The 57,671-nt window shown below is 53.8% G+C and carries 38 protein-coding genes and 2 pseudogenes (1 of these 40 only partly in view); 34 read left to right on the plus strand and 6 right to left on the minus strand.

Annotation, left to right across the window (positions count from 1 at the left end):
• Positions 1–7,533: the 3' portion of a fibronectin type III domain-containing protein gene (locus tag GE107_RS10430; protein ID WP_219639653.1), read on the plus strand. 138 nt of this gene lie to the left of the window's left edge; only the last 7,533 of its 7,671 coding nucleotides appear in the window; its start codon lies beyond the left edge, outside the window; it ends in the stop codon at positions 7,531–7,533.
• A 118-nt stretch (positions 7,534–7,651) separates the two neighbouring features.
• Here the strand turns inward: GE107_RS10430 and GE107_RS10435 are convergent, their stop codons facing one another.
• Positions 7,652–9,076, minus strand: a complete 1,425-nt coding sequence (locus tag GE107_RS10435; RefSeq protein WP_219639655.1) for an MFS transporter — start codon at positions 9,074–9,076, stop codon at positions 7,652–7,654.
• A 234-nt stretch (positions 9,077–9,310) separates the two neighbouring features.
• Here GE107_RS10435 and GE107_RS10440 point away from each other — a divergent pair, with 234 nt between their 5' ends.
• The 17 genes and pseudogenes from GE107_RS10440 to GE107_RS10515 all read left to right on the plus strand — a co-directional run bounded on the left by GE107_RS10440 (position 9,311) and on the right by GE107_RS10515 (position 30,243).
• Positions 9,311–10,282 (plus strand): ABC transporter permease, encoded by a 972-nt coding sequence (locus GE107_RS10440; protein ID WP_219639657.1) that lies wholly within the window; start codon positions 9,311–9,313, stop codon positions 10,280–10,282.
• A gap of 106 nt (positions 10,283–10,388) precedes the next feature.
• On the plus strand, positions 10,389–11,273 hold the full coding sequence (locus tag GE107_RS10445; RefSeq protein WP_219639658.1) for a carbohydrate ABC transporter permease: 885 nt from the start codon (positions 10,389–10,391) through the stop codon (positions 11,271–11,273).
• Positions 11,274–11,351: 78 nt separating this feature from the next.
• Entirely contained in the window at positions 11,352–13,049 is a 1,698-nt protein-coding gene (locus GE107_RS10450) for a type 2 periplasmic-binding domain-containing protein (RefSeq protein ID WP_219639660.1), read from the plus strand.
• A gap of 81 nt (positions 13,050–13,130) precedes the next feature.
• Positions 13,131–13,982 (plus strand): sugar phosphate isomerase/epimerase family protein, encoded by an 852-nt coding sequence (locus tag GE107_RS10455; RefSeq protein ID WP_219639662.1) that lies wholly within the window; start codon positions 13,131–13,133, stop codon positions 13,980–13,982.
• A gap of 4 nt (positions 13,983–13,986) precedes the next feature.
• Positions 13,987–15,009 carry a Gfo/Idh/MocA family protein gene (locus GE107_RS10460; RefSeq protein ID WP_219639665.1) on the plus strand — a complete coding sequence of 341 codons (1,023 nt, stop codon included), beginning with the start codon at positions 13,987–13,989 and terminating at the stop codon, positions 15,007–15,009.
• Positions 15,010–15,027: 18 nt separating this feature from the next.
• A complete protein-coding gene (locus tag GE107_RS10465; protein WP_219639667.1) occupies positions 15,028–15,810 on the plus strand; it encodes a glucosamine-6-phosphate deaminase in 783 nt (260 codons plus the stop codon).
• Entirely contained in the window at positions 15,807–16,991 is a 1,185-nt protein-coding gene (locus GE107_RS10470; RefSeq protein ID WP_219639669.1) for an N-acetylglucosamine-6-phosphate deacetylase, read from the plus strand. Before GE107_RS10465 ends, GE107_RS10470 begins: the two co-directional genes overlap by 4 nt.
• Entirely contained in the window at positions 16,988–17,878 is an 891-nt protein-coding gene (locus GE107_RS10475; RefSeq protein WP_219639671.1) for a sugar phosphate isomerase/epimerase family protein, read from the plus strand. The genes GE107_RS10470 and GE107_RS10475 overlap by 4 nt, the downstream gene beginning before the upstream one ends.
• A gap of 19 nt (positions 17,879–17,897) precedes the next feature.
• Positions 17,898–18,998 (plus strand): Gfo/Idh/MocA family protein, encoded by a 1,101-nt coding sequence (locus tag GE107_RS10480; RefSeq protein WP_219639673.1) that lies wholly within the window; start codon positions 17,898–17,900, stop codon positions 18,996–18,998.
• Between the two features lie 5 nt (positions 18,999–19,003).
• Positions 19,004–20,230, plus strand: coding sequence for a Gfo/Idh/MocA family protein (locus GE107_RS10485; protein ID WP_219639675.1), 1,227 nt, complete (start codon positions 19,004–19,006; stop codon positions 20,228–20,230).
• 176 nt (positions 20,231–20,406) lie between these two features.
• Entirely contained in the window at positions 20,407–22,950 is a 2,544-nt protein-coding gene (locus tag GE107_RS10490) for a beta-mannosidase (protein ID WP_219639677.1), read from the plus strand.
• Positions 22,951–23,002: 52 nt separating this feature from the next.
• Positions 23,003–23,569: pseudogene (locus tag GE107_RS27405) on the plus strand (thiamine pyrophosphate-binding protein); the annotation flags it as partial.
• A 273-nt stretch (positions 23,570–23,842) separates the two neighbouring features.
• Positions 23,843–24,151 (plus strand): annotated as a pseudogene (locus GE107_RS27410) (thiamine pyrophosphate-dependent enzyme); the annotation flags it as partial.
• A 20-nt stretch (positions 24,152–24,171) separates the two neighbouring features.
• Positions 24,172–25,956, plus strand: coding sequence for a glycoside hydrolase domain-containing protein (locus GE107_RS10500; RefSeq protein WP_219639681.1), 1,785 nt, complete (start codon positions 24,172–24,174; stop codon positions 25,954–25,956).
• A 15-nt stretch (positions 25,957–25,971) separates the two neighbouring features.
• Positions 25,972–26,457, plus strand: a complete 486-nt coding sequence (locus tag GE107_RS10505) for a hypothetical protein (RefSeq protein WP_219639683.1) — start codon at positions 25,972–25,974, stop codon at positions 26,455–26,457.
• 359 nt (positions 26,458–26,816) lie between these two features.
• Positions 26,817–28,451, plus strand: coding sequence for a response regulator transcription factor (locus tag GE107_RS10510; RefSeq protein WP_219639685.1), 1,635 nt, complete (start codon positions 26,817–26,819; stop codon positions 28,449–28,451).
• Entirely contained in the window at positions 28,444–30,243 is a 1,800-nt protein-coding gene (locus tag GE107_RS10515) for a cache domain-containing sensor histidine kinase (RefSeq protein ID WP_219639687.1), read from the plus strand. The genes GE107_RS10510 and GE107_RS10515 overlap by 8 nt, the downstream gene beginning before the upstream one ends.
• Before the next feature lie 72 nt (positions 30,244–30,315).
• Here GE107_RS10515 and GE107_RS10520 read toward each other — a convergent pair whose 3' ends face one another.
• Positions 30,316–31,512: a right-handed parallel beta-helix repeat-containing protein gene (locus GE107_RS10520; protein ID WP_219639689.1), complete on the minus strand. Its 1,197-nt coding sequence runs from the start codon at positions 31,510–31,512 to the stop codon at positions 30,316–30,318.
• Positions 31,513–31,727: 215 nt separating this feature from the next.
• On the opposite strand from GE107_RS10520, the gene nagA reads away from it, so the two are divergent.
• The 16 genes from nagA to GE107_RS10600 all read left to right on the plus strand — a co-directional run bounded on the left by nagA (position 31,728) and on the right by GE107_RS10600 (position 51,534).
• Positions 31,728–32,906: an N-acetylglucosamine-6-phosphate deacetylase gene (gene nagA, locus GE107_RS10525; protein ID WP_219639691.1), complete on the plus strand. Its 1,179-nt coding sequence runs from the start codon at positions 31,728–31,730 to the stop codon at positions 32,904–32,906.
• Entirely contained in the window at positions 32,903–35,122 is a 2,220-nt protein-coding gene (locus tag GE107_RS10530) for a family 78 glycoside hydrolase catalytic domain (RefSeq protein ID WP_219639693.1), read from the plus strand. Before nagA ends, GE107_RS10530 begins: the two co-directional genes overlap by 4 nt.
• A gap of 91 nt (positions 35,123–35,213) precedes the next feature.
• Positions 35,214–35,948, plus strand: a complete 735-nt coding sequence (locus tag GE107_RS10535; RefSeq protein ID WP_219639830.1) for a ThuA domain-containing protein — start codon at positions 35,214–35,216, stop codon at positions 35,946–35,948.
• Positions 35,949–36,407: 459 nt separating this feature from the next.
• A complete protein-coding gene (gene cntA / locus GE107_RS10540; RefSeq protein ID WP_219639695.1) occupies positions 36,408–38,006 on the plus strand; it encodes a staphylopine-dependent metal ABC transporter substrate-binding lipoprotein in 1,599 nt (532 codons plus the stop codon).
• A 57-nt stretch (positions 38,007–38,063) separates the two neighbouring features.
• Entirely contained in the window at positions 38,064–38,996 is a 933-nt protein-coding gene (opp1B, locus tag GE107_RS10545) for a nickel/cobalt ABC transporter permease (RefSeq protein WP_219639697.1), read from the plus strand.
• Entirely contained in the window at positions 38,997–39,890 is an 894-nt protein-coding gene (gene cntC / locus GE107_RS10550) for a staphylopine uptake ABC transporter permease subunit CntC (RefSeq protein ID WP_219639699.1), read from the plus strand.
• 7 nt (positions 39,891–39,897) lie between these two features.
• Complete coding sequence (gene cntD / locus GE107_RS10555; protein WP_219639832.1) at positions 39,898–40,719, plus strand: staphylopine uptake ABC transporter ATP-binding protein CntD; 822 nt, start codon at positions 39,898–39,900, stop codon at positions 40,717–40,719.
• The gene (locus tag GE107_RS10560) at positions 40,706–41,449 is read left to right on the plus strand and encodes an ABC transporter ATP-binding protein (protein WP_219639701.1); all 744 of its coding nucleotides are present in this window, start codon (positions 40,706–40,708) and stop codon (positions 41,447–41,449) included. The genes cntD and GE107_RS10560 overlap by 14 nt, the downstream gene beginning before the upstream one ends.
• A 51-nt stretch (positions 41,450–41,500) precedes the next feature.
• On the plus strand, positions 41,501–42,694 hold the full coding sequence (gene cntE / locus GE107_RS10565; protein ID WP_219639703.1) for a staphylopine family metallophore export MFS transporter CntE: 1,194 nt from the start codon (positions 41,501–41,503) through the stop codon (positions 42,692–42,694).
• A gap of 330 nt (positions 42,695–43,024) precedes the next feature.
• Positions 43,025–44,812 (plus strand): cache domain-containing sensor histidine kinase, encoded by a 1,788-nt coding sequence (locus tag GE107_RS10570; RefSeq protein WP_219639705.1) that lies wholly within the window; start codon positions 43,025–43,027, stop codon positions 44,810–44,812.
• The gene (locus GE107_RS10575) at positions 44,790–45,962 is read left to right on the plus strand and encodes a response regulator (RefSeq protein WP_219639706.1); all 1,173 of its coding nucleotides are present in this window, start codon (positions 44,790–44,792) and stop codon (positions 45,960–45,962) included. The genes GE107_RS10570 and GE107_RS10575 overlap by 23 nt, the downstream gene beginning before the upstream one ends.
• Positions 45,959–47,254 (plus strand): ABC transporter substrate-binding protein, encoded by a 1,296-nt coding sequence (locus GE107_RS10580; RefSeq protein ID WP_219639708.1) that lies wholly within the window; start codon positions 45,959–45,961, stop codon positions 47,252–47,254. The genes GE107_RS10575 and GE107_RS10580 overlap by 4 nt, the downstream gene beginning before the upstream one ends.
• A gap of 182 nt (positions 47,255–47,436) precedes the next feature.
• Positions 47,437–48,783 (plus strand): ABC transporter substrate-binding protein, encoded by a 1,347-nt coding sequence (locus GE107_RS10585; protein ID WP_219639710.1) that lies wholly within the window; start codon positions 47,437–47,439, stop codon positions 48,781–48,783.
• An 82-nt stretch (positions 48,784–48,865) separates the two neighbouring features.
• Positions 48,866–49,750, plus strand: a complete 885-nt coding sequence (locus GE107_RS10590) for a carbohydrate ABC transporter permease (protein WP_219639712.1) — start codon at positions 48,866–48,868, stop codon at positions 49,748–49,750.
• Entirely contained in the window at positions 49,750–50,586 is an 837-nt protein-coding gene (locus tag GE107_RS10595; protein WP_219639714.1) for a carbohydrate ABC transporter permease, read from the plus strand. The genes GE107_RS10590 and GE107_RS10595 overlap by 1 nt, the downstream gene beginning before the upstream one ends.
• 195 nt (positions 50,587–50,781) lie before the next feature.
• Positions 50,782–51,534: a ThuA domain-containing protein gene (locus tag GE107_RS10600; RefSeq protein ID WP_219639716.1), complete on the plus strand. Its 753-nt coding sequence runs from the start codon at positions 50,782–50,784 to the stop codon at positions 51,532–51,534.
• A gap of 1,387 nt (positions 51,535–52,921) precedes the next feature.
• On the opposite strand, the gene GE107_RS10605 is transcribed toward GE107_RS10600, so the two are convergent.
• Genes GE107_RS10605 through GE107_RS10620 form a run of 4 tightly spaced genes read right to left on the minus strand, consistent with a single transcriptional unit; the run spans position 52,922 to position 56,876 of the window.
• Positions 52,922–53,077: a hypothetical protein gene (locus GE107_RS10605; RefSeq protein WP_219639718.1), complete on the minus strand. Its 156-nt coding sequence runs from the start codon at positions 53,075–53,077 to the stop codon at positions 52,922–52,924.
• A 1-nt stretch (position 53,078) separates the two neighbouring features.
• The gene (locus GE107_RS10610; RefSeq protein ID WP_219639720.1) at positions 53,079–54,200 is read right to left on the minus strand and encodes a GerAB/ArcD/ProY family transporter; all 1,122 of its coding nucleotides are present in this window, start codon (positions 54,198–54,200) and stop codon (positions 53,079–53,081) included.
• 25 nt (positions 54,201–54,225) lie between these two features.
• On the minus strand, positions 54,226–55,416 hold the full coding sequence (locus GE107_RS10615) for a Ger(x)C family spore germination protein (RefSeq protein WP_219639722.1): 1,191 nt from the start codon (positions 55,414–55,416) through the stop codon (positions 54,226–54,228).
• 50 nt (positions 55,417–55,466) lie between these two features.
• On the minus strand, positions 55,467–56,876 hold the full coding sequence (locus GE107_RS10620; protein ID WP_219639724.1) for a spore germination protein: 1,410 nt from the start codon (positions 56,874–56,876) through the stop codon (positions 55,467–55,469).
• Positions 56,877–57,671: the final 795 nt, after the last annotated feature.

The following is a 57,671-nucleotide window of genomic DNA, read 5'->3' on the forward strand; positions in this document are numbered from 1 at the left end:
ACGACGAACGGTGTTGTCACGAATGCCGCATCTTTGAATCTGCTTGTCGACGGAGACCGGACCACTAGCAACTTCGATTTAATCGACGTCTCGACCGGTCCCAAGTGGGTGCAGCTGGATCTGGGCGAAGCGTTCGCGATCACGAAGGTGAACGTGCTGAACGATTACAACCCGACGGCCACGAGAACCGGGCGCGATATTATCGTTCAGCTGTCGAACGATCCCACGTTCGCTAGCGGGGTATCCACCATTTTTAACAACGATACGGACAATACCGCCGGTCAAGGAGCCGGATCCGATTCCGCTTATCTGGAACCGACCGACGGCTCCGGCAAAACGATTACGCTAAGCTCTCCGATCACCGCTCGCTACGTCCGCTCTTGGGCGAATGGGCATATACGCACGGCCGACGGATTGGTTAAGAATGTGAATACACCGGTCGAACTCGAAGTATACGCCGCAGTCCCCGCTACGAACTCATCCCTTCCTATTAACGTCAATCTAACCGCCGGCAACGCTGCCGTGAACAGCGCGACTCTCGGCTGGACCAGCCCGGGACCGTCGTCGGTAACCGGCTATGACATTCGCTATTCGACTTCTCCGATTACAAGCGCCAACTGGGACGACGGGTTGGTCGTGAAACGCATAACAGGCGAGCCGACTCCGGCTGCGGCGTCAACCGCTCAGACGATGACGGTGAAAGGCTTGCCGTCCGGGACGACCGTTTATTTCGCGATGAAAACGATCGGAACCGGCGGGCAAGTGTCCAACCTGTCATCCGTTGCGAGCATTGCGACAAAGCCGGTCGCTAACGTTGCTCTAGGCAAATCGGTATCGACGAACGCCTCCTCGACAAGCGGCGAGCCGCTCTCCGCGCTGACGGACGGCGTGAAGACGAGAGACAAGTACGTGCTCTACGGCGTGTCGACCGGTCCCAAGTGGGCCCAGGTCGATCTCGGGCAGGCGTACGACGTTGTTCGGGTGAATATCCGCAACGATTGGGGCGACTCTCAGACGTATCGGACCGGCAAGGATCTGATCGTGCAACTGTCGAATGATCCAACCTTCGCCAGCGGCGTGACCGCCATCTTCAACAATGACGGCGACAACAGTTCCGGGCTGGGCACGGGCAACGACGCGGAATACGTCGAGCCGGGCGACGGCAGCGGCAAGGATATCCTGCTTGCCGATCCGGTCAGCGCCCGTTACGTTCGCTATTGGGCGAACGGTCACGTCCGGATCAACGGCACGGCCAACGCGGTCGATACGCCGGTCGAGATCGAGGTGTACGCCGACCCGCAGGACAATTCGCCGCCTGCGGCCGTCTCGAACCTCTCCGTCACGAGAACGACCTGGCAATCGGTCGAACTCAGTTGGACGGCGCCGGGCGACGACGGCAACACCGGCACGGCGCGCTCCTACGAATTCCGCCGATCCACTTCGCCCATCACGGCGGCAAACTGGGCAAGCGCGACCGTCGTGACCGGAGCGCCAGCCCCGCTGACGGCGGGTACGACGCAAACGTTCACGGTTGGCGGGCTGAGCCCAAGCACGACGTTTTATTTTGCGATGAAATCGAAGGATATTGTGAATGAGTCGGCGCTGTCAAACGTTGTCAGCGTCACGACGCCTGCGTCCGATACGGTGGCGCCTGCCGCCATTACCAACCTTGCGGTGTCGCAGGCGATATTCCGTTCCGCCAAGCTGACCTGGACGGCGACCGGCGATGACGGGACGATCGGGACGGCAGCCGGCTTCGAGGTGCGTTATTCCACCTCCCCGATTACAGAAGCGAATTGGGCGTCCGCTCAGCTGGTGGAAGACAAAATGCCGCAGAAGGCACCCGGTTCGGCCCAGGCCATGAAGGTGAAGGAGCTGACTACAGGGACGACCTATTATTTCGCGGTGAAGACCAAGGACGCGTCCGGCAATCTGTCGGGACTGTCCAACGTGGTCAGTGCCACGATCAGCACGCCGGCGCCGGACGCCGTTACCGTCAACTCCTTGAGCTCCCTGCAAACTGCGATCAACAACGCGCCTGCGGGAGGCCGGGTCATTACGCTTGCGGCAGGCACGTATAACCAGACGACGACCATTCAGATCACCGGCAAGAACAACATCACGATCCAGGGCGCAACGTCCGATTACGCCGATACGATTGTGAAAGGGCCGGGCATGTCCAATTCTTCCATGGACATTAACATCAAGGTCAATAATTCGGATTATGTTACCATCAAGAACATGACCATTCAGGACAGCTACTACCACGCCATCCAGATTAACGACGGCTCGAATTATTTCCATGCCGACCATCTAAAGACGTGGGATAACGGAGAAGGCGGCTTCAAAACGACCTTTGACGTGAACGGAATAAACGGCTACACCGATTACGGCTTGATCGAGAACTCTTTGATCGGTTATACCACCCACGGCATCCAGGGTGTCGTTGAAGGAATCGATATTATCGCCGGCAAAAGCTGGATCGTTCGCGGCAATAAGTTCGAGAACGCCCAAGGGTGGGGTGGCGGCATCGCCTACGCCGTCTTCGCCAAAGCGAACTCCCTCGACACGATTATCGAGAATAACGTGCTCACAAACAGCTATATCGCCATTTCGTTCGGCGGCGGGGGCTCGGGCTCATCGATTTTCCGCAACCAGGACACCACGTATGAGCATCGCGGCGGCATCATTCGCAACAACGTGGTCTACGGCACGCTGGACACCGGCGTTTATCTGAACAAAGCGACCGGGTTCAAGGTGTACAACAACACGATTCTGAACACTCCGAGCAGTGTAGGTTCGATCGAGCCGCGCTTTGCCGAGACGAGCGGCGAGATTCGGGGCAACCTGCTGACCTATGCAGTCAAGCTGCGCAACGGCGCGACCGCGGTTCAGAGCAACAACCTGACCGGAGCGAACGGAACCTGGCTTGCCAATCCGGCGCAAGGGGACTATCACCTCCATCCGTTCTTCGGCGCGGGCGCTCGCGATATAGGCGTTACGCTGCCCGAGGTGCCGACCGATATGGACGGCCAAACCCGTCCTTACGGAAGCGCGCCGGATGTGGGCGCAGATGAGTTCGTTCCGAACGAACTGACGCCTCCGGCGGCGATCTCCAACCTTGCGGCAAGCGGAGCGACCGCGCGCACGTTCCGGTTGACGTGGAGCGCTTCGGGAGACGACGGCAATACGGGCACGGCTTATCTGTACGACATCCGATATGCCAATGCTCCGATTACCGAAGCGACCTGGAGCAGCGCGCAGAAAGTCGAGACTCCCGTGGTTCCGGCTGCACCCGGTACTTCACAATCGGTAACCGTGACCGGCCCGACAGCCGGGACTACCGTCTATGCAGCGATCAAAACGATCGACGATCAAGGAAACGTCTCTGCGTTGTCTAACGTCGTGTCCATCACGATGGCGGCTTCTTCCGCCACCGAGTTTAGCCCGGCGGATGACGTGCAGGATGCGAGCGGTCAAATCTACGGCAACACGCAGACGCTTGGCATTCAGAACAACGGAAACAGCATCTACTGGGCCTATTTGCAGGGCAATTTCAGCGGCTACTCGGGAAGCTCGGCCGAGCGCGCAACGCTGAGGCTGTATACCAACTACAACAAACCCATCACGATGAAGCTTACGATGACCGGTCTGCAGGACAATTCCTGGACTGAGAGCACGGTCACAAGCTCGAACTTGCCGAGCGAGACCGGAGCGGTCAACCTGGGCTTGCTCCCCATCAGCGGGCCGGGCTGGCAGGATTTCGACATCACGGACTTCGTGAACAGTCACATGGGCGACAAGAAGGTTTCGTTCAAATTGAGCGATCCTCTCCAACAAGCAAACGCTGTGTCATTTAACAGCTCGGAGAACCCCTACAACAAGCCGATTATCGTCATCGACAATACGGATGTGTGGGCGCCTGCAGCAATCGCCAATCTGTCGGTCGGCAATCGTACGCTAAGCAGCGCGGAGCTGAAATGGACAGCGCCGGGCGACGACGGGAATTTGCGTACGGCAAGCGAGTACGACGTGCGTTACGCGGCAACGCCGATTACGGAAGCGAACTGGAGCTCGGCCACTCCTGTCGTCGGGGAGCCTTCCCCGCAGGTTGCCGGCACACAGCAGCAGTTCACCGTGTACGGGCTTACGCCGGGTGCGAGCTACTACTTCGCTATGAAGACGCGCGATAATGCGAATAACGTATCGGGCCTCTCCAACGTAATCACAGTCGATATGGAAACTACGATCAACGTGGCCAGGAACAAATCGGTCACGACAAACGGAACGGTTTCGCAAGGGGGGCCGATCTCCATCCTGACCGATGGAGTAACGGCTCGCGATCAGTATGCGCTGATCAGCGTATCGAGCGGTCCGAAATGGGTTCAAGTGGATCTGAGCCAGGCATACGGCATTAAAAAGATCAACATTCGCAATGACTGGGGCGCAACCTCGGATACGTACCGGACCGGACGCGATCACGTCGTCCAAGTGTCGAACGATCCGACGTTCGCGACAGGCGCGACAACGGTGTTCAACAACGATCAGGACAACAGCTCCGGGCTCGGGGTCGGAACCGATGCCGAATATCAGGAGCCGCCGGATGGGTCGGGTAAGACGATTACCCTTCCATCGACGATCAACGCCCGCTACGTACGCTTCTGGGCGAACGGGCACGTGCGGGTAAGCGGCGAGTACAAGGCGGTTAATACACCTGTGGAGATCGAGGTCTACGCCGATCCGGGCGATAGCACCGCTCCAGGCGCCGTAACGAATTTGTCCGCCAGCCAGACGAGGTGGAAATCGACGAACCTGAGCTGGACCGCGCCGGGCGACGACGGGTCCGTGGGAACGGCGGCTGCCTATGATATCCGCTATCATACGGCGCCGATTACCGAGAACAACTGGAACGATGCGGTGCAGCTGACGAACGAGCCGACCCCGCAGGTCGCCGGCACTTCGCAGACACTCGCGGTGACCGGTCTGACGCCGGGGACCACTTACTATTTCGCCATGCGTGCGATAGACGAAGCTACCAACGTATCGGCCATTTCGAACGTATTGACGGTGACGACGCCGGCATCCGATCCTACGCCGCCTGCCGCGATTTCCGATCTGCAGGCTGTCGCGCCGAACATCCGCAGCGTTCAGCTGACTTGGACCGCTCCTGGCAATGACGGTATGGTGGCCAAGGCCGCGGGTTACGACGTCCGTTATTCGACGTCCCCGATCACCGAGGCGAACTGGGCATCGGCTACGCAAGCCCAGGATGAGCTTGCGCAGAAGGATCCGGGCTCGGCCATGAAATTCCAGGTCAATCAGCTGACGACCGGAGTAACGTACTATTTCGCGGTTAAGACGTTCGATGACGCCGGCAATTATTCGGCTCTGTCGAACGTCGTGTCGGCCACGACCTTTACCCCGGTTCAGGATGCCGTGACCGTCTCGTCGCTCGATCAGCTCCAACAGGCGATCGACGGCGCGCCTGCAGGCGGACGGGTCATTACGCTGGCTTCAGGCACGTACAATCAAACGGCTACGATCAATATCAACGGCAAAAACAATATCACGATTCAAGGGGCGACCACGAACTACAACGATACGGTCGTAGCCGGCCCGGGCATCAACAACTCGTCGCTCGACATCAACTTCAAGGTGAACGATTCGGACTATGTCACCATCAGGCATTTAACGATTCGCGATTCGTACTTCCATTCGATTCAGGTGAACAGCGGTTCGGATTACTTCCACGCCGACCACCTCAAGACGTGGGACAACGGCGAGGGCGGCTTCAAGTCGACTTCGACGGGCAATATCGAAGACCCATACGCGGATTACGGGCTGATCGAGAATTCGCTGATCGGCTATACGACAACCGGGCAGCGCAGCGTCGTGGAAGGGATTGACCTGGTTGGTTCGAAGGGCTGGGTGATCCGCGGCAATACGTTTCAGAACGCCAAGGGCGTGAATGATGGGGTAGCCTATGCATTCTTCGCCAAGGGCAACTCGATGGATACGATCGTGGAGAACAACGTGTTTCTGAACAGCTTTATCGCCATGTCGTTCGGCGGCGGAGGCACCGGGGCAAACTTGTTCCGGAACGACGACACGACGTATGAACACCGCGGGGGCATCATTCGCAACAACGTCGTGTACGGCACGTTGGATACGGCCGTCTACATGAACAAGGCGAACGGCTTCAAGGTTTACAACAACACGATGCTTGGCATCGCGCCGACTGTGAACGTGGGCGGCGTCGAGTCGCGCTTTGCGGGAAGCAGCGGAGACATCCAAAACAACTTGATGGATAAAGCTGTCAAGCTTCGCGACGGCGGCACCGCAACTTTCAGCAACAACATCACGAACGCTTCTGCAAGCTGGGTCATGAACCCGTCCGGCGGCGATTTCCATCTCAATCCGTCCACGGCACAAGCTGCGATCGATACCGGCGCTTCCCTGACGGCGGATGTTCCGAAGGATATGGATGGCCAATCCCGTCCGATCGGCTCGGGCTATGACAAAGGCGCAGATGAGGTGGGCACGACTCCGCTAGCGCCGACCAGCGTAACGGCCAGCGTCTATGGCGGTGCCGTCCAGCTGAGCTGGAACGTCTCTTCCGGAGCGACGAGCTACACCATTAAGCGTGCGACGGTCAGCGGTGGCCCCTACACGTCCATAGCGACGGGAATCACTTCGAATGCCTACACGGATAATTCCGTTACGGCTGGTTCGACTTATTACTATGTCGTCGCGGCTGTGAACGCGAACGGCTCCAGCCCGGATTCGGCCGCAGCATCCGCCGCCGTGCCCGTTCTGGCGCCGACAGGAGTCACGGCGACAGGGGGTGTTGGCTCTGTTACCGTTAGCTGGACGGCAGCGAGCGGCGCGACCGGATACAACGTGAAACGAAGCACGGTTAGCGGCGGTCCCTACACGACGATCGTTTCGAGCGTGACGGCGGTAACGTATACCGATCAGCCCGTGACGAACGGAATTACGTACTATTACGTGGTCAGCTCCGTTTATCCCGGAGGCGAGAGCGCGGACTCCCCGCAAGTGTCCGGAACGCCTTTAACCAATTTGGCAATAGGGAAATCTGTGACGGCAAGCAGCACTTACAATAGTACGAATTGGGGGGCGGGGAAAGCGGTTGATGGCGAGCGTAATTCCATACCCGGTAAATACGGGTGGACTAGCAACAATTCGCTTACTTCCGACCATACCGAATGGATCACGGTGGACTTGGGGACGACAGCGACGATTACCCAAGTCGGCCTATACCCCCGGAATGACGCGGGGAATGCGGGATATGGCTTTCCTATCGATTTTACGATACAAGTTTCCACAGACGGGACAACTTGGAGTACAATCGTGAACCGGACGGCCTATCCGATGCCGGGAGATGCCGTGCAGTCCTTCAGCTTCCCACCGGTACAGGCCCGTTATATCAAGGTGACGGGTACCAGCTTGCGCCAGAATCCGAACGATTCCAATCAATACAGAATGCAGTTTGCAGAGCTGGAAGTATACTGAGTGAATGCTGCGCGTATGAGCCGTAAACAAAGATAGGAAAACGAACCGCCGGTATCAGCCTGAACAGCTGATCCGGCGGTTCGATTTCCTAACGGGGCAGCAAACCGACGTTGTCAGGCTAAGTGCCTAAGTGCCGCCTCCACCGGTACCAACTCCAGGCCATCAGAATCGCCATCGTGCCGGCGAACAGCCGGATTGCGGGCACGAGACCGAGCCATTGCGCTGCGATGCCGAGCCCGAGTATCGGGAAGCTGACGCCCATGTAAGTCACCGCGTAATACACGGAGACGGCCTGCGCGCGATCCGCGTCCGGTACGGATTCGTTGACGTAACGGAGACTTCGGGCGTAGCAGGGTCCATGGCCCAACCCGAGCAAGACAGCGGACAGCACGAGCAGTACCGGAGACTTGGAAGCCGCGGCGCCGAGTAGCCCGACAAGTCCCATCGTGAGCAGCAGGTAGCCGACCGTGAGATTGGAGAGCAGCGGGAAGCGACGGCTCCGCATCTGGGCCCATGCGGACAACCCAAGAACAAGGGCGAGCCCGACTCCGGAGGCGATCAGGTTCGATTCGCCGGCGATAACGGGGAGGTAAGTCGGGAGGATCGCCGTGACCAGGCTCATGACGGACCAGGAGATAAACGATGTTCCCGCCGCCGCATGAAGCGCGGGGCGAATCGCGTGCGGAACGGAAGGCAAGCGGATCCGCATCCTGCCGCTTGCCCGTTCGCCTTTATTCCCGATCAGCAACAGACCTGCGATGCCCGGCAAGACCAGGATCGCATGAAGCGCGAAGGGAAGCCGCGTCGGATAAGGGGCGAGTTCGCCCAGGAAACCGGATGCGACGGGGCCGAGCGCATTGCCGGCGGTCACGGCGGCGGAAGCCGCGAGGGCGGCATGCGTTCTCGCTTGCCTGCCGCCGAGCTCCGTCATGGCCGCAACCGCGACCCCGTTCATGATGCCGACCGACACCCCTTGCAACACGCGGGACATCACCAGCATGACCGGCCCGTCGGCCAACATAAAACAGACCGATCCGAGCAGCGCGAACAAGGTACCGGAGAGCAGCAGCCTGACGCGTCCGATTCGATCCGACAACGGCCCGGCGACGAGAATGACGGGAATGACCACGATCGCATACGCGGCGAATAGGAGCGTCATGACCGCCGGCGGCAAATTCCACTGAACCCGGTACAACGCATAGAGCGGGGCCGACAAATTCGTGCCGAACAGGGTAATGAACAAGCTGTAGGCGACCATCCGGAAGGCGGAAGTCCGGCTGTTCGCGATCGATTCACGCCAATGGCGCCGTGCTTTCGTCTGGACCTCGATCACGTCCAACAGCCCCGCCAAACGTTCGATTACGCCGTCCAGACTGCCGGCATCGATCGAGACCGACACTTTCATCCGCGCAATAGCGGGCTTCCTGCCGGCTCGAACCGACAATTTCTCTATATTGCAGCCGATCCGACCGAACAGCTCCGACACGCTCGCCAGTACGCCGGGTCGATTGTTTACCGTTAACGAAACAATATGGGTAACCACGGGGACATGCACTCCTTTCCCGCATTCGCCGAAGGCCGCGAAAATGCAATTTATTGTATCATCCCTTCCGGCAAGCTTCCTATAAGGCAGGTTTAATATTTAGGGGGTCAGTTTTGACCCGAGGCACCGGAAATTTTCGAAGTTTAATAATCACCCAGTAAACAACAATTTTAATAGATACAAAGCAATTCGTATCGGGTGATAAAATGGGTCAAACAGGATGGAGGAATGGGAATGAGCATGAAGGCTGTTTCGAACGTGAAAACGGTTACAACATACAGCAGGAAGACGTTGCGGATTTCCCTGTTTTGGAAGAAGATCAAAAAACAACAGGTTCTGTTATGGATGTCCGTTCCGATCATGCTGCATCTGGCTTTGTTCCAGTTCGTGCCGCTGTGGGGCTGGCTCATGGCATTTAAGGATTATCATATCGGACAAAACTTGCTGGAGGCGAAGTGGATCGGGCTGACTCATTTTCGAACGCTGCTGGGCCACAGCGATTTCCTCCAGGATTTGCGCAACAATATCGTCATGAATTCGATGCAGCTGGTCATGGGAACTTTCTGCGCCGTCGCACTCGCCATCGTACTCAGCGAGCTAAAAAGCAAAGGGTTCGTTCGCGTCGTTCAGACGATGACCTACTTGCCGTACTTCGTTTCCATGGTGGTCGTAGCGAATATCTTCGTCATGCTGCTCTCCCCGGACGGGGGATTGGTCAATGAGCTTATGATCAAGTTGGGATGGATTCACGAAGGGATCTTCTACTTCGGCCAGGCCAAATGGTTCTGGATCCTGCACACGCTGATCATGACGTGGAAAGGGTTCGGCTGGGGCGCGATCATCTACTTGGCGTCGATCTCCGGCATCGATCCGGGCCTTTACGATGCGGCCGAGGTTGATGGAGCGAGCCGCTGGCAGCGAGTGAAGTACATCGTTATACCGTCGATGATTCCTACGTTGGTGCTTCTGACCATCTTGGACATCGGCTATCTGGTGACCGGCGGCTTCGAATCGCAGTTCCTGCTGGGCAACGTGATCAATGTCGAATATTCGGAAGTCATCTCGATTCTGGCGCTCAGGCTGGGGCTGAACGAAGGGGACTTCTCGTTCGGAACGGCTGTCGGCATCTTCAATTCCGTCGTCGGCATGACGCTCGTCCTCATTGTGAATGCCATTGCCAGAAGGTATAAAACCAACCTTTTTTAAATCTCGGACCGTATTTCCCGGCTGATTGTTCGATTTCTCGAAACACGCCGCTCACGCAATGACCGCTGAAAGCGGTTTATCCTTGACGATTGGAGAGAATCCGACCATGCTGCTTCATCGGACTACGGGCGAGCGAATCGTCGATGCCATCCTTTACGCGCTGTTGACGCTGGCTGCCCTATCGACCGTATACCCCTTCGTTTATTTGCTCGTCATTTCGCTGAACGAGACCTCGGATGCCTTGAAGGGCGGCCTGTATTTGCTGCCCCGGAAGTTTACGCTCGAGAATTACGCTTATGTTTTTCAGAACGGGAAGCTTGCCAGGGCGGCTCTTAATTCCGTACTTCGAACGGTGATCCATACGGTCTTGTCCGTCTTCTTCTGCGGGATGCTCGCATACGTGCTCAGCAGGCGAGCGTTCATATTCCGCAAGCTGTTCAGCTTCATCCTCATCGTCACCATGTACGTCAGCGGGGGGCTGATTCCCACTTATTTGCTGATCAAGAATTTGGGGCTGATGAACACCTTTGCCGTTTATATCGTTCCGGGAATCGTGAGCGCTTTCTACGTCTTATTAATGAGAACGTTCTTCGAACAGCTGCCCGATGGACTCGTCGAGTCGGCTTATATCGACGGCGCGAACGATTTCCGGATCTATACGCGGATCATTATCTGGATCAGTCTTCCGGTAGTGGCCACGGTTGCGCTCTATGCCGCCGTCGGCGCATGGAACTCGTGGTTCGACAACTACTTATACAACAGCCGCAACGAGAAGCTTGCCGTACTTCAATACGAACTGCAGAAAATGATTCAGACCGTCGAAACCAGCTCTTCGGAAGCTGGAGAAAGCGGGGGGGCGGTTCGAATCATTTCACCTCTCACCATCAAAGCAACGTTAACGATTCTCGTTACCTTACCGATCCTGCTCGTCTACCCGTTCCTGCAAAAATATTTCGTGAAAGGCATGACGCTCGGCGCTATGAAGGACTGATTTCATTGCCGTCTCCCGCAAGCAAGCGGAAAGGACGGTATGAAATAATAAATCGATCTATAATCGGAGGTCGCAACCATGTGGAAAAAGAACAATCTTAAACTGTTAGCCGCCTTATTGGTCATCGGAAGCCTGCTGGTGACCGCATGCTCCAAAAACAATACGAGCGAGGGGGCCTCGCAGAGCCCGACCCCAGCCGCCTCGGGAACCGCGTCAGCGGGGCCGGCGACCCCGGCGGCCAAGACGCCGTTCACCTTCACGATGAATACGGACAATCCGATCATGAACTGGTCGAGCGACGTGGCAAAGGAAATCACGAAGCGCACGGGCGCAACCATTAAGTGGGACATCATCACAGGCGACTTCCGGACGAAGATGAACGTCTGGCTCGCGGCAGGCGATTATCCGGAGGTCGTGAACATTCACGACAACACGCTGCAGTCGTATATCCAAGCGAAAGCCGTTATCGATCTGACCGATCTCATCAAGGAACACGCTCCCAACATAATGAAAGCGTATAACAACGACTTGTCCTTGCTTCAGGACAAAAATGACGGAAAAATATACGGTCTGCTGCAGCCCCCGACCAAGAAGGTGAACGATCTGACTCGGAAGGGATGGATCGCCCTCCAATCGGCCGTTCTGAAGGACGCCGGATATCCGGAGATCAAGACGCTCGACGATGTCCGCAACGTCGTCGCGAACTATATGAAGAAATATCCGGAGATCGGAGGAGGCAAGACCATCGGCTTCTCCAACTACGGCGAGGCGAATCAGTTGTACAATATTTTCGATACGGCGGCACGCTCGTATGCCGGCTTCGCGCTTACTTCGAACGTTTACGTCGACGATCAGTTCAACGCCAGATTGCGCTTCTTCGAGCCAGGGTATACCGATTTCTTTAAATTCTTAAACCAAATCAATAAGGAAGGGCTCTTCGACCCCGAATCGCTGGTGCAGACCCCCGAACAGTTTACGACCAAATGCAATCAGGGCCGCGTGCTTGCCATATTCGGAGGCGGAATGGACTGTAACGCCTCGCTGGAGAGCAACAACATGGCCGACCGTTCCTACGTCTGGTTCGACATCGTGGCGCCGGGGCGGACGAAAATGACCGTGAAGCCGCTCGGAGAAGCGAACCGCGGCGGAGAAATGTGGCTGTCGATTACGAAGAACGCCAAGGACCCGGTCCGTATCATCCAGTTCTACGACGAAATGTTCAAGCTGGAAAACCAGATTCTTGTCGGCTGGGGATTCGAAGGAAAGTACTATACCGTCGAGAACGGGAAGCGGGTCGTGACGGATTGGCTTGTCGATCAATATAAAACCCACCCGGATAATTTCTGGGAGGAAGTAGGGTTAGGCTATGCCCGTCAGATGTCGACCAACTATGGTGCCGGGTTTACGCTGTCGGACGGCGATTTCGCGATGTGGCAATTCTCGGAAAGCTGGATTTCGAAAACGACGAGTCCGGTCGTGGTAGAGACATTGGCGAAATACGGGGCAAAAACGCAAGCCGATCTGCTCGTCAAGGGGATCGAAAGGGATTATGGGAGAACGGCCGGCAAGGGAACGGACGAAATGAAGAAGTTCACTACGGAAGCCATTGCCGAGTGGGGCAAAACACTTCCGAAGTTTATCCTCGAGAAGGACCCGTCCAAGCTCGACGGCATATGGCAAGGACTTGAGAAGACGCTCAAGGATAAAGGACTCGATAAATTTAACCAAGCCTCGACGGAGATTTATCAAAACGCCGCGAAAGAAATCAAGAAGTAAGCTTATCACAGTCGGGGTCGTTCCGGAGAGCACAACATGCTGACGGAACGGCCCTTATGAAGGAAGGAGGCCGCTCCGGTGTTGTCAGGCAGATTGGGCGTTTTAACGGATGAGGTTTCCGACCGGTATGAGGAAGCGCTCGATTGGGCGGCGGAGATGGGCCTGAGCCATGTGGAGGTGCGCGTCGTGGATGGGCGCAATGTCGCGGAGCTGAGCGACGAGCGGGCGCTTGAGATCGGTCGGCAGGCTGAAGCAAGGGGATTGTTCATTTCGGCCGTGGCTTCGCCGCTGTTCAAATGCGCTTTGGATCCTTCGAGGACCGTGGCGTCGGGAGATACTTTCGGACAGAAGGAAGAAAGTGCAGATGCTCATCACAAGAAGCTGGCGAGAGTCATCGAGCTTGCCAAGCTGCTCGGAACGCATCGCATCCGGATCTTCTCGTTCTGGCGTGAGGAATATCCGCAGTTGCATACCGGGGAAATCGTCGGCCATCTACGTAAAGCTGCCCGGGTTGCTTCACAGGAGGGAGTCCTGCTTCTGCTCGAGAATGAGCCTTCCTGTAACGGAGGCGTTGCCGAAGAAGTGGCGGCGCTCGTTCGTTCGGTCGGATCGCCTGCCTTGCTCGCGCTGTGGGACCCGGGCAACGAGGCGTATGCGGGCAGGGAAGCATATCCGTCGGGATATGCCTCCGTGAAGGGGCTTGTGGGCCATGTCCATCTTAAGGATGCGTACGTCGGCCATGACGGCAAGGGGCGATGCGTGCCTCTGGGAGCCGGTACCGTTAAGGTGATCGCACAGCTGCGCACATTGGCTGCGGACGGATATAAGGGGCTCTATACGATCGAAACGCACTACATACCGGAGGACGGGAGCCGGATGACGGGAACGCGCATCACGCTCGAGGCGCTGAAGGCGCTTGTCAAGGAGGTATAGGCGCATGGCTCAGTGGCGGTTCGGCATGATCGGCTGCGGCAGCATCTCCGACATGCACATCGAGGCGATTCGCCGGATTGAGGATGCAAGTCTGACCATCGTATCCAGCCGAAACGAAGCGAAAGCGAGAGCGGTGGCAGAGCGCGAGCGCTGCGCCTGGACGACCGATTACGGAGAGCTGCTGAAGCGTCCCGACGTCGATATCGTCTGCGTGACGACTTCGAGCGGCAGTCATGCGGCGATCGGACTTGACGTGCTTCAAGCCGGCAAGCATCTCGTCGTGGAGAAGCCGATCGCCATGAACGCGAGGGATGCGCAGGCTTTAGTCGACAAGGCCGCGGAACGGGGCGCCACCCTCTCGGCCATCTCCCAGAGGCGGTTCGAGCCCAACAACCAGGCGATCAAGCGGGTGCTGGACGAAGGCGGCTTGGGCAAGCTGCTGCTTGCGGAGGTCACGCTTCCGTATTACCGCAGCCAGGACTATTACGACAGCGCGGATTGGAGAGGAACGGTTGCCGAAGACGGCGGCGTACTCATGAATCAGGGCATTCATTGCCTGGACCTCATGCTCTGGTTTGCCGGCAAGGCGCGTACGGTGTTCGGCAAAACGGCCACGCAGACGCATCGCATGGAAGCGGAGGATTTGGGACTGGCGATCGTGCAGTTCGAGAACGGGGCTTACGGCACCGTAATGGCCTCGACCTCCATCTCGCCGGGGTATGCGTCGTCGATCACCCTGTATGGGGAGCGAGGCACCATCAAGCTGGAAGGCTCTTCGATCGTGCGCTGGTCCGTGCCCGGTTGGGACGAACCGGACCGGATGCAAGAGAAGACTTTCGGAGGCGTGTCCGATCCGAGGAATATCGTTTCCGATTTCCATCAGCGCCAACTGATCGACGTCATCGCCTCCATCCAGACGGGCAGGAAGCCGCTGAGCTCGGGCGAGGATGGACTGAGAGCCGTTCAGTTGGTCGAAACGATCTACCAAAGCGCAGCCGGCGGTACCGAGATTCTGCTCGGCGGCTAGCGGAAGGAGCGAAGCAAAATGGCAGTACGGTTGCAGCCTGTCAAGGAGGAGAAGGTGGATTCCCTGCGCGTCCGCGTGTATCGCAGCCGTGACGAGACGGGAACGGCGGCGGGAGAAGCCGCGGCGGCTAAGATGAAGGAACTGCTGGCGCATAAAGAGCGGATCCGCGTCATTTTCGCGGCAGCCCCTTCGCAGAATGAAATGCTGGACGCACTCGCATCCGATCGGGATATCGAGTGGCCCCGCGTCACGGCTTTTCACATGGACGAATATATCGGAATGCCTGACGGCGCCCCTCAGGCGTTCGGCCGGTATTTGCGCGAACGGCTGTTCGATCGGGTGCAGCCGGGCCGCGTCCACTATATCGACGGCACGAACGGGATCCGCGAGGAATGCCGCCGTTACGAGGCGCTGCTAAAGGAAGCGCCGATCGACATCGTCTGTCTCGGGATCGGGGAGAACGGGCATATCGCCTTCAACGATCCGCCGGTCGCGGATTTCAACGACCCGCTCCTGATCAAACCGGTTGAGCTTGACGAAGTTTGCCGGCAGCAGCAGGTGAATGACGGCTGTTTCGGCTCGTTCGGAGAAGTTCCGACCCGCGCGCTGACGCTCACGATTCCGGCCTTGCTCTCCGGCGCCCATCTCATCTGCGTCGTTCCGGGCGAGAGAAAGCGGCAAGCGGTGGCGCGCACGCTGCGCGGGCCGATTGTTCCGGATTGTCCGTCCTCGATTCTGAGGAACCATCCCGACTGCCTGCTGTTCCTGGACGAAGCGTCTTTCCCGGTGACGGAACGATGAGGCTGAAGGCGCTTCACTATCAAACGGAGCAACCGGTTGCGATCGACATCGAGAATGGGACGATCGTCCGGATTGCGGAAGCCGAAGCAGATTGGGAGGAAAGGCTGTCGCTGCCCTTCGCGGCGCCCGGTCTCGTCGACTTGCAGTTGAACGGTTACGAGGGGATTGACTTCAACCGGATGCCGCTGACCGCCGATGAGATCTGCGATGCAGTACGGAAGCTATGGCAGCAAGGGGTGACCGCGTTCTACCCGACGATCGTGACGAACCGCCCAAATTCGATCCTGCAAGCGATGACGGCGATCCGTCAAGCCTGCAAGCGCGATCCGGCCGTTGCATCGAGCATTCCCGGCATCCATCTGGAGGGACCGTTCATTTCGCCTCACGACGGGGCAAGGGGCGCACATCACAAAGCATACGTCAGACAACCGGATTGGGAGCTGTTCTGTCACTGGCAGGAAGCGTCAGGAGGCCGCATCGCCATCGTCACGCTCTCTCCCGAGTGGGAAGGAAGCGGGACGTTCATTCGCAAGTGCACGGACAGCGGCGTAACGGTTTCGATCGGCCACACCTCGGCGATGCCGGAGCAGATTCGCGAAGCCGTCGCATGCGGGGCGCGTTTGACGACGCATTTCGGCAACGGGGTTCATCTGACGCTGCCGAGGCATCCGAATTATTTGTGGGAACAGCTTGCCCAGGACGAACTGTGGACCTGCCTGATTGCGGACGGCTTCCATCTGCCGGACCAGGTGTTGAAGGTTGTTTTAAAGGTGAAGGGACCGCGCGCGCTACTCGTCAGCGATGCCGTATATTTGAGCGGGCTGCCGGCCGGCGAATATACCACGCACATCGGCGGACGGGTGGTGCTGAGCCCGGAGGGCAGGCTCTACATGGCGGAGCAGGAGCAGCTTCTGGCGGGTTCGGCGCAGCTGCTGCTACGGGGAATCGAACATCTGGCAAGCCGCGGATTGGCGGAGCCGGCTGCGGCTTGGGACATGGCGTCCACCGGACCGGCGGGGTTCATGGGCTTGCCTGCCGCCGCAGGTTTGTCTGGGGGTGCGCCGGCGGATCTCGTCCTGTTCAGGCGGGAGAACGGCAAGATCACGGTCGAACGCACCTATAAATCGGGAAAGCTCGTTTTCGATGCGTCAGCGCGACATGGAGAGGGGGAAGCAGGATGAAGCTTGCGGCATTCAGCGGCGTTTTCATCGAACATAGCATGCAGGAAGCAATGCAGTTGACGAAGAAGCTCGGACTGGACGGCATTGAGATCGCGGCGCGCGAGCCTCATCTCCCGCCGAACGCCAGCCTGGCCAGAGTCCGGGAAGCGAAGGCGCTCGCCCGCAGCCTGGGGCTGGACATCCCGGTTCTGGCCGGGTATGCCGGAGGCTTCTCCGACGTCGGGGACGGCGAAGCCCAGAGCGGCTTGGAGGAGTTCAAGAAGCTGCTGGAGATCGCCGGACACCTGGACTGCGGCATGGTCCGCGTCTTTCCGGGCGGCCCGAACGCCTTCCTGGCGAGTGATTACCATTACGCCAAAGCGGCGCACTGGTTGAATCTGTGCGCTGAAGAGGCCAAGAAGCACCAGGTGAAGGTTCTGATGGAAATTCATAACGACTCGCTCGTCGAGACCGTGGACGGCAGCTTGCGTCTGCTCGGCATGATCGATTACGACAACGTCGGCATAATCCACGACGCGGGCAATATGTACATCACCGACACGGATTACGGCCGGGAATCCGTCCTTAAGCTGGGCGACCGCCTGTTCCACGTCCATATCAAGGACGAACTGCGGATTGACGAAGTCGGAGCTCCCGGAACGTTTACGTCATTGACCCGCCACGGCGAGGAGAAGTTCCTGCATAGCCGGTTGGGCGAAGGAGGGGCCGATCACCGGCCGCTGTTCGACGCCCTTCGGGAGGTTGGCTATTCCGGCTGGATGACGCTGGAATGCCATGCGCCGTTTCCGGCCTACGAGAGGCTGGAGCACGACCTGAACGTCGTCCGCGGAATGCTCGCTGCCCCCGGCGGCCGGAACGGGAACCCGTTTGCCGCACATTCCGAATAAAGGAAAGAGGGATCGATCCATGACCAGCAGCCCATTGAAGGTAGGCATTATCGGACAGGGCCGCAGCGGCCGCGACATTCACGGCAAGCTGCTGGTGCAGCTTCCCGGGCATTACCGCGTCGCAGCCATCGCGGACGCTTTGCCGGAGCGCCGGGAACGCGCGCGCAAGGAATTCGACTGCAACACGTATGAAACCTGGGAGGGGATGGTCGATCAGGAGCAGCTCGACCTGGTCGTCAACGCGTCGCCCAGCCATCTTCATTATCCGATTTCGCTGGAATTGTTAAATCGCGGCATGAACGTCCTCTGCGAGAAGCCTCTTGCCAAAACCCCGGAGGAAGTGGACCAGCTGATCGCAGCGTCCGAGCGCTCCGGCAAGCTGCTCGCCGTCTTCCAGCAATCCCGCTATCATCCCGCGTTCCAGCAAATCCGGCGCGTCATCGACTCCGGAGTGCTGGGGCGCATCGTTCAGGTCGATATCAGCTTGAACGGCTTCGCGCGCCGTTGGGATTGGCAGACGCTGCAGAGCAACAACGGCGGAAACCTGATGAACACGGGGCCGCATCCGGTGGATCAGGCGCTGCAGTTGTTCGGCACCGACGCGCAGCCCCAGATCACCTGCATCATGGACCGGGCAAATACGTTCGGAGATGCGGAGGATTACGTGAAGCTGCTCATGAGGGGGCCGGGCCGTCCCGTCATCGACATCGAGATTTCCTCCTGCTGCGCTTATCCGCAGGATGCCTTCAACATTCAGGGCACGAACGGAGGGTTGCACGGCAGCTCCGACTTTCTGGAATGGCTATATTTCAAGCCTGAGGAAGCGCCTCCCCAACAGCTCGTCAAGGAGCCGCTGATCAACGCGGACGGATTGCCCGCCTATTGCAGCGAAACGCTGACGTGGCATTCCGATACCTGGACGATGTCGCTGCCCGAGGGACAAAGCTTGTTCGAGCATATGACCGAGAGACTGTACCTCATGCTCCATCACGCGTTGACGACGGGAGCTCCTCTTGAAATTACGCCCGAGCAGGTGCGCCTGCAGATGTGGGTCATGGAGGAGTGCAGGCGCCAGAACCCTCACATCTATACCGGGGAATCTGCCGTCGCTCACACCTGAGAACGATGGCGGTTCGCAGCGCCTTACTGATCGGCACGGGCGGCTACGGGAGAATCCATCTGAATGAGCTGGTCCGGCTGCAGGATGAAGGCGTTCTGGCGCTCGCCGCGGTATGCGACCTGCGGCTATCCGAGCATGCGGCGGGCATCGTCGCGGAGCGGGGCATCCGGCATTACGGCGATTACCGGGACATGCTCGCGGGCGAGAAGTCCGCCGATTTCGTCATCGTCTGCACGCCGATTCAGCATCATGCTCCCATGTGCATCGACGCGCTGGAAGCCGGATTTCATGTGCTGTTGGAGAAGCCTCCGGGTGCGACCATTCAGGATGTCGACCGCATCCTGGAGGCGGTCCGCCGAACCGGCAAACATTGCGCCGTCAACTTCTTCAGCCCGTCATCGAAAGCGCTGTCGCTGATCGGGGGGATTGCCTCCCTCGGCGAAATCGGCCGCATTCGCGGCATCAAGGGTCTCGCTCTACTGACCAGGACAAGCGCGTATTTCCGCCGCACGCCGTGGGCGGGCAAGCTCATGTCAGGGGGTGATCCCGTGATGGACGGCGCATTCCATAACCCGTCGGCGCACTTGCTCTACAGCATGCTGAAGCTCGCGGAGGTGCTGGCCGAAGCCGCGGGCCAGTCCGCCTTGCCCGCGAGGGTAAACGCCGAGCTGTATCACGCCAACCCGATCGACAGCGACGACACGACCGCGATGCGCATCGAGATGAGCGACGGAACGGAGCTTGCCTTCTATGTCACGCTATGCGCGCGGCAAACCGAAACGCAGCGTATTCGGATCGAGGGGACGGACGGCGCGCTCGAGTGGAATTACGACGACCAGGTAACGGTGTGGAGGAACGGAACCGTGCGCAGCCACGACTGCCGGGAAGGAGGAATCCTGGAGCGGCGATACCGGAATCTGATCCGGACGATGGACGGGGTTGACGGCCGGCTTGACGTGTCCCTCGAGTCGGCACGCAAGTTCACGCTAACGGCGAACGGGGCATTCGAATCGGCCTGCCGCATCAAGCCCGTTCCTTCCTCCTTCGTACGGCTGTCCGACGCCGCGGACGAACCCGGGGCTTATATCGAAGGGATCGAGACGACGATCAAGGAGGCTTTTGCCGCGGGCAAGTTGTTTTCGGAGATGGGCGTACCCTGGGCAATGCCATCGGGGCCTTTCGAGCTGAAGGGCTTTCATGCCTTCCCGCAGCGGTTCGAGCTTTACCGGTAGCCGCGGAACGGCTGCTCCGCAGGTCCGCCGCTATCGAGTGGCGGATTTTATTGTCCTGTCAAAGCCAAGAGTTCCCCTGTAAAAGCCAGCTTTGCCCCGTATATCGGCAGGGCCGTTCGCGATACCATCAAAAAAGGGAATGAAGAATTTACGGTGCGGGGGCGGGCGAGCAGACCATGTCAGTCGGACAAACGAGGGATTTCAAGCTGAATCGCGATTGGAAGCTGCAAAGCTTCGACAGCAAGGACAAAATCCCGGATGACGTTCACAGACCGGACTACGATGACGCCGGATGGCTGGAGACGCAAGTGCCGGGAGACGTGCATTCTACGCTTCTTGCGCACGGAGTCGTCAAGGATCCGTACTACTCGACGAACGATCAGGCGTGCAGGTGGATCGAGCGGAAAACTTGGGTGTACCGAATGGAATTCGACCTGCCGGGCGATCCGGAAGACGCCGCCGTCATCCTGAAGCTTGACGGTCTCGATACGCTGGCGGAGATTTTCGTTAACGGCGAATCCGTGGCGGTCTCGGAGAATATGTTCGTACCCGTCTTTGCCGATTTGACAGGGAAGCTGAAGCCGCAAGGCAATGTCGCGGTAATCCGTTTCGATCCCGTGGTGGCATATGCCGCAAGTCAAGACGTTTCCCGCTTCTGGTCGAAAGTCAACTATGAACGCATCTGGCTTCGGAAATGCGCCTGCAATTTCTCATGGGATTGGGGGCCGCGGATCGTAACGGCCGGTATTTGGAGGGAAGCCTGGCTGCAGATCGTCCCCAAGGCGCGAATCGATCATCTGTTTATGAAAACGCTGTCGATCGGCCGGGAGGGCGCGGAGGTGGAGATCGAAGTCGAGGTCACCTCGTTCGGGGAGGAACGTCCGCTTGCGGCTGAAATCAGCTTGAAAGGCACGTCCCACACCGCGAATCTTGAGGCACCGGTCCTGGGCGGCCGTGCATCCGTCCGCTTCACGGTAAGTAATCCCGAGCTCTGGTGGACCTTCGACCAAGGCGATCCGTTCCTGTACGAGTTGACCGTACGTCTGAAAGCGGACGGCGAGCTGCTCGACACGGCCGTCGAGCAGGCGGGAATACGGACCATCGAAGTCGTTCAGCGGTCGGAGAGCGGAAGTCCCCGATTTACCTTCCGGTTGAATGGCAGGGATATCTATGCGAAAGGCGCGAACTGGATCCCGGCCCACAATTTCCTGGGCGCGATAAGCGACGACCGCTATGCCGATCTGATCAGCCTCTCCCGGGAGGCGAACATGAACATGGTGCGCGTCTGGGGCGGCGGCATTTATGAGAAAGCCGCGTTTTACAACGAATGCTCCCGGCAGGGACTGCTCGTTTGGCAGGACTTCATGTTCTCTTGCAGCGAGGTTCCGGATTACGATCAAGCGTTCATGGCCAACGTGAGGACGGAGATCATCGCGAACGTGAAGGCGCTGCGAAACTATCCTTGCATCGCCATATGGGCGGGCAACAACGAGAACCAGGCGATCCACAGCGAGAAAATGCACGGCCGAAGCGATTACCGTTTCTATGGCGAGAAAATCTTCCACGAGCTGATTCCCGGTTTACTCGAAGAGCTGGATACGACGCGCCTGTATTGGCCGAGCTCGCCATGGGGAGGCAACGACGCAAACAGCTTCGACGAGGGCGATACGCATAACTGGGCGGTTTGGGCGGGCGACGTCTACCCCCGCCGCTACGGCGAGCAGCCCCGGATGGATATCTCTCCTTACGGGATTTCATACCGCAGGTATGCGGAAGACACATCGAAGTTCAGCAGCGAGTTCGGCATTCACGGGAGCACGGTCAAGGAAACGATGAGGCGGAACATTCCCGAGCCGGAGCTGTACTACGGCAGCTTCGAGCTGGATTACCGCAACAAGGATTACGAGCCGGAGAAAGCCGCGATGACGATGGCCGGTTACACCGGACTGCCGCGGGATTTGGACGAATATATCGATTTCTCGATGCTGTGCCAGGCGGAAGGATTAAAATTCGGCGTGGAGCACTTCCGGAGAAGAAAGCCGGAGAACAGCGGGGCCTTGATCTGGCAGCTGAACGATATCTGGCCGGGGATCAGCTGGAGCCTGATCGATTACTATCTGTTTCCGAAAGCGGCGTATTACTATGCCCGCCGGTTCTATCATCCGATTCTGCTGTCCTTCAAGGAAGAGGCGGGCGCCGTCTCGGTATGGGTCACGAACGACACCTATGATCGTTTCGAGGACACACTCACCGTCACGGTGCAGAATTGCTTCGGGAACGGGACGTTCGAGCAGTCCTATCCCGTCGTCGTCGAACCGAATGGCTCCAAGCCCGTAGTCGCGTTCAGCGCGGCCGAGGTGGAATGGCGTCTGGGCGTGATCGACAGGAGAAGCCATTTCATGGCGGTGCGGTGCGAACGCGCCGACGTGTACGACAATCACTACTTTTTCGCGGAGCATAAGGATTTGCGGTTCAGTCCCTGCCGTCTGCAAGTCGACCATGAAGCCCGCGCCGATTCGATCGCGATTACGCTGTCCACCGATTGCTTCGCCCGGTTCGTCAAGCTGGAATGCCCGATCGATCATACGATGTTCTCCGACAATTACTTCAACCTCCTTCCCGGCGAGACGAAGAGGGTCATCGTGAAGAACCGGAAAGGCACGGCGGTCACCTTCGGCGATATCGACATCGGCGCGCTGAACGCGAGGAGGAACGGGTAGACCGCAGCGGACCGTTCTACCCCGGAAGAGAGGAGGAAGGGGGGTGAGCACCATCCGTTCCACGGACCGGGAGAGGCTGATCGAGAGGCTGCTTCAGCCCGACGTCGTCTCCGGTTCCGAGATGTTGATGCGCAGCCTCCTCGTTGAGGGAGTGGAGTGCGTATTCGGTTATCCCGGCGGCGCCGTCCTGTATATTTACGACGCGATTCACGACTATGATCACCGTTTCCGGCATATGCTGGCGCGACACGAGCAGGGCGCGATCCACGCCGCCGACGGCTATGCCCGCGCTTCCGGGAAGCCCGGCGTCTGCATTGCCACTTCCGGACCGGGCGCCACCAATTTGATCACCGGCATCGCCGTCGCCCACAGGGACCGGATCCCGCTCGTCGTCATTACGGGGAATGTCGCGTTAAGCGTCAGGGGGACCGATGCCTTCCAGGAGGCGGACATGATCGGCATGACGCTTCCCATCACCAAGCACAGCTACTACATCACCGACGCTGCGGACATCCCGGACACCGTTCAGAAAGCGTTCCGGATCGCTTCGGACGGACAACCCGGTCCCGTGCTGATCGATATTCCCAAGGACGTATCCGCACAGCGGAAAGAATTCCGTTATCGGAAACAGCCCATACGTACGCCTTCGGTCCCCGCCTGGTTCACCGCTTCCGCCTCGCCGGCGGATGTTACCGGGCTTGAACAACCGCATCGCCCGTTCGCCGGGCAATACGCGGACGTCTTGCGCATGATCGCCGATACCGTTCCCGCAAACGGGATCGTAACGGCGGATGAAGGACGCTTTCACGCGCTGCTCGCCCGGCGCCGATGGCCGGCACGCTCCCTTATCTGCCCAGTCGGTATGGAAGCGCCGGGTTACAGTCTGCCGGCTGCGATCGGAGCCAAGCTGGCCGATCCGAAACGCCCGGTCGTGTCGATCAACGGAGCAGGCGGACTGCAGCGGAACGCGCAGGAATTGGCCGTATGCGCCATCCATAAAATCGCCTTGAAAATCGCCGTCTTCCCGGAAGCGGACGCCGCCGGAATCGGCAGTCCCGATTTCGTAAAGCTGGCGGAGGCTTTCGGGCTGAAGGGGCTAAGGGCGGAGCGGCCGGACGAGGCGAGAGACGTATGGATGCATGCGATGAAAGCGAAAGGGCCGGTTCTCGTGGATTTCGCGTTTGAACGATCCGGTAAATGACAGGGACAAGGAGATCGGCCATGATGAACAGTTTCTTGATTCCGGATAGGATCCGCATCTGTCCGCAGACCGGGGACGTGCTGGAGCCGCAAGCCCGCATCCGGTCGCTTGCCGACCTGACGGAGACGTCGGCAAGCCTGGTGTCGCCGCGCAACGCTTACGTATCCTTCCAGATTGCCGTACGGGTGGACGGAATGGCAAACTTGCCGTTCAGCGTCCGGGCCGACGCGCTTCAGGGCGAACGGGGCGAAATTGCAGGCGACGCGTTTTCGTTCTATGCGGAGTGGTATCATCGCGTGCAGGGAAGGTATTACCCCGACGCGCTCGTGCCGCTCGCGGCCGAAGCGCCGGAGGAGCGCACCCTGGCTTCGATCACGAGCCGGAACGCGGTGCCGGACCAGGCGTTTGCGGTATTGTGGGTGGATCTGTTCATTCCTCCGGACATTCGGCCCGGCGATTATACCGGCGCCATCCATGTGACGGCCGGAGGCGAAACGGAGACGCACGTTCTTCGCGTGAAGGCGCTTGAGACCGCCGTGCCCGACGAATCGCTCATCATCGCGGATCTGAACAGCTACGCCGACAATATTTCGCGAAGAATGGACAGCTTGCGCGGCAACGGGAACCGGTTCGAGGACGGTTCGTATTTCCAGGTGGAACGGCAGTTCTTCCGCATGGCGCATGAGCACAGGGCTTTGCTGCATTATTTGCCGTATGAGCATTCCGGCAAGATTCCGCACGCCTTCATTCCCGAACTCGAAGGACACGGCAAGGGGATGCGCGTGAAGGACTGGTCGCGGTTTGACGAGCATTTCGGTCCTTACCTCGACGGCTCCGCATTCGAAGGGACGAAGCGGGGCGCCATCCCGCTCCCCTACATGTATTTGCCTTTCAACTTTCACTGGCCGGCCGATTACGCGAAGTTCGGCATGAAAGGCTACCGCACGGAGTTCTCGGCCATTATGGGGGAGTTTTACCGCCATTTTACGGAGCGCGGCTGGCTGAAGACGAAATTCGAGCTGTTCCTGAACCATAAGAAACGCTATAAACTGTTCCCCTATGACGGTGATGAGACGCGCTTCGTCTGGGATGAGAAAATCAACGACATCTTCTATGAGCTTGCCAGGGATGTCCTGGAGAAGAAGGAAGGGGCACGATTTATTTTCCGAACCGACTCCAGCTGGAGCTACGGTCTGCATTACGGGAAGTACGCCGAAATGATTAAGCTGTGGGTCGTCAACGAGCAGATTTTCTCCTGGTTCCCGGAGAGCCTCGGGCCGCTTCGCGCGGCAGGCTGCGAGGTGTGGACCTACGGTACCGCACAGCCGATCAATCAGCCGCTGCTGGGTACCGCGATCGCCCCTCTCGCGGCGGTCGCGAGAGGCGTGGACGGGTTCGTGTATTGGGAAAACACGAAGTGGGGCGACAACTGGCAAGAGACGCCCGATTCGGACGGCAGCACCGCGATGTTCTATCCGGGGGACCGGTTATTCGGGATCGCGGGACCGATTCCGTCGATCCGACTCAAAACCCTTCGCGGCGCGATGCAGGCGGCGGACTGCATGGAGCGGTGGATACGCGAGCAGCCGGCAATCCGGCGCGCGAAGATCGGCGAGCTCATCGGCGAATCGCTGGGCATCGACAAGGACGCGTGGTGGCCGGGCAAGCCATCTTTCGTCGACCTGCCTCCCTATCGATGGGAGGACGCCATGTTCAGCGAAGCGCCCATCGCTTCGCTCCACAAGGGGCAGGATCCGGAGGCGTTCGACACGTTGAAACGGAAGCTATGGAGCCTACTCGGGTAGGGGGAGGAGCAGAAGATGGAACGCATCGCTTATCCGCTGATGGAAATCGCAAGGATCGGAGCGCTGTTCATCCCCGGCGACATGCTGGAGAACGTCATGCCGGAGGAGAGACGCGAGTATCCTCTGCTCGCGGGCGGCGCAACAAGCGAGTTCGCCGTCGGGGACGAGGTCGATTTCGTGGAGGAGAACTTTAATATGCTGAAACGGCTGCTTCTGCTTACGGAGCGGATCGATCCCGAGCGGAATCCGTACGCGGCATTATGGATTCGCCGCCCGGAAAATCCGTCGCGCGGCGAGGTCATGGTTGCCGGACGCGCACTGCCGGCGGAAGGCTATTACATTCAACCGCTGTGGCCGGAAATCCTGCGTGCGTTCGACGGCCATCCGACACGCCGGCAGCGTAATGCCGGCGAAACGGCATATTATCCGATCCGGAATTCGGATGAGGAAATCGTCGGCGTTCTGGAATTGACCGCGAACCTTGCCCCAAGTTTCATTTGATTTTTTTTGCAGGTGTCCGAATAGGCGCCGCAACCGGAATGCAGCCGGCTCTCAGCCGGTTACATCCGACTGCGGCGCTTTTTGTTGTGATTCAGAAAGTATAAATCGGCCATACTTTTTCTGAATCGCCTCCGATCAAACGTCTATCCGTCCGAAAAGGACGGCGTAGCCGTTTTACTTGGTCCGGAAGGTTGCGCGCCTGGCGCGGCGAATTATAATCTATGGGTACAAGGATAATATCGCCCTTCATTGTTTAACATCGCCTCATAGCCGTGACGGGTCGTCGGTACGCGATAATGATAGCAGGATATCGTTTTGCTGCTTTGCGGCGCAGAATCGCTAGCGGAAGGGATGGCGGAATGATGCGGGTACTGGTTGTGGACGACGAGAAGGAAATACGCAATGGACTTGTCACTCAGCTTCCTTGGTCGGATTGGGGCGTTCTCGAAGTGGTCGGCGCCGATGACGGGGATACTGCGCTGGAGCTTGCGAAGGCTTGCCGTCCGGATTTGATCGTAACGGACATCCGCATGCCGCGCATGAGCGGACTACAGTTTATTGAGGAATTGGTGCGCAATCAATACACGGGCGGCCTGATCGTCATCAGCGGGTACGATGAATTTCAGTATGCCAGGGAAGCGCTGAAGCTGGGGGTATCGGATTATTTGCTCAAGCCGATCAGCAAGGAGGAATTGGCCGAGGCCGTGGCCGTTTCGCTGCAGCGCGTGCGAGAGCAGAACGCGGAGCTGCAGAATCGGAGCCTCATTCAGGAAAGCTATGAACTCGCGATTCCCAGAATGAGGGAGGAACTGCTGAGGGAGTTGATCGGGCGGCCCTATCGAGAAAGCCAATCGCTGCGTATCGAACAGAAGCTCAAGCAGGTGAAGCTTGAATGGCTGGCAGCCGAACCTCTCTGCCTGATCGAATTCGGGATCGATAGTTTGAAAGCGATAACATCCAGGAATACGTCCGCCGATAAAGAGGAACTGCTCGGATCCGTAGGAAGTTTGCTTGAAGAACTGATTAAAGCCCGGCATCCCCTTCGGTATGTGCTGTTCCGTTCCAGGGAGGACGACTGGATCGTACTGCTTGGAGCCGGCAACCGCGGAGGCAGCGAAGACAGCCTTGCGGCCCTGTCGGAGGCGGTGTGCGATCGGGTAAGGGAACAGCTGCATATTCGGGTGAACCGGGGTTATGCCGATCGATGCGGAACGCTCGAGGGGCTCTTCGATTTACACCGCGAAGCGGCGGCTTCTCTCGAGTATTTCAAAGTACACGGTGAAGTCCGGGGATATGAGGAAGAGTCCGACACCCCGAACGCGGGCTTCGAGTATCAGCTTGCCAACGCACGGGAGCTGGTTGAGCTTCTGAAATACGGCAGCAAGCAGGACATCCGTGACGTCATGTCAGCCTTCCCAAGGCTTGCGAAATCCTGGAACGTCCATCATCCCAAAGATTTGCAACAGCGCATGTTCGAGTGGCTGCTCGAGGTCTTTCGGACCGCACAGAAAACGACGGGGTGGAAAGAGACGTGGTGGGAGAAGAATCCGATCGTCTTGTGGGAGCATCTCGAACGCTTCGATACGCTGGAATCGCTGCAGCAGGAAGCGACCGATCAGCTGCTTGCGGCGGCGGAAAGCATGAAAGCGCAGTCCGATTCCAGAAGCCAGATCGTTCACGAAGCGCAGCGCTTCATTCTTCAGCGCTATCCTGAGAATTTGACGCTTCAAACGGTAGCCGATCATGTCCATGTGACGCCGGTCTGGCTAAGCAAGCTCTTCAAGAAGGAAACCGACATGAATTTCCTGGAGTACCTGACCGACGTGAGGATGACGAAAGCCGCGGAACTGCTTGCCGATCTGAATCATAAGGTTTATCAGGTCAGCTATATGATCGGTTATCAGGATCCGGTTCATTTCTCCAAATTGTTCAAGAAGAAATTCGGTTGTACGCCGCAGGAGTACCGCAACAGCAGGGGGAGTCAGCATGAGTAAGGCGCCTCTTGTCGAGCTGGGACGATTCTCGATCCGGCATAAGGTGATCCTCCTGTTCTTTCTGGTGATTATGCTTCCGTTTCTGTTTATCGGGTACTTCTCGCATTCGAAGTCCGTTGAGGCCATTCAAAATGTAAGCGCCGCCATTTCCAGCCAGATGATGGAGAAGAATGCAAGAAATCTGGACAATTATCTGGAGCTGGTCAGCAAGACTCAGAATGAAATCATGTACTCGGCCGACATGCAGAATCTGCTGAGCATCATTCCTTCCAACACGCTGGAAGAGCTTGAGATTGCTTCGAAGCTCATCCAATATTCGAGCTCGCTGAGCAGCAATTCGCACGATTATTCCATTCGGATCTTTCCGATTGATCCTTCGCGGTATCCGACTTTCACCCATTCCATTTACCATAATGTCGACGTGGAGAAAGAGGAGTGGTTCACCGATGCGAAATCCATGAAGTCTCCCTTCTGGCAGCTGTTTCTGCCGGAAGACAACGAGGTCTTGTATAAGGAGCCTATTCTATCTCTAATTAAACAGTTATATGGACTTGAGAAGACCAGACCGCTCGGTTACGTGGCGGCTGACATTAAAGTAAGCACGTTAAGCGATTATTTGGCCCCGGTGAAGATGCTTGAACAACAGCAGGTTATGCTGATCGACGACAAAGATGTCATCGTGTATCACCAAGACCAGAGCCTGATCGGCACGAGCGTCGCCTCCAGGAAGCTTCGCGACTATTTGCGGCAAACGCCCGCTGGCGCCGATCCGATCGATATCGAAGGCGTCGAGTATATGGTCACTTATGCGCCGCTGGCCAACAACGATTGGAAAGTCGTAAGCCTGCTTCCGGTTTCCGTCCTGACGAAGCCCGTGGCGGGGATCGAACGCGTCAGCGTCCTGTTCCTTCTGTTCTATTTCGGGTTATCCGTCATTACGGTCGCCTACCTGACCTCGCGTTTTACGAATCCGATTCACCGCTTGGTTCAGGCCATGCGCAAGGTCGAACGCGGCGAATTCCTGTTCAGCGTGCCGCGAGTCAGCCGGAGGGATGAAATCGGCTGGCTGTATCTCGGCTTCGACAATCTGGTAAGGAGAATCGACCGGCTGGTTCAAAGCGCCGAGAAGGAAGCGAAGGATAAGAAAGAGCTTGAATTTCAAGTGTTGACGCATCAAATCAATCCGCATTTTCTGTATAACACGCTGGAAGCGATCCGCTGGAAGGCGGAAAGCCGCCGCGCGGACGACATCAGCGAAATGGTCCGGTCGCTTGGGAATTTGCTTCGGCTAAGCCTGAATGACGGCCGCGAACTGACGAGGGTCGAGCGGGAAATCGAGCACGTCAGGGCCTATGTAGGGATCCAATCGGCGCGTCAGGATACTTCAATCCGCGTCGTTTATATGATCGATGACGACATCATGCGGCTTCCTTGTCTGCGGCTGCTGTTTCAGCCCCTGGTGGAGAATGCGATCAAGCACGGCACCCGGCATGCCGGAGACGGAGACGCGGTCAAAATCGTCATCAAGGGATCCCGGAAACCGGATCATCTGAAATTCGAAATCATCGATAACGGCCCCGGCATTTCCGAGGAGATTCGGTCATCGCTGCTGTCTGCTGATCAGAGCGACCAGAGCCGAAGAAAGGGCGTCGGATTGCGCAACGTTCATGAAAGGCTGGTCATCTATTTCGGGGAACGGTACGGACTGCGCATTCTGAACCGGGAAGGCGAGGGTACCGTCATTGAGCTCACGCATCCGATTCTTTGCGATGAACCGGCGCAAGCGGGATAGGTTTCCATTAAGCCGATTCGAGACGGAGGGCCGTTCCGCTCAGCAATCCGCTGAAGCGGAACGGCCCATCCGTTACTCGATCGTACATTGCGAGTGCGTCTGCAGCGCGCAGTTGACGAACTCGTTATCCTCCAGCCGAATCCCGCGCGTATGCTCCTCCATGCAGATGCCGATCGTCCGCTCCGGCGGAGCCTTCGCAAAGGAAATCCGGTTCGCCGCGATATCGACGTCGTGCGTATGCCCTCGGATTCTGATGCCGACATATCCCATGGTGTCCGATCCGTTGTCTTCGATCAGATTATGCTCGATCCGATTGTAATTGGCTGCCATCGGATCCGATTCGTTCCGGAAAAAAATGCCGTAATATCCGTTCTCGGCAAACCGGTTGGAACGGATCAGGTTACGGATATCCTTATGCCCGATGGAGAGGCCGCTCATCCCGTTGCGGACGGCGGTGCAGTCCTCGACGACGCTGTCCTGCACGCGCCAGCATAAGAATATGCCGTCCTTACCGTTCTCGTTGAAGCTGCTCTTTTGAATGCGGGTGTTTCGGGTTCCGCTTCCGGGATGGACGCCTCTGCCTCCGTTACGGACGCATTCGCAATTGAGAACGTAGACGCCGGAACCCTTTTGATAACTGATCCCGTCTCCGTTGTAATGCCGAACGACGCAGCCTTCAATGCGCACGTTGTGGGCATCGAACAGAAATATGCCCGCGCAGCGGCAGCCGTCGACCAGCGTCGGATTGTTCCTGTTCCCCTCCACGATCAGGTTGCGAATTTCCACTTCGTTGCAATGATATCCGCTGATGATCGGCGTTTGCGTGGTCACGATTCCGCCGTCCGACAGAAGCGTGGTGGAGTTGAGCTCGCGGTCTAGATGCAGGATCGCGCCTTCCTTTCCCGTGACGACGGCTACCGTGTCCCCGAAGTTATCGCTTTCGGCGGCCCTGCGGATCGTGACGGTTTGACCGACAGGGAAGAGGTCGGGAATCTCGACGCTAACCTGACGTTCATGACGATCGGCGTCGGCGGTAAGGAAGGACATTCGCTCCGCGCCCTGCTGCAGTACGGTTCCGCCCGGACTGCCTACTAACTTCACGCCGGACCGAAGATGGACGGTGTTTTCCATTCGGTAGTTGCCTTCCTTGAGCCTGACCGTGCCGCCGCCCAGGAAGGATACGTAATCGACGGCGGCTTGAATGGTCCGATCGGTTCCTCCGATAAAATCGCCGGACGATTCGCCTACGACAATCGTGATTTTCTCCATATCGTCTCCTCTTTTCCTACGTGCATCGTCGCTTCCAGTGTATCATCCATTTTTTTCACGTTGCGACGGGTTGCATGAGAATGGATAAGAGCCGCTCAGTATAAGACAATATTGGCTTGTATGCCTGCGTGGCGAATCGCACTACCATTAAGATTAACAAGAGCCTTTTCGTAAAGGGGAGGCGGGGCACATGAGGGAGAAATGGAGGAGGGAGAGTGGACGTGATTCGCGATAACCCCCTGGATCATCGGCTGCTTCTGGTTAATGGACGAATCTACGCAGGGGGACGCGTCATCGACAACGGATCCCTGCTGGTTGGGAGCGAGGGACGGATCGAAGCGGTGGGCGGTACGGAGCTGAGATCGGCAGAAGCTCCGGTTCGTGATGTGCAGGGAAGCATGGTGCTCCCCGGTTTTATTGACGTTCATGTCCACGGCGGCGGCGGATATCAGATGATGGATGGAAATTACGAAGGAATCGCCGGTATGAGCTGGTTCCATGCCGCACACGGCACGACTTCGTTTCTGGCTACAACGGATTCGGCCTCGGAGGAGGCGATTCTGAAAGCGCTTCGCAATGCTTCCGAAGCAGAGGCTAAAGGACTGAACGGCGCCGAACTGCTCGGCGTCCATCTGGAAGGCCCTTTTCTTCATCCCATCCGCGGCGGGGCACAGGACAAGCGGCATATCCGGCCGGCTTCAAGGAGTGAGCTTGAGCGGTACGTCGAGGCTTCCGGAAGCCGGATTCGGCTGGTAACGCTTGCGCCAGAGATCGAAGGGGGATTCGAAGCGGTCGACATGTTGACACGACTTGGCATCACGGTTTCGATCGGCCATTCGGACGCCACGTATGCGCAAGTGCTGGAAGCGGTCCGTAGAGGGGCTACCCATACGACCCATCATTTTAACGGCATGAGCCCTTTCCATCACCGGGAGCCGGGCGTCGCCGGCGCCGGATTGATGCTCAGCGAGCTTACGACGGAACTCATTGCAGATGGGATACACGTCCATCCCGCAGCAGTGAAGCTGCTGTTCGAGACAAAAGGCGCCCGGCGCGTCTGTCTCATCACGGATGCGGTTTCCTGTGCCGGTCTGCCCGACGGAGAGTATGGGCACCTGGCGATGAAGGACGGCCAGATTTGGCTGAAGGACGGCTCCAGCTTGGCGGGAAGCTCTCTGACGATGCTGAAGGCGCTGAAAAATGTCCTCGCTTATACCGGTTATCCGCTTGAGGGGCTCCTTCCTTCGCTAACGGAGGTGCCTGCCCGGCAAATCGGCGTATCGGATCGGAAAGGCTCGCTTGAAGCCGGCAAAGACGCCGATCTGCTGATTCTGGATGATGAGCTGAACCTGCTTTCCACCTTCGTGAGGGGTCGGGAGGTTTATGCACGATGAACACGAAGAAGACATGGCGGGCGAGATGGATTCAGGACGCCAGCTTCGGCGGTTTCGCGCCGCTGCATTTGTTGCATAAGGAGCTCGAGCCGATTGAACTGCCGGAACACCCGGCCGAACTGCTTAATCGGCATATGCTGGTGCGCCGGGTCTTTACGCTCCGGGCGGATGATTGCGCAGGCAAACGGATGTGGCTAGATATTTCGGCGGACGATTATTTCAAGCTGTATTTGAACGGCGCGTTCGTCGCGCAAGGTCCCGCGCAAGGGTATGCGTTCCATTACCCCTACTTGCGCTTGGATGTCACGCAGTGGATGCGTCCAGGCGAGAATGTGATCGCCGTGCACGTGTATTATCAAGGATTAATCAATCGAGCTTACAACAGCGGCGACTTGCGGCAGGGCATGATCGCCGAGCTGTTCGCGGACGATCAGCTGCTGCTGGAGAGCGACGATACCTGGAAATATACCGTTGCCCGCCAATACGGCGATGGGTTCGCGGAGACGGTCGGTTATCGGACGCAGTTTCTCGAGCATATCGACAGCAGGCTGGAAGACCGCGGCTGGCGTGAGCTGGCATACGACGACAGCGCCTGGCATGCGTGTCATCCGGCGAAGGATGACGACCATCATTTCGTGTTGCAATTGACACCCCCGCTCGCCGTGTATCGGCGCGCACCCGCGTCGGTTGCCAACCCGGAACCCGGACGTTACCTGATCGATTTCGGCACGGAGCTGACCGGCCAATTCACGATGGAAGCGTGCGGCGCACCCGGCGAGCGTCTGGAAATCCGCTGCGGGGAAGAATTGGACGAGACCGGCGAGCATGTGCGATATGATATGCGCTGCAACTGCAAGTACCGTGAATGGTGGACGCTTTCGGGCGAGCTTGATGTGCTGGAGCCATTCGAATACAAGGCGTTTCGTTATGTCGAGGTGATCGGCCCACCGGCTGCGATTCGAACGGCATCGTTCGCCGCGATCGTGCGTCACTATCCTTTTGACAGCGAAAGCTGCCGGTTTGAAACATCGGACGCGATGCTCGATCGGGTCTGGACGATATGCCGCAGCGGCCTTCAATACGGCACGCAGGAACAATTCGTCGACTGCCCGAGCCGTGAGAAAGGCCAATACCTGGGCGATAACACGGTTATCATGCACGCCCATATGTATGCGACAGGCGATTTGCGGATGGTGAAGAAGGCGCTCACCGATTTTGCGCTTGCCGCGCAGCATATTTGCCCAGGGGGCATGGCGGTGGCTCCGGGAAGCTTCATGCAGGAAATCGCCGATTTTTCCTTACAGTGGCCCATGCAGCTATTGGAATATTACCGTCACAGCGGAGACATTCATTTCCTGCGCGAGATGGAGCCGATTGCAACGGCGTTGATTCGGTATTTCGATCGCTACCGCCAATCGAATGGGCTGCTTGAGCAGGTCAGCGATAAATGGAACCTCGTCGATTGGCCGGAAGGGCTGCGCGACGGCTATGATTTTCCTCTTCCGCGCCCGGTAGGTCCCGGTTGCCACAATGTGGTCAACGCATTCTACTACGGCGCGTGCAGGGCGCTTGCCGACATCCGCGCGGCATTAGGGATGGATGAGGGAGCAGACGGGTTAACAGACGGGTTGGAGCGGTTCCGGGACCGGTTCGTGCAGGCGTTCTACGACGCGGACAATCGGCGATTCGTCGACGCGATCGGCTCGAATCACGCTTCTCTGCATGCGAACGCGCTTCCGCTGCTGTTCGGGCTTGTGCCTGACGACGCGGTTTCGTCCGTCGCTTCCTGGCTCAAGGACAGAAATATGAATTGCGGCGTTTATTTCTCCTACTTCCTGCTGAAAGCACTGGCGGCAGTCGGCGAGACGGAGTACGTATACGCCAGATTGACGGCGGATGACGCACATTCATGGGGGAATATGGTCAAGGAAGGCGCGACGACTTGCTTCGAGGCGTGGGGGAAGGAGCAGAAGTGGAACACCAGTCTGTGCCATCCGTGGGCCAGCGCGCCGATCCCGCTGTTCATCGAAGAAATCATAGGGCTGAAGCCCGGGGCTCCCGGGTGGGAAACCATCCGACTGGCGCCGCGTATCCCGGACTCGCTGGAGAGCTTCGACTTTGCGTGCCGCGTGCGCACAGGTACGATCCGTATTGCATACGCACATGGGAAACTGGGGATCGAAGCGCCGGAAGGTGTGCCGATTATTGTTGGTTAAGGGCTATTGACATTTTACCTATTTGGCGTGTGCTGCAGGTATGTTTGAGAAAGCAGGACAGAGTAAATATCCGGCATGGAGGAGATGGACAATGAACAAAAGACTGCGAGTTACCATTTGGAATGAATTTCGTCATGAAAAGGAAAACGAGAAAGTGCGTTCCGTCTATCCGGATGGCATGCATGTCGCGATCGGAGAAGGATTGGATGAGGACGTAGAAGTTGCTTACGCCACGCTGGACGAACCGGAGCACGGTTTATCGGAAGCACGTCTGAATCATACGGACGTCTTGATTTGGTGGGGCCATCGAGCGCATGACGAGGTACAGGACTCAATCGTTGAGCGTGTACGGCAAAGAGTGTTGAAAGGGATGGGGCTGATCGTACTTCATTCTGGGCATTTTTCCAAGGTGTTTAAGTCGCTCATGGGAACGAGCTGCGATTTGAAGTGGCGGGAAGCGGACGAAAAGGAACGGATTTGGATCGTCTCTCCCGGACATCCGATTGCGGCGGGCGTCGGCGAGTATTTGGAACTTGAAACCGAAGAGATGTACGGCGAGCATTTCGATATTCCGGAACCCGATGAGCTTGTGATGGTCAGCTGGTTTGAAGGAGGAGAAGTCTTTAGAAGCGGATGCACATTCCGTCGCGGACAGGGGAAAATCTTCTATTTCCGCCCAGGGCACGAAAAATATCCAACCTACTACAACGAGCAAGTGAGGCTTGTGATTCGAAATGCGGTCCATTGGGCGGCGCCTACGACTCGGGAATATCCGACATACGGAAATCACAAGCCGCTCGAGATTATTAAGGCTAAGGGACACTAAGCAACCGCAGTTTTATAGTCACAGCATACGGGAAATAAACGTCGTGGGACAAGAACATATTTTCATTCAAATCCGCGCTCAGCGCGGCTTTTCATTTTATCGAGGCAAATTCTTGTCCTTTGGTCGGGAAAAGAACTTACATCGCTTCCCGATTGAGGACAAGAACTTGCATAGTTTGCCGCGTTCGGGGGGTGGTGTATTGTTGAGGGCGATGTGTGTGAGCTTTTGCCGAAGAGACAGCGCGCACCCAGGAAATCAGTGCTTCGGGGGATTCATCCTCTGAGTGTGTAAAATGGAGCATGCGAAAACAAACGATCAGGAATCTGCAAGGATACATGAACATCAAGGGGAAGTTGCAGTCCACCTCCAGATTGAGGTGAAGTCATTGACAGCATCCCATTTTTTTACTATACTCCAATTCGTAATCATTACGATTAGAAAGACATAGGGGGATAAGTCATGACAAGAATGGTTTCAATATTATCTTTCATGGTATGCATTGTACTTCTGGCAGGGTGCGGTGACGGTGGAGCGAAAACAGGGTCAACGGGTCGGGGCAATGAGTTGGTATATGCAACGGTGAAAGACATTAACGATATGAATCCTCATTTGTACAAAGGTTCTTTGCCTGCGCAAGGCATGGTGTACGAATCATTAGTTGAGAAGACGGAAGGTGGAATCCAACCGTTACTTGCTGAATCTTGGGATATTTCCAATGATGGAAAAGTCTATACTTTTCATCTCAGAAAAAACGTAAAATTCCACGACGGTCAGCCATTTAACGCCGAAGCAGTGAAGAAAAACATGGAAGCGGTACAACGCAATGCAAGCAAGCATTCCTGGATCAAGCTCTCCACAAAAATCGTGAGCTGCAATGTAATCGATGAGCATACGGTTGAACTCGTTCTATCCGAACCCTATTATCCGACTTTGCTTGAATTGTCGATGACCAGACCTTATGTATTCGTCTCGCCCAATAATTTCGTTAACGGGGAAACGAAAGACGGCGTAAGCGGTTATAACGGCACAGGTCCGTATAAGCTCACTGAACATAAAGTCGATCAGTATGCCATCTTTGAAGCAAATGAAAACTATTGGGGCGGCGCGCCCAAGGTAAAGAAAATTACGGCTAAAGTTCTTCCTTCAGGGGAAACGACCTATCTGGCATTGAAAAAGGGTGAAGTCAATTTCGTATTTACCGATGATCGAGGTACGGACAGTCTTGATGTTGAAGCGATGAATCATCTGGCGGATTCGGGTGACTATCAAATCGTTCGAAGTCATGCAATGAATACGAAGATGATCGTGGCCAATAGCAGCAAGACCGACAGTCCGGTACATGAAACGGCTGTTCGCGAAGCGATTTGGTATTCCATTGACAGAGAGACCATCAGCAAACAAATATTCAAGGGAACAGAATCAGCAGCCCAAACCCTATTCTCGTCCAACGTGAATTACGCCAATGTCGATCTGAAAAAACGCGGCTATGATTTGGAAACCGCGAAAAAGATTTTGGAAGAAGCAGGCTGGGTCTTGGAGAATGGCAACGCTATCAGAACGAAAAAAGGAAGCCAATTGGTTATGAAGCTCTATTATGATGCCAGTTCTTCCTCTCAAAAATCACAGGCTGAATGGATCCAAAATTCATTGAAAAAAATCGGGATGGGGCTGGAGCTTGTCGGCGAAGAGTCAACTTCAATCGCGAATCGACGATCGACTGGCGACTATGATTTATTGTTTAATCAAACCTGGGGACTCGCTTATGATCCTCAGAGTACAATCGCAGCATTTACGACAAAGTCTTCTTATTACCATACGACAAGCGGCATTTCGAAAGCGGATGAACTCTACAAGAAAATCGATCAGGTTATGGTGTCCATGGATGAGAGTACCCGAAATACGTTATATGCGGATATTTTGAAAATCGTTCATGAAGAGGCCGTCTTTATTCCCATTACGAATGGAAGCGTCACGGTCGTGGCTCCAAAAACCTTGCAGGGCATCTCGTTTAAGCAAACGCAATTTGAGCTGCCATTTGAGCGAATGTACTTTGAATAAGCAGATCCATAAGAAGGGGGTAACCCCTTTTTTTCTTATCGGCGAAAGGAGAATTTGATGGGGAATTTTATCATCAATAGGTTACTGTTTTCGGTTCCATTACTTTTGACCATTTCGTTTTTTTCGTTTATCTTAATCAATCTGTCCCCTATGAATCCAGCCGAAGTGGTATTGCAAGCGCAAGGAGTACCCGTCATAACAGACGAATTGATCGCAGAGACAAATACGAAGCTCGGATTGGATCAACCTTTTCTCATTCGTTATATCCATTGGTTCCTTGCATGCATGCAATTGGATTTCGGAATATCATACGTCACGGGACAACCCGTGTGGTCATTGCTCGGCCCGGCTTTCCTGAATACGTTCAAGCTGACGTTCGTTTCAGTTATTGCCATTATTGCGTTGTCCATTGGATTAGGCGTTATCTGCGCGCTGCGGGAGGGGAAACGACTGGACAAATCGGTCAGAGGAGTCTCTTTTTTCCTGACCTCCATGCCGTCATATTGGCTGGCGGCGCTTCTGGTCTGGTATTTCTCCGTACATTTGGACTTGCTTCCGACAAGCGGAATGGACTCTTACCAAAGCTACGTTTTACCGGTTACGGTGATCACGATCAATTATGCGGGCATTTATTTCAGAATCGTAAGAAGTTCCATGTTGAGCAACCTGAATGAAGACTATGTACTATACGGAAAGGCATGCGGCTTGTCCGAGAAGATCATTACCCTGCACATTTTAAGAAATTCACTGCAAGTGGCCGTTTCGGTGTTTTGCTTGGCAATTCCTACGATATTTGGAAGCACTGTCGTCGTGGAAAACCTGTTTGCATGGCCGGGACTCGGAACACTAAGCGTCAAATCCATTCTAAGCAGGGATTTCCCGATCATTCAAGCGTATGTCCTTATTTTGGCGGCTGCTTTCGTTCTGTTCAACATCGCTTCCGATATTCTCAATGCGGCGATGAATCCCAAATTAAGGACGGGTCTCTAAATGAAATTTTTTTTGAACGTACTGAAAGATAAGTTGGCCGCTTTATCATTATGCATTATCGTTGTCACCGTTTCCGTCGGGATATTCGCCCCTTTGTTTGCGCCGCATGATCCCGAGGAAGTCCATATGGAGCTTCGGTTTGCATCCTTATCGTGGGAATACCTGTTAGGCAACGATCATCTGGGGAGATGCATTTTATCCAGATTGATTTACGGAATCCGCCCTAGCGTACTATGGGTGTTCGTTGCGCTGGTATTGTCAGTTTCGTTCGGGGCGTTTCTAGGTTTTATAGCGGGCTACTTCAGAGGGAAGACGGATGCATTCGTGATGCGAGTTTGCGATGTGATGCTCTCTTTCCCGGGATATGTTATGACATTGGCACTGATCGGCATTCTGGGAGTGGGTCTTGAAAATATTCTGATCGCGTTCGTGTTATCGAAATGGGCATGGTTTGCCCGTATCATCAGAACGTCTGTTATGCAGGTTGCCGAGTCCGATTATATCAAGTTCTCCAAAGCACTCGGCGTAAGCGACATCAAAATCATGGTCAAGCATATCGTTCCGGTTGCGCTGCCCGACATTGCGGTCATTTCAAGCAGCTCCTTCGGTTCGATGATGTTGCAGATATCGGGTTTTTCGTTCCTCGGTTTAGGCATTCAAGCTCCGAATGCGGAGTGGGGGATGATGCTGAATGAGGCAAGGGAAGTGATGTTTTCAAGACCGGAATTCATGCTGGCTCCTGGACTCGCGATTATCCTTGTCGTATCGGCAGTTAACTTCTTATCCGATGCGCTTCAAGTTGCTTTGGACCCGAAATTAATGATCTCCAAACATAAGCTTCAAGGGCTTGCAAGAGCCTCAGCCGCCAATCTTCAAGGGAAAGAAGTGGCTTAATCCCATGATGAACCTTTTGGAAGTTGCAAATTTGAAGATCTGGGATCGCAGCACCGGTAAAGTGATCGTTTCGAATAGTTCCTTTCAGGTTAAGCAAGGAAGCTGTTTGGCGATTGTGGGGGAAAGCGGAAGCGGGAAGTCCGTGACCTGCAGGGCCGTCATGAGATTGAATCAAGCCGGGCTCTTGGAGTCCGGAGACATTCTGTTCAATGGAGAAAACTTAACTCGCCTTTCCGAGAAAGAAATGAGAAAACGAAGAGGGAAAAACCTCTGCCTGATTATGCAAAACGGCATGCGAGCTTTTGATCCCTCTTGTGTGGTCGGTGTTCATCTCAAGGAGACGCTCGCCGCTCATTTCGGGTGGAGTTCCGGCGAGATCACAGCCAAAATGAAACATGCCATGGAAAGCGTCATGCTGAAAAATCCGATCGAGTTGATGAATAAGTATCCCCATCAACTGTCTGGCGGAATGCTGCAGCGGGTAATGATCGCTCTGGCCATCGTATTGGAACCGGACATCATGATCGCGGATGAACCGACCACCGCACTCGATACCATCTCGCAATACGAGGTCATCGCACAGTTCATTCGATTGCGGGAAAGAATGGGCTGCTCGATGATCTTCATTTCTCACGATTTAGGCGTTGTCAGAAAAATCGCCGATGAGGTTCTGGTCATGAAAGACGGAGAAATCGTGGAAAGCGGGACGACCCAAGCCATTTTCTCGGCAGCCGAGCACGAATATACCCGGTATTTAGTATCCACGAAACTGGCGCTGAATCAACATTTTAAAAGAATCATGGGGGGCGTTCACGTTGATCCGCGTTGACTGCGTAGAAAAGTCTTATCGCAAAGGCGGATTGTTTTCCAAGGAAAGACAGAAGGTATTGACAAACATTAGCTTCGAATGCAAGCCAGGAGAATGTCTGGGTATTATCGGAGAAAGCGGAAGCGGCAAATCCACCTTGGGGCGCCTGATTCTGGGGATTGAAAAGCCTGACAGAGGAACCGTTTTATTTGAGGGAAAGCCAGTAGCGGTTCGAAAGGCGAGAGCGGGTAACATAAGTGCCGTATTTCAAGACTACACGTCCTCCATTAATCCCTTTTATACCGTTGAACAGGCCATTATGGAGCCTTTGAAGCTGCAGGGTAAGATTCGGAAGGACGATCAAAGCAAGATCGATCTGTTATTGCATCAAGTTGGATTGAATCCCTCCTATCGCAAAAAGTATCCTCATGAGTTATCGGGCGGGGAGGCTCAGAGGGTGTGCATTGCAAGAGCCGTTTCAACGGAACCGAAATGCATTTTATTAGACGAAGCCATCAGCTCTTTGGATGGGTCCGTACAGATCCAGGTACTTGAATTGCTAATGAGCTTGAGGAAGATTTACAACATGGCATATCTCTTCATAACCCATGATATCCAAGCCGCTGCCTATATTTGCGACAGAGTCATGATCATTCGAGACGGCCAGATTGAAGAAATCGCCAGGGTCGAACACCTCAAAGACGTTCAGTCCGCGTATGCTAGGAAATTGTTGCAAATGATCATTACGTAACGATGAAGGAATCGCGGGTCGTCAAAGAGACAGGAGGAAGGAGCAGCTGTTGTGAGAGGAGCTATGTCTTGGCCTTTTTTGCGGCTTTATATTTTGACTCTCTTGTATTTTAGCGCCAATTCTATACTGAATGTCATCATTCCATTGAAGGGCGAATCGCTGGGTGCCGCCAATACAACGATCGGGATCATCATGGGGGCGTATTTGTTTACGACCATGTTTTTTCGGCCCTGGGCGGGCCATATGATTCAATGGCATGGTCCGATCAAAGTGCTGCGCATCATTCTTATTATCAACGGTGTGGCTCTCGTCCTCTACACGTTGACCGGTTTAGGGGGTTATTTCGTTGCCCGAGTTCTGCAGGGCGTGTGTACTGCTTTTTTCTCCATGGCTTTACAGTTGGGCATTATCGATGCGCTGCCGGACAAGGACCGTTCCCAGGGGATATCGATGTATTCTCTGTGTTCCTATATTCCCGGTATTTTTGGTCCCTTGCTGGCTTTAGGCATTTGGCAAGCAGGGGATATGAATGTTTTTACAGGGGCCATGATCACCATTGCCATCTTAACAGGGGGGGTGGGCTACAGCGCCAAAATGGATATTAAAGCGGCTGATCCTGTTTCGAATCGGAAGGAGCAAGGAGCAGCGATGTTTAAGTCCTACTCCCAGTTAGTCAAAAATCCAGATTTATTGAAATGCAGCGTATTGATGCTGGCGGCTTCCGTTGTATTTGGCGCCGTTACCACCTTCATTCCGCTGTATGCTGCGCAAATCAAAAACGGCAATGCGGGCATTTATCTGATGCTTCAGGCGGGTACCATCGTATTGACTCGGTTTTCTTTAAGGAAAAGAATCCCCTCGGACGGCAAATGGCATTCTTCTTATATGATCGGAATTATGCTCATCCTGGCAACGGCTGCACAAAGCGTTAGCTTTGCAATCGTAGGAGGAGCTATCTTTTTCTACGTGGGTGCAGTATTAATGGGAATAGCTCAGGCACTCCTCTATCCAACGTTGACAACTTATTTGACCTTTGTCTTGCCTCAGGCGAATCGCAACGTGTTGATCGGGTTATTCATTGCGGTGGCGGATTTAGGCGTTTCGCTGGGAGGCGTCATCATGGGGCCGGTATCGGATCTTTCATCTTATTCATTCATGTATATGATTTGCTCCATCTTAAGCGTGTCGATGATCATTTTTGCCTTTGGTCGACGCAAGAATACGAGACGACCTGTCAATGCCTGAAATCCTTGTAACAGCAGCATCGATTTCTGGTTTTCTATTCGTCCTAGTGTATGACACTAAATAGATTTCATTTTGTCGCGGGACAAGTACATACATCCATTGGAATCCGCGCGCAGCGCGGCTTTTATAACTAAATTAAAATAATCAATATACGACTCCTTATCTGTCAACATACGACGTTTATTCGTTTTTTTATAAATATTAAAATTAAATATCTATGTATAACTCTATTCTACAACGATGCATTCATGGCTTTGCCATCAATCCCCGTTAACTTTTCTCCTTGCAACCCTTTACAATATTAAAGAGAGCGAGAGGGGGCATCATGAAATGAAAAGTATACACAGTCGTCTTCTGTTATTGCTTGCGATGTTCATTATTGTCCCCTACTTTATTTCGGTGGTTCTCATCTATTGGCAAACCAAAGCAAACGTAGAAAAATTTGAATTGAAAAATAGCAGGGAACAATTGCAAAAAACGAGCGAAGATTTGGAACAGTACTTTCAGGATATGGTCGATCTTCCGTTAATTTTATACCGAAATCCCGATTTGTTTCGTGTGTTTGAAAGGGGATTCGAGGATTCGATCTACTCGAATCAACTTGAAATCGACAAGGGTATGAAAACGTTCTATCTCATGCGCCAAGAAATTCGACAAGTGGGCGTATATATCGCAAAAGGAGGCGATTCCTTTTCCGTATACGATGCTATGGTGAGCGCGCGTAAGCAGATTCCGGATATCCTCGATAAGCCTTCCATTGAAGCCTTGTTAAATTCGAAGAACGCTTATTGGATAGAACCGCCTCATCAAATCGAGAATTACAATCGAGTCCCCAACATGCCTCAATCGGACAGAACGATCGTGCTCACTTTTCAGCATAAGATCGTGGACGTTTTGAACAATCGCTTCCTTGGTCTAGTCTCGGTGGATATCGATTTGGATCGGATTGCCCAAATTTGTAATCGCTTTATTAAAGGGAAAGTGGAATCGATATGGCTTTCGGATGCGGATGGCAATGTAATCTATTCCTCCGATCCTGATTGGACGGGGAAACCTGTTGATTCCAATCAGAAATTCAAGGATGGAAAGGGGACAGGCGACATTCAATTCTCGGAAAAGCTAACGGGGATATTGAATGGATGGAGCTTGGTCAAGACCACATCCAGTGAATATTTATTCCGGGAGGTTAGAAAAACGGCTTATACCAACATTGCTGTCGGCATCGGTGTCGTCATCCTTGGCTTGTTCATGATTAATATCATTTCATACAAAATTGCTCGTCCAATCAAACTGCTTAGCCGCAAGGTAGGGAAAATTGAAGGAGAGAACCTGCATATTCAATTGAATGGTACACGAGAAGATGAGATCGGACATCTAGAAACGCATATCCAGGATATGATGCGTCGGATCAATTTGCATATCGAGAGGGAGTATCGCTTGGAACTTGAGAATAAAACGAACCAATTCCGTGCGCTCAAATCCCAAATCAATCCTCATTTTTTGAATAATGCCCTGCAGTCCATTGGGGCTGTTGCGATTCGATCCGGTTCTCCGGAGGTGTACAAGCTGGTTACATCGCTGTCGAAAATGATGAGATACGCGATCCGGCCTGATCATTGGGCATCCGTTCGCAGTGAAGTAGACTATGTAGAGTCATACTTGAATTTTCAGAAGGAGCGTTTTCGCACGACATTAGACTGCAAAATCGATATCGAGGGTTCGCTTATGGAAGTTCCGGTTCCTGCTATGATCCTGCAACCATTGGCGGAAAACTATTTTAAACATTGTTTTGAGGAAGGCTGGCAAGAAACCGGACTCCGAATTCGCGGCAAACGGGTAGGCGAAAAGATGGTGATTGAGGTCGAGAACGATGGACCCGGTCTTACGGCGAGTGAGTTGGAAGAGCTTAGAGGAAAAATTTACAATCCCGAATATGATGGCTGGTCTTCTCATGATCATATCGGTTTGAAAAACATCCATGAAAGACTTGTCCTGAATTATGGATCGAATGCAGGTCTTGAAGTTTATTCGCCGGGCGGCCGCGGTTTTAAAGTATGTTTGGTCATTCCCCAAATCACCAAGGAGGGAGAGGAAAATGAAAATCTTGCTCGTGGATGATGAAGCGAACGTTCGGGATGTGATTCGTTATTTTGGGCAATGGGAACGGCTTGGGATTACGGAGATCCGCGAAGCCGCCAACGGAGAAGAAGCCAAAAAATTAATTGTCCAAGAGCAGCCCGAGATCGTCCTCACCGACATCAAAATGCCGAAGGTCGATGGTTTAATGTTATTGGAGTGGTTGGCGACTGAAATCGAATATACGGGAAAAGTCATCATTCTCTCCGGTCACGATGATTATCTTTACATGCGGAAAGCGATCCACTATGGCACATACGATTATCTTATGAAGCCGGTCGAACCCGAAGCGCTCAACACGGTACTGGAAGGGGCGATCCATGCATGGAGAAACGAAAGCGAGAAACGGCGCGACATCGCGTCAGGCATTTACGATCAGGTAAAAAGAGAGCGCTTAAGCCGTAATATTATCGCCGCATGTGAAGGTCGGCCCTATGATCGTGATGATTTGGAGGCCAGCATTCCAAAAGCGGAAGCTTGCGATCTGACTTTGTTGTATTTTTACCAGGCTCATCAGCCGGATCATTATGTAAAGCTGCTATCGGACAACTTGACCGAACGCGGTTGGGGAAACATCTTTTCGGTACCATCCGATCGCCATATCGGAGTCATGATCACTGAAAGGGGAAAGTTTCGGGAAATCGAGCAATGGATAAGGAATCATTTTGATATTCCTGTTCGTCTTGCCAGCGGATCCGGGTTTAGCCGGTTAGAGGATTTGCCCTATTCGTTTAAAGAAGCGAATAGAGCTTTTCAACTCCATGATTTTAGAACGATCCATCAACTAAACGAATCCGATGACAGCAGAAGAATGCAGGATATGATCGCATATGTGAACCGGCATTTCACCGAAGAAATAAGCCTGGACGTGTTGGCTCGGCGATTTTTCCTTAGCCGCGAGCACATCTCTCGCCGTCTGAAACAGGAATTGGGTATGACGCTTTCCGATTTTCTGATCCAATTAAGGGTGGAACAGGCGAAGAAATGGCTTTGCGAGACAGATGAGAACATGTTCACGATATCCACCAAACTCGGTTATCAAGATGAAAAATATTTCTCCAAACTGTTTAAGCGAAGGGTCGGCATGACTCCAATGGAGTATCGCAACGGCAACGGAGGGAGAAAGGCATGATAAGTAAGCGGACCGTAAATATATTCGCTGTCTTGCTTTTGATTATGCTTTCATCCTGCGATGCTATGAATAGCCCACAAGTAGAGAAGATTGGGAATGACCCGCAAATAACTGGACAAGATCATGGAGTCTCAATCGAGATGCTGAATCCTAAAGTTGAGATTTCCGTTCAATTGGAACAGCTGGCAAACGAATACATGAAGGAAAATCCGGATGTGCGGATTCACGTTCGCACCATAGGCGGCGGGTCGGATGACCGCAATGAACTTCGAGCCATGTTTGCTGCTGGACATGGACCTGATATTTTTTCTAACGGAGGTTACAGCGAGGCAAGGCTTTATGCAGCATACTTGGAGGATTTATCCAATCAGCCATGGGTTCAAGGTGCCAAAGCGGGTACACTCGCGCCGATAACAATAGATGGTAAAATTTATGGTATGCCCTTTAACATCGAAGGTTACGGGTTTATCTACAACAAGGATTTGTTCGCAATGGCAGGGATCGAGAAGTTACCGAAGACGTTGTCCGATTTATCGGAAACGGCCAAAAAACTCCAATCAGCCGGGATCAAGCCATTTGCTAACGCTTATGCGGAAAAGTGGGTATTGGGGGTTCACTTGCTTAATATTGCTTTCGCTCATCAGAAAGATCCCGATGCCTTTATACAAGCTCTGTACAGGGGTTCACAAAGTATTGAAGGGAATCGGGTTTTCCTCGATTTACTAAATCTGCTGGACCTAACGATTGAGTATGGTGACGATAAACCACTGACAATCGACTATAATGCGCAAGTAATGGAATTCGCACAGGGTAAAGCTGCGATGATCCAACAGGGGAATTGGATACAACCGATTTTAGATCAAATTAAGCCCAATATGAATGTCGGGATCCTCCCCATCCCGATCAATGATGATCCGGATAATGACGCGCTTGCGATTTCAATTCCGAATTATTGGATCGTGAATAAGCAAAGTTCCAGTGAAAAGAAAGAAGCGGCGAAAAGGTTTTTAAACTGGATGGTCTCATCTGACACGGGAAAAAATTACCTTTCCAAACTCAGATTTATTCCGGCTTTCGAAAATTTTCCAACCCATGACTTGGGTCCGCTCGCGAATGATATTCTAACCTATATGAATAACAAAAAGACCTTAACTTGGAACTGGTTTAAATATCCGGCTGGCGTTCAGGATGAATTCGGAGTTGCCATGCAAGCTTATGTCGGCAAGCAACTGAGCAAAGCTCAATTATTGCAAGAGTTTCAAAAATCTTGGGTGAAAGCGACGAAGAGCTAATCAAAAAAGATCATTCCGCATGAACCGGGATGATCTTTTTATCAATTTGCGACGATTTTTCGATCAATCCACGGCGTTTTAGGATATCTTGCCGCATCCTATAATCGAGTTGCTAGGAGAGTAAACGCTTGCATTTCAATAATGAAAGCATTTACACATCAAAAAACATGGAGGGGTATTGTTTGAAAAAGACGTTCGTCTCGATTCTGATCGCGTTGCTTACCGTTGCTTTGGCGGCATGCGGCGGGTCCAAATCCAATGATGCAGCAGAGTCCTCAGCTGCTCCAAGTCATTCGGCTAGCGCCAGTGCGTCTGCCAGTCCGTCGTCCTCGCCGGAGCAAGATAAAGTCGAAATCATCATGACGAACGGCAAGGGTGAAATTGCTTCCCAATGGGAGCAGGCCGCTAAGGATTTCATGGCGGCGAACCCGAATATTACGGTCAAAGCCTATTCCCAAGCGGTAGGTGATACCCTTAGCATCCTGGATAAGCTCACGGCGTCCGGCGAAACCGTAACGATCGCCATGATGGGTCCTGACCAATTACTCAACAAACACAAAGACTTCGGCATCGATCTGTCTAACGAGAAATGGAACGGGGATACGAGCTACGGAATTAGGGACGAGAGCGGGAAAGTGGTTGGTTTTCCGTTCGCGATCGAAGGTTTCGGTCTCGTCTATAACAAGAAAGTTGTCGAGAAAGCAGTAGGCGGTTCATTCGATCCGTTCTCCATCAACACGCGTGACAAATTGAAGGAGCTGCTGGATAAAATGAAAGCTTCCGGAGTCCAATACCCGGTAGCCTATCAAACGGAAGCTTGGTCTGTTAGCAATCACTACAGTACGCAATTTCTGAACCAGGCAGCCGATCCAAACACCGTCATCGCACAATTGAAAGAGGGCAAGTTGGATCTGGCGAGCAATGCGGTCTGGAACGGTTATTACGACACCATGGATTTGCTCGCGTCTAAGGAGTACAACAAATACGGCGAGCGTCCGCTCGGCAAATACTACGACGACGCCCACCTGTCGGTCGGAAAAGGCGAATCCGCCATACTGTTCAACGGGAACTGGGCATTCGATTCTCTGAAAGCGGTGGCGGGCGACTCCTTCGGATTCATTCCGGTTCCGGTCGACAACAATCCCGACAATCCGTTAAACAACAAAATCCAAGCCGGCCCAACGCAAAGCCTGGTCATCAATAATAAAGCGACTCCGGCACAGCAAGAAGCGGCCAAGAAATTTCTAAACTGGATTGTCTACGATCAGGCAGGACAAGATTTCCTGGTAAACAAATCTCAGATCATTTCCGCCTTCAAGAACAATCCGAATAAGGTGACCAATCCGCTTGGCGCAGCGATTGCGGATGCTATCGCACAAGACAAAACATTGCCGTTCACCAACAACTATATCTATGGGGATGACTGGTTTAAATTGATTGGACCGGAAGTTCAAAAGTATATTGTCAAAAAAGTAAGCCGCGCAGATCTTGCTAAGTTTATTCAAGACTACTATACAAGCAAGAAATAGTCGGCTGGTTTAGAGGGGTCAGATGGGTGAGGAACGCTCTCGCCCATTTGACCGTTAATTTCGTTTGGGGGTGACGAGAAACATGTTAGCGGAAAAGAAACGATTGAATCGGCTGGGCAACCAGTTGTTTTTCACGGGACCTACCATGATCGCATTTACCATTGCCTTGTTGATTCCGTTTGTCTACGGCTTTTATCTTACGCTCATGAAGATGGCGACTCCGGTGAGTCCTCCGGCGTTTTCGGGGTTCGAGAACTATAGGGCGGCCTTCTCCGATTCTCAGTTCTGGGATTCCTTGTGGTTAACCGTCAAATATACAGGTGCAACGATCGTCTTCGTCAACGCGATCGGATTCGCCTTGGCCTATCTCGTGACGATGGGGATCCGGTCACAAAACTTTTTCAGAACGGCACTCTTTACCCCGAATCTCATCGGAGGTTTGGTTCTGGGTTACATTTGGCAGTTTATATTCGTCCAATCTCTTCCCGCGGTCGGAGAGAACCTCGGAATCGAGCTGCTGCGATTAGGATGGCTAGGCGATGAGCACTTGGCCTTCTGGGCTCTGGTGATCGTCACGATCTGGCAGTCTGCAGGCTACATGATGATCATTTTTATCGCCGGGCTCATCAGCGTTCCTAAAGACATCATCGAGGCGTCTACGATCGACGGCGCCAATGCCTGGCAGCGGTTAACGAAAATGACTTTGCCGCTCATGGTCCCATCCTTCGTCGTCACCGTATTTTTGACCTTGAAAAACGCCTTTATCGTTTACGATATTAACTTTTCCTTGACGGAAGGCGGGCCGTACAATAGCACGTTGATGATCTCCATGCACATCGTTCAGAAAGCGTTCATGGAAACGAATTACGGCGTCGGACAATCGGAAGCCATCATTCTGTTTGCCATCGTTGCCATCGTGACCGGCGTGCAGGTTTATTTCAGCAAGAAAATGGAGGTGGAGGCGTAATGGCTGGCCGCAGAATTACATCCTTGACGTTCACCTATTTGCTCTTGATTGTGGCTTTCATATCCTTTACGTTTCCGTTTTTCCTCTTGATCGTGAATTCGTTTAAACGTAATGGAGAAATCCTTGAAAATCCATTTTCTTTGCCGGCAAGCCTGGATTTCAGCCATTTCGGCGACGTCATCGAGAAAATGAATTTCCTGGTGACCTTTAAAAATACGTTTCTGATTACTCTATTGAGCGTGCTTTTCATTTTGCTTTTTTCGGCCATGGCCGCGTACTATATCGTCAGGAATTCGACCAGTTTCAACCGGACTTTCTTCGCGATCCTGGTCGCGTCCATGATCATTCCGTTTCAATCCCTCATGATACCGCTCATTTACATTTACGGGTCCAAATTGAACTTGATCGAAACCGTGCCGACGACCTTGTTGATCGTGTTATATATAGGGTTCGGCAGCGCATTTTCGGTCTTTATTTACCACGGCTTCATCAAATCGATTCCGCTGGAACTGGAAGAGGCCTCGCTGATCGACGGATGTACCCGCCGTCAAACCTTCTTCAAAATCGTATATCCGATGCTTTCGCCTACATCCTCTACGATCGCGATTTTGAACGTGCTTTGGATCTGGAACGACTATTTGCTGCCGTCGCTCATTCTGACGAATGAAAAAAATTTTACGATGCCGATCAAAATGAAGGTCTTCAACGGAACCTACATGAACAACTGGGAATTGCTGATACCGGCCATCCTGATGACCGTATTGCCCATTCTGGTCGCTTATCTGTTCGGACAAAGGTATATCATCAAGGGCGTCATGCAAGGAGCGATCAAATAAGATGACGCATCTAAAGGCAGCTCACGATTATTGGAGGCTTCAGTACACTGCCGTCCGATCCCGGAGCTTGCCAAACTTCGCGGAGAATCTGCTTTTTTGCTGAGGGCAGCATGAAGATCATCCGATTGCATAAATGGGATTTGAACAAGAGCATAGGAACGACAGAATGAATATCACGTATGGGGGACAAAGACAATGAACAAAAGACTGCGAGTTACCATTTGGAATGAATTTCGTCATGAAAAGGAAAACGAGAAAGTGCGTTCCGTCTATCCGAATGGCATGCATGTCGCGATCGGAGAAGGATTGGATGAGGACGTAGAAGTTGCTTACGCCACGCTGGACGAACCGGAGCACGGTTTATCGGAAGCACGTCTGCATCATACGGACGTCTTGATTTGGTGGGGCCATCGAGCGCATGACGAGGTACAGGACTCAATCGTTGAGCGTGTACGGCAAAGAGTGCTGAAAGGGATGGGGCTGATCGTACTTCATTCGGGGCATTTTTCCAAGGTGTTTAAGTCGCTCATGGGAACGAGTTGCGATTTGAAGTGGCGGGAAGCGGACGAAAAGGAACGGATTTGGATCGTCTCTCCCGGACATCCGATTGCGGCGGGCGTCGGCGAGTATTTGGAACTTGAAACCGAAGAGATGTACGGCGAGCATTTCGATATACCGGAACCCGATGAGCTTGTGATGGTCAGCTGGTTTGAAGGTGGAGAGGTCTTTAGAAGCGGATGCACATTCCGTCGCGGACAAGGGAAAATCTTCTATTTCCGCCCAGGGCACGAAACATATCCGACCTACTACAACGAGCAAGTGAGGCTTGTGATTCGAAATGCGGTCCATTGGGCGGCGCCTACGACTCGGGAATATCCGACATACGGAAATCACAAGCCGCTTGAGATTATTAAGGCTGAGGGATACCAAGCAACCGCAGTTTTATAAACAGCATACGAGAAATAAATGCCATCTCCCTTGAAGGTGCGATGGCATTATTTTACTTGACATACTTTCATTCAAATCCGCGCGCAGCGCGGCTTTTTCATTTTATCGATGTAAGTAATTGTCCTTAAGCCGTGCATCGTTTCCCGATTGAGGACAAGAACTTGCACTGTTTACCGCATTCGGGCGAAAACCTGAAACACTTATTGAAAGGCGGAATGAATTCCGACGGATTTTGAAGAGTACTATTATAGCAATGACCTCCGGAGAGCCGTCTATACTTACTCGAACGGACAAGTCCGAACGCAGTCCGGCTCCCTAACCGCCGAATCGCTGCCGAATCTGGTATCGCTTGTCCATGACGGAGCTATCTAATTGCTGGATCAAAAAAGTAAGACGATCAAAAGAATGGATCCTTACGGCCATATTGTTGAAGTTGCAAACACCCATTGCGCTAAAGGAGCCGGTTGACTTTACGGTAGTTGTCTTGGGCAATATCATCATGTATGACGTCAACAACCGAATTGTAAGAAGAATCAACGTATACCAAACAACCGATACGGCGACCGGTTGATCACCTGAAAATCTGATTCGCGATCCCAGTTTTCCAACCGGCTGAGTGCGTTACATGCCATTGAGGAAACCGCATTGCATTTGTGCAGCACTGAAATAAAGTCCGATGAATAAAACACAAATGAAGTTCTCAACCGGTTGGACAAAAAACAAAGATCTCGCGGATTGTCACACTTTGTGAGAATTATTAAGTAAAAATGTCGATCCCGCGATAGCGTCAGGGCGCGCAGATCACCGCATTTTTCGCCATTCCGGAAGATTTTGCGACCATATGGGGAGCTCTAACAAAGGGGAGTTAGTCGATCCGGCTAACTCCCTGATAATTATCCAGTACTATCGGGCGGATCATTCACTCCGCCACCTGGGCCATCTAGTGGAAATCCTTAAGTCATGTTTAGCTTCCGGGCGGTCCGGATCGTCTAGGTGCATGTTATTCCAAGTCCGCCTGCGATGATCTTGTTGCGTTATTCTCTTTTCCGATCGAATACCCTGACTTTCTTAATGAAGTGTTCAGAGTTGGTGGACAAACTCCACTGTTTAAGTACGAAAAATTAATCGCAGGTGAACTAGTTGCCTTATCCTTTGGTGGAAAAGACCTTAAGGAGTACTTTGATTGGGACAGAAAAAAAGCTTCCGGCAGGCTGAAAAAGATTACACCTGGGTGTAAGGCAATTACTTATCGGGCTTCCAAAGAACTGGCAAATGAAATGGCTGAGCGGTTAAGGTTGAATACTCCAATCCCTCTAAAGTACGCGACCAAACAAACAAAACACGATCCAAACCAGTTCCCAATAACAAAGTGTTGATTTTACTGGACTCAGTTGTCCGTATCGCCTGATTCTGGCTGCTTCTTGAACGCGCCCGAGATAAGCTTGTAAAGAATCGCAGAACAGAGGAAGACCACGTACCCGATTCCGCCGACATAAATCACACTTGTGACGAACCCCGCTTCTAAAAAAGTTGCCCAAGACATTCTACGAAGCTCCTTCCGCTTCTCTTCCGGCCATTCGTTTTTTGTTCAGGACGAGGAGGATCCATACCAATAGGGGTATTAGCTGGTAAATGTAATGATCCATCTGCCAGATCAGCTCCTTGCCGGCAATCCATCGCTGGCGGGGAAGGGTTTCAAGGTGCGCCATGGAGTACCAAAGGATGCCGATTCCCGTGATTATGACGATCACAACCCGGTTGGTGGCGCGAAAAAGGTACGAAAGCGCCAACACGACTGCAAAATAGTTGATGCTCATCTTGAAGAGACCGCCGATAAAAATCATCACGACGAGCAGAACGTCGAGGTTGGTCAGAATCTCCCCTATGTTGATGGACAACACGACTTCCATTAGAGGAAGCGTGGCGTTTGCCGCCAAACCCGGTCCCAGTACGGTAATAATGACAATTTGCATCGCCGTAATCAGCAATCCGGCAAAACCGACGGACCTAAAGGCCGTCGACCGGATTTGATTCCTTTCGGCGTATTTCCAATAAAAAAGAAAGACAGCCGTTTCTCCGAACGGAAAGGTGACGGTAGTGGGCACTTCCTTCAAGACAGGCGCCATGCCGTCGCTCAATACGGGCAGAAGTTGGGAGACTTCGAAGTGGCGGGAAATGACCGCAAAGAAAAGGGTGAACAAGAGAAAAACTAAAAATATGGGCATCAGCAATTCGGAGGTCCGTGCTAGCACTGCGAGACCCAAGGCGAGCATGTACATTACCGTAACCGCGAAAACACTGTTGATGACGAGCGTTGGCGTGTTCGAAAGCAAGTGCAGATGAATGATCTCTCCGAACTCGAAAAAGTTGAGGCATGCGTCGTAGAAAAAATAGCAGGCGTAAAAAAAGATCAACGGCGCCGCCAACCATTTCCCGAGAACGGAGTCCAGTATTTCTTCCCAACCGGCTCCGGGCATGCGCCTGGCGATATCCGTATAGACCCACAGGAGCAGGAATCCGACCAGCATCGCAAGCAGAACGACGACCCAGGCATCCTGCTTTGCGCCAATTCCCATTGCGAACAAGGTCGTGCTTCCGATTTCATACAACGTGATCATGGACAGCAGCTGGGTTTTCGTCAGCCTTGTCGTTTGTATTCGCTCCACAGAACACGCTCCTTCGGCCCAGCTATTATTTGGCCTTCAACGGCCCCCGCAACTCGCCGGACCCCACGATCCTTACGTTTGCTTTCACATTCACCTCAAGATCGGGAAGCTCTCGGTCCCATTGATCCTCCATCTTCTTCCATGTTTTAGGATATTTCTTGTTAAGTGCACTGCCGAGACCTAAAAAATCGGTTCGAAGCTCTTTGGCCTTCCGAACGGCTTTTTCGACCTCGCGTTCTGTCTTTTTTGCCGCTTCCCGTTCGACTTTTTCCAAATATAGGAACCATTGCTGATCAGTTTTGATTTCTCCGAGTCCCTGATCTTCGACAAGGACGATTCGCTCATTAATTTCAATCGTGAAAGAGACGGACCTCGCTTTCATCTCGGGTTTGATCTTGGCTTCCGTACTAATGATTTCGATCGACGCCGGTTTCCCTTCGTCAATTACAGACGGAATGGGGATAATGCCGTTTTCCGCTCTTCCGACGGTCCAGTTATATCCGCGCGTTTCGACTTCATTCAAAAACCCAACCAGCTTATCTTTTTGAAATACAGTTCCTCCGGACAATCTTACATGATCCGTTACAGGCCCGAGTTCCTTCTCCTCCACGGGCAAGCTTTCTTTTTTGACGATCGAAAATGTGGTTACGACCGGATGCCTTCCCGAACCCAACACGATTTTGTAAAATTCCAACATGGTTAAAGTCGCGGAATTGAAATTCGACCTCTTATTTTCGACAATTCCTTTCAAGTAATTGGCTTGGACGTTCTCGATACCTTCTTGCTTAACCCCCAGCACTTTTCGTGCTTCGGTCCCCTTGGCGATGCAAAGCCATACGTAGCTTTTCACTTCGATGGAACGCTTCATCATGTCCAGCACGGGCAGCAGCCCTTCTTTGGCGAGTTTCTCGCTCACGACGATAATCTTGTTGTGCGCATAATAACCGCGTCGGTCAAAATCCTGCAGCAGTTTTCGAAGTCCTTCAAATACGGTTTTCCCCGTTGACGACACGAGCTCCACCGAAGCTTTTTCAGGAGAGGTCCCTTCCTCCAAAGCCGTAGGATCCATTACTTGAGCGGTAAATATAAGATCTCCCGGATCGGAACCTTTATCAACGCCGATCGCGGTGACGATCCCGATCTTTTTTAATTCCCGTTTGTCCCAGCATCCGGTCAAAATCAGCAAGGAACATATGATTAAACCGATCCGCTTCATCGCATTGAATCACCGTAAGTTTCTAATTTTTGGGGGTTGAGACCTTCCAGTCATCGACCCTGCCGCAACCATTTTTTCTTCAAACGGATCGGGATTCTCATAAACGTGTTGTTCCAACCCTTGCTCCTGAACGGCGCAATCGGCGACAAGTAGGGATATCCGAACGATTGAAGGGAACATATATGCGACACGATAATCAGACTGCCGATTAGGATGCCGTAAAACCCCAACCCTCCGGCCAACAGCAATAAAAAGATCCGTGTAAAAAGAACTACCGAGTTTAACGCCGGAATCAAGATTCCGGAAATACCCGTTACAGCCATATTAATTACCATAGGAGCACTGACCAGGCCGGCTTGCACGGCCGCCTCTCCGATAATCAGCGCTCCCACGATGGTCATCGCCGAACCGATCGGGCGCGGCATCCGGATCCCGGCCTCCCTGATCAATTCGAAGGCGACTCCGATGAGGATGACTTCCAGGATGACGGGGAATGGCACCCGTTCTTCGGTGGCTGCGATCGTCGTCAATAATATAGTCGGAATCATGCCTTGATGGTAGCTTGTAAGCGAGACGTAAAGGGCGGGAGTATAAACGGTCAGAAGCAAAGCGATATACCGGAGCAGAATGACGAAGTTCGCGATGTAAGGACGCATATAGTAATCTTCGCTCACATGTAAACTCTCCACGAAAAAATGCGGCACGATCAGAACGAAAGGGGTGCCGTCGCATAGGATCGCCACTTTCCCTTCTAGGAGCTTCATCGCGACCGAATCCGGCCTTTCGCTGTTTCCGATTGTGGGGAAAATCGTAAACGGATGGTCTTCGATCAATTGCTCTAGATATCCGGATTCCAATACGCTGTTCGGCGATATGCGCGACAATCTGGTTTTCACTTCGGCCACGAGGTCTGGATCCGCGATTCCTTTCATATAGGCGAGCCGGATTTTCGTTTTCGTTTTACTCCCGAGAGTCATTTTTTCGAAAACAAGATCAGGGTTTGTAATTTTCCGGCGAATCAACGCCGTATTCAGTTCTATCATTTCCGTAAACCCTTCGCGCGGTCCTCTGACGACTGCTTCCGTGGCCGGTTCCGAAATCGGGCGATGTTCGACATCGCGCGTTTCGATTGACAGTGCCGAATCGAATCCGTCCAGAAAGAGCGCGGTTTGTCCGGACAAGATCTCGTTCGTCGCTTCTTCGATCGTTCGGATTTCCCTAACCGAGCTTGCATTCAGAATTTGGGAGAGCGCGAGAGACAGTTGATTGATGGACGTATCAGGTGCACGCCTTTCGTTATTCCCCACTTCCATTAAAGGCTTCAAAATATGTTCATGGATCATAGCCTGTCCGACCAGTCCGGAATTATAACAGATGAACGCACGAATCGGGCCGATAATCTGGGCATCAAACGATCGGAAGACGATGTCGTCATTGATCCCGAGCCGCTCTTGGAGCATTCTGAGACTCCCGGCGAGGGAATCGACTAATTTATGAGCTTTCTCATCTGTTACTTCTTCAGGAGCGGATGAGCGTTTATTGTTCAACTTCATCACCTTGCCAATGAGTCAACATTTATTTCATCATTGTCCCCAAGTTTACCATGGATATGCATCAGCTTTTGAAAGGGTTCTTTTGTGTCAAACAGCCGTAATAGCAGCAACCACGCGACCGTAACGGCAATTGTCGTAAATGAACGTTAGGCAATTGCCGCCCGGCGTGGGTGGTGCTTAACCGGAGCCCTTAATTGTGTTAATCATACAAAATGTGAAAATGTTTGAAGGCATGCCCCCGTATCTGTAACACGGGGGCAGAAAATACATGACGCACTATCAAGACTTCTTTCTGCATAAGGCATCAAGGCACTTTTTTTCTGTTTGACCCCCCTGAGGTGCCCAGAAGAAAGATCGGTTTCTTTATTATGCGATTTTGTGCAAATGGCACTTTGCGTCAGAGGACGTATGGTCGTGAGCTGAAGGGTGCGCGGCTGGCAGAGGTGAAGGGAGTCACTACGTGACCCGAAGGCTTGTCCCTTGTACGAATCTACCGAGCGAGAGAACCCTCTTTGATCGCCAGCAAACTTACGTTTGCTGTCTTGCCGCCCGGCGAGGGGAGAGGGGATTCCAAAGTCTTGGATCCGAAAGCACAGAGAGACGTGGAATATGACGTGCATGATATGTTGGTCGCCAAGTACGGCATGAGTTGGGGGCAAGCATGCGAATAGCTATGAAAGAAGAAAATTCAAAGAAAAAGGA

Origin of the sequence: Cohnella sp. CFH 77786 (assembly GCF_019400745.1) — a bacterium.
Taxonomy (GTDB): Bacteria; Bacillota; Bacilli; order Paenibacillales; family Paenibacillaceae; genus Cohnella.

What these genes read in the sequence shown, in the direction of transcription:
- GE107_RS10500 (WP_219639681.1), top strand. Translation starts at nt 24,172, where the DNA reads ATGATGAACAGTTTCTTGATTCCGGATAGGATCCGCATCTGTCCGCAG.
- GE107_RS10535 (WP_219639830.1), top strand. Translation starts at nt 35,214, where the DNA reads ATGAACAAAAGACTGCGAGTTACCATTTGGAATGAATTTCGTCATGAA.
- GE107_RS10580 (WP_219639708.1), top strand. Translation starts at nt 45,959, where the DNA reads ATGATAAGTAAGCGGACCGTAAATATATTCGCTGTCTTGCTTTTGATT.
- cntC (WP_219639699.1), top strand. Translation starts at nt 38,997, where the DNA reads ATGAAATTTTTTTTGAACGTACTGAAAGATAAGTTGGCCGCTTTATCA.
- GE107_RS10520 (WP_219639689.1), bottom strand. Translation starts at nt 31,512, where the DNA reads ATGGAGAAAATCACGATTGTCGTAGGCGAATCGTCCGGCGATTTTATC.
- GE107_RS10465 (WP_219639667.1), top strand. Translation starts at nt 15,028, where the DNA reads ATGGCAGTACGGTTGCAGCCTGTCAAGGAGGAGAAGGTGGATTCCCTG.
- GE107_RS10460 (WP_219639665.1), top strand. Translation starts at nt 13,987, where the DNA reads ATGGCTCAGTGGCGGTTCGGCATGATCGGCTGCGGCAGCATCTCCGAC.
- GE107_RS10570 (WP_219639705.1), top strand. Translation starts at nt 43,025, where the DNA reads ATGAAAAGTATACACAGTCGTCTTCTGTTATTGCTTGCGATGTTCATT.
- GE107_RS10440 (WP_219639657.1), top strand. Translation starts at nt 9,311, where the DNA reads ATGAGCATGAAGGCTGTTTCGAACGTGAAAACGGTTACAACATACAGC.
- GE107_RS10445 (WP_219639658.1), top strand. Translation starts at nt 10,389, where the DNA reads ATGCTGCTTCATCGGACTACGGGCGAGCGAATCGTCGATGCCATCCTT.
- GE107_RS10530 (WP_219639693.1), top strand. Translation starts at nt 32,903, where the DNA reads ATGAACACGAAGAAGACATGGCGGGCGAGATGGATTCAGGACGCCAGC.
- GE107_RS10450 (WP_219639660.1), top strand. Translation starts at nt 11,352, where the DNA reads ATGTGGAAAAAGAACAATCTTAAACTGTTAGCCGCCTTATTGGTCATC.
- GE107_RS10575 (WP_219639706.1), top strand. Translation starts at nt 44,790, where the DNA reads ATGAAAATCTTGCTCGTGGATGATGAAGCGAACGTTCGGGATGTGATT.
- GE107_RS10595 (WP_219639714.1), top strand. Translation starts at nt 49,750, where the DNA reads ATGGCTGGCCGCAGAATTACATCCTTGACGTTCACCTATTTGCTCTTG.
- GE107_RS10470 (WP_219639669.1), top strand. Translation starts at nt 15,807, where the DNA reads ATGAGGCTGAAGGCGCTTCACTATCAAACGGAGCAACCGGTTGCGATC.
- GE107_RS10615 (WP_219639722.1), bottom strand. Translation starts at nt 55,416, where the DNA reads ATGAAGCGGATCGGTTTAATCATATGTTCCTTGCTGATTTTGACCGGA.
- GE107_RS10620 (WP_219639724.1), bottom strand. Translation starts at nt 56,876, where the DNA reads ATGCTCCAAGAGCGGCTCGGGATCAATGACGACATCGTCTTCCGATCG.
- cntD (WP_219639832.1), top strand. Translation starts at nt 39,898, where the DNA reads ATGAACCTTTTGGAAGTTGCAAATTTGAAGATCTGGGATCGCAGCACC.
- GE107_RS10600 (WP_219639716.1), top strand. Translation starts at nt 50,782, where the DNA reads ATGAACAAAAGACTGCGAGTTACCATTTGGAATGAATTTCGTCATGAA.
- opp1B (WP_219639697.1), top strand. Translation starts at nt 38,064, where the DNA reads ATGGGGAATTTTATCATCAATAGGTTACTGTTTTCGGTTCCATTACTT.
- GE107_RS10515 (WP_219639687.1), top strand. Translation starts at nt 28,444, where the DNA reads ATGAGTAAGGCGCCTCTTGTCGAGCTGGGACGATTCTCGATCCGGCAT.
- GE107_RS10510 (WP_219639685.1), top strand. Translation starts at nt 26,817, where the DNA reads ATGATGCGGGTACTGGTTGTGGACGACGAGAAGGAAATACGCAATGGA.
- GE107_RS10605 (WP_219639718.1), bottom strand. Translation starts at nt 53,077, where the DNA reads ATGTCTTGGGCAACTTTTTTAGAAGCGGGGTTCGTCACAAGTGTGATT.
- GE107_RS10480 (WP_219639673.1), top strand. Translation starts at nt 17,898, where the DNA reads ATGACCAGCAGCCCATTGAAGGTAGGCATTATCGGACAGGGCCGCAGC.
- cntA (WP_219639695.1), top strand. Translation starts at nt 36,408, where the DNA reads ATGACAAGAATGGTTTCAATATTATCTTTCATGGTATGCATTGTACTT.
- GE107_RS10490 (WP_219639677.1), top strand. Translation starts at nt 20,407, where the DNA reads ATGTCAGTCGGACAAACGAGGGATTTCAAGCTGAATCGCGATTGGAAG.
- GE107_RS10475 (WP_219639671.1), top strand. Translation starts at nt 16,988, where the DNA reads ATGAAGCTTGCGGCATTCAGCGGCGTTTTCATCGAACATAGCATGCAG.
- GE107_RS10505 (WP_219639683.1), top strand. Translation starts at nt 25,972, where the DNA reads ATGGAACGCATCGCTTATCCGCTGATGGAAATCGCAAGGATCGGAGCG.
- GE107_RS10590 (WP_219639712.1), top strand. Translation starts at nt 48,866, where the DNA reads ATGTTAGCGGAAAAGAAACGATTGAATCGGCTGGGCAACCAGTTGTTT.
- GE107_RS10485 (WP_219639675.1), top strand. Translation starts at nt 19,004, where the DNA reads ATGGCGGTTCGCAGCGCCTTACTGATCGGCACGGGCGGCTACGGGAGA.